General features: G+C 52.1%; 45 protein-coding genes (2 of these 45 cut by a window edge). 7 read left to right on the forward strand and 38 right to left on the reverse strand.

Going from position 1 to position 57,671, the window contains the following annotated elements:
• The 6 genes from ACFQ0N_RS11035 to ACFQ0N_RS11060 form a co-directional block, all read right to left on the reverse strand.
• Positions 1 to 285, reverse strand: the start of a protein-coding gene (locus ACFQ0N_RS11035) for a cache domain-containing sensor histidine kinase (protein ID WP_379325831.1). It extends 1,578 nt beyond the left edge of the window; the window shows 285 of its 1,863 coding nt (coding positions 1–285); the start codon lies at positions 283 to 285; its stop codon lies off the left edge, out of view.
• A 154-nt stretch (positions 286 to 439) separates the two neighbouring features.
• A complete protein-coding gene (locus ACFQ0N_RS11040) occupies positions 440 to 1,684 on the reverse strand; it encodes an ABC transporter permease (protein WP_379325833.1) in 1,245 nt (414 codons plus the stop codon).
• Positions 1,668 to 2,432 carry an ABC transporter ATP-binding protein gene (locus ACFQ0N_RS11045; RefSeq protein ID WP_379326029.1) on the reverse strand — a complete coding sequence of 255 codons (765 nt, stop codon included), beginning with the start codon at positions 2,430 to 2,432 and terminating at the stop codon, positions 1,668 to 1,670. Before ACFQ0N_RS11045 ends, ACFQ0N_RS11040 begins: the two co-directional genes overlap by 17 nt.
• A gap of 47 nt (positions 2,433 to 2,479) precedes the next feature.
• Positions 2,480 to 3,847 carry a DEAD/DEAH box helicase gene (locus ACFQ0N_RS11050; RefSeq protein ID WP_379325835.1) on the reverse strand — a complete coding sequence of 456 codons (1,368 nt, stop codon included), beginning with the start codon at positions 3,845 to 3,847 and terminating at the stop codon, positions 2,480 to 2,482.
• Positions 3,848 to 3,891: 44 nt separating this feature from the next.
• A complete protein-coding gene (locus tag ACFQ0N_RS11055; protein ID WP_379326031.1) occupies positions 3,892 to 4,674 on the reverse strand; it encodes an SDR family NAD(P)-dependent oxidoreductase in 783 nt (260 codons plus the stop codon).
• 416 nt (positions 4,675 to 5,090) lie between these two features.
• Entirely contained in the window at positions 5,091 to 6,077 is a 987-nt protein-coding gene (locus ACFQ0N_RS11060; protein ID WP_379325837.1) for an HRDC domain-containing protein, read from the reverse strand.
• A 229-nt stretch (positions 6,078 to 6,306) separates the two neighbouring features.
• On the opposite strand from ACFQ0N_RS11060, the gene ACFQ0N_RS11065 reads away from it, so the two are divergent.
• Together ACFQ0N_RS11065 and ACFQ0N_RS11070 are read left to right on the forward strand one after the other, a co-directional pair.
• Entirely contained in the window at positions 6,307 to 6,600 is a 294-nt protein-coding gene (locus tag ACFQ0N_RS11065) for a DUF3055 domain-containing protein (RefSeq protein WP_379326033.1), read from the forward strand.
• A 49-nt stretch (positions 6,601 to 6,649) separates the two neighbouring features.
• Positions 6,650 to 6,871 carry a hypothetical protein gene (locus ACFQ0N_RS11070; RefSeq protein ID WP_379325839.1) on the forward strand — a complete coding sequence of 74 codons (222 nt, stop codon included), beginning with the start codon at positions 6,650 to 6,652 and terminating at the stop codon, positions 6,869 to 6,871.
• Positions 6,872 to 6,954: 83 nt separating this feature from the next.
• Here ACFQ0N_RS11070 and ACFQ0N_RS11075 read toward each other — a convergent pair whose 3' ends face one another.
• The 9 genes from ACFQ0N_RS11075 to hisC all read right to left on the reverse strand — a co-directional run bounded on the left by ACFQ0N_RS11075 (position 6,955) and on the right by hisC (position 14,314).
• Positions 6,955 to 7,830, reverse strand: a complete 876-nt coding sequence (locus tag ACFQ0N_RS11075) for a 5'-3' exonuclease (RefSeq protein ID WP_379325841.1) — start codon at positions 7,828 to 7,830, stop codon at positions 6,955 to 6,957.
• A complete protein-coding gene (locus tag ACFQ0N_RS11080; RefSeq protein ID WP_379325843.1) occupies positions 7,830 to 9,029 on the reverse strand; it encodes an aminotransferase class I/II-fold pyridoxal phosphate-dependent enzyme in 1,200 nt (399 codons plus the stop codon). The genes ACFQ0N_RS11075 and ACFQ0N_RS11080 overlap by 1 nt, the downstream gene beginning before the upstream one ends.
• 1 nt (position 9,030) lies before the next feature.
• Positions 9,031 to 9,393 (reverse strand): arsenate reductase family protein, encoded by a 363-nt coding sequence (locus tag ACFQ0N_RS11085; protein WP_379325845.1) that lies wholly within the window; start codon positions 9,391 to 9,393, stop codon positions 9,031 to 9,033.
• Positions 9,394 to 9,408: 15 nt separating this feature from the next.
• The gene (locus tag ACFQ0N_RS11090) at positions 9,409 to 10,308 is read right to left on the reverse strand and encodes an RluA family pseudouridine synthase (protein ID WP_379325847.1); all 900 of its coding nucleotides are present in this window, start codon (positions 10,306 to 10,308) and stop codon (positions 9,409 to 9,411) included.
• Between the two features lie 56 nt (positions 10,309 to 10,364).
• Entirely contained in the window at positions 10,365 to 10,937 is a 573-nt protein-coding gene (locus ACFQ0N_RS11095; RefSeq protein ID WP_379325849.1) for a cob(I)yrinic acid a,c-diamide adenosyltransferase, read from the reverse strand.
• Positions 10,938 to 11,065: 128 nt separating this feature from the next.
• Positions 11,066 to 11,311, reverse strand: coding sequence for an aspartyl-phosphate phosphatase Spo0E family protein (locus ACFQ0N_RS11100; RefSeq protein WP_379325851.1), 246 nt, complete (start codon positions 11,309 to 11,311; stop codon positions 11,066 to 11,068).
• 120 nt (positions 11,312 to 11,431) lie between these two features.
• The gene (locus ACFQ0N_RS11105; protein ID WP_379325853.1) at positions 11,432 to 12,640 is read right to left on the reverse strand and encodes an aminotransferase class I/II-fold pyridoxal phosphate-dependent enzyme; all 1,209 of its coding nucleotides are present in this window, start codon (positions 12,638 to 12,640) and stop codon (positions 11,432 to 11,434) included.
• A gap of 13 nt (positions 12,641 to 12,653) precedes the next feature.
• The gene (locus tag ACFQ0N_RS11110) at positions 12,654 to 13,145 is read right to left on the reverse strand and encodes an Lrp/AsnC family transcriptional regulator (RefSeq protein WP_379325855.1); all 492 of its coding nucleotides are present in this window, start codon (positions 13,143 to 13,145) and stop codon (positions 12,654 to 12,656) included.
• A gap of 95 nt (positions 13,146 to 13,240) precedes the next feature.
• The gene (gene hisC, locus ACFQ0N_RS11115; protein ID WP_379325857.1) at positions 13,241 to 14,314 is read right to left on the reverse strand and encodes a histidinol-phosphate transaminase; all 1,074 of its coding nucleotides are present in this window, start codon (positions 14,312 to 14,314) and stop codon (positions 13,241 to 13,243) included.
• A 135-nt stretch (positions 14,315 to 14,449) separates the two neighbouring features.
• Between hisC and pdxR the strand changes: the two genes are divergently transcribed.
• Positions 14,450 to 15,868 (forward strand): MocR-like pyridoxine biosynthesis transcription factor PdxR, encoded by a 1,419-nt coding sequence (gene pdxR / locus ACFQ0N_RS11120; RefSeq protein WP_379325859.1) that lies wholly within the window; start codon positions 14,450 to 14,452, stop codon positions 15,866 to 15,868.
• 81 nt (positions 15,869 to 15,949) lie between these two features.
• On the opposite strand, the gene ACFQ0N_RS11125 is transcribed toward pdxR, so the two are convergent.
• The 7 genes from ACFQ0N_RS11125 to ACFQ0N_RS11155 all read right to left on the reverse strand — a co-directional run bounded on the left by ACFQ0N_RS11125 (position 15,950) and on the right by ACFQ0N_RS11155 (position 23,087).
• Positions 15,950 to 16,627 carry a DUF2642 domain-containing protein gene (locus tag ACFQ0N_RS11125; protein ID WP_379325861.1) on the reverse strand — a complete coding sequence of 226 codons (678 nt, stop codon included), beginning with the start codon at positions 16,625 to 16,627 and terminating at the stop codon, positions 15,950 to 15,952.
• A 33-nt stretch (positions 16,628 to 16,660) separates the two neighbouring features.
• Positions 16,661 to 17,038 (reverse strand): hypothetical protein, encoded by a 378-nt coding sequence (locus ACFQ0N_RS11130; protein WP_379325863.1) that lies wholly within the window; start codon positions 17,036 to 17,038, stop codon positions 16,661 to 16,663.
• A gap of 180 nt (positions 17,039 to 17,218) precedes the next feature.
• Positions 17,219 to 18,136: a cysteine synthase A gene (cysK, locus tag ACFQ0N_RS11135; protein ID WP_379325866.1), complete on the reverse strand. Its 918-nt coding sequence runs from the start codon at positions 18,134 to 18,136 to the stop codon at positions 17,219 to 17,221.
• 28 nt (positions 18,137 to 18,164) lie between these two features.
• Positions 18,165 to 19,481 (reverse strand): MFS transporter, encoded by a 1,317-nt coding sequence (locus tag ACFQ0N_RS11140; protein WP_379325868.1) that lies wholly within the window; start codon positions 19,479 to 19,481, stop codon positions 18,165 to 18,167.
• A 116-nt stretch (positions 19,482 to 19,597) separates the two neighbouring features.
• Positions 19,598 to 20,137 carry a hypothetical protein gene (locus tag ACFQ0N_RS11145; protein ID WP_379325870.1) on the reverse strand — a complete coding sequence of 180 codons (540 nt, stop codon included), beginning with the start codon at positions 20,135 to 20,137 and terminating at the stop codon, positions 19,598 to 19,600.
• Positions 20,138 to 20,264: 127 nt separating this feature from the next.
• A complete protein-coding gene (locus tag ACFQ0N_RS11150) occupies positions 20,265 to 20,684 on the reverse strand; it encodes a DUF350 domain-containing protein (protein ID WP_379325872.1) in 420 nt (139 codons plus the stop codon).
• Between the two features lie 33 nt (positions 20,685 to 20,717).
• Positions 20,718 to 23,087 carry an endonuclease MutS2 gene (locus ACFQ0N_RS11155; protein ID WP_379325874.1) on the reverse strand — a complete coding sequence of 790 codons (2,370 nt, stop codon included), beginning with the start codon at positions 23,085 to 23,087 and terminating at the stop codon, positions 20,718 to 20,720.
• 144 nt (positions 23,088 to 23,231) lie between these two features.
• On the opposite strand from ACFQ0N_RS11155, the gene ACFQ0N_RS11160 reads away from it, so the two are divergent.
• On the forward strand, positions 23,232 to 23,600 hold the full coding sequence (locus tag ACFQ0N_RS11160) for a phage holin family protein (RefSeq protein WP_379325876.1): 369 nt from the start codon (positions 23,232 to 23,234) through the stop codon (positions 23,598 to 23,600).
• A 195-nt stretch (positions 23,601 to 23,795) separates the two neighbouring features.
• Positions 23,796 to 24,185: a cupredoxin domain-containing protein gene (locus ACFQ0N_RS11165; protein ID WP_379325878.1), complete on the forward strand. Its 390-nt coding sequence runs from the start codon at positions 23,796 to 23,798 to the stop codon at positions 24,183 to 24,185.
• Between the two features lie 359 nt (positions 24,186 to 24,544).
• Here the strand turns inward: ACFQ0N_RS11165 and ACFQ0N_RS11170 are convergent, their stop codons facing one another.
• The 7 genes from ACFQ0N_RS11170 to ACFQ0N_RS11200 form a co-directional block, all read right to left on the reverse strand.
• Positions 24,545 to 28,657, reverse strand: coding sequence for a hypothetical protein (locus ACFQ0N_RS11170; RefSeq protein ID WP_379325880.1), 4,113 nt, complete (start codon positions 28,655 to 28,657; stop codon positions 24,545 to 24,547).
• Between the two features lie 285 nt (positions 28,658 to 28,942).
• Positions 28,943 to 31,384, reverse strand: coding sequence for a phenylalanine--tRNA ligase subunit beta (gene pheT / locus ACFQ0N_RS11175; protein ID WP_379325882.1), 2,442 nt, complete (start codon positions 31,382 to 31,384; stop codon positions 28,943 to 28,945).
• Between the two features lie 28 nt (positions 31,385 to 31,412).
• Positions 31,413 to 32,447, reverse strand: a complete 1,035-nt coding sequence (gene pheS, locus ACFQ0N_RS11180) for a phenylalanine--tRNA ligase subunit alpha (RefSeq protein WP_379325884.1) — start codon at positions 32,445 to 32,447, stop codon at positions 31,413 to 31,415.
• 450 nt (positions 32,448 to 32,897) lie between these two features.
• Positions 32,898 to 33,548, reverse strand: coding sequence for a YcnI family copper-binding membrane protein (locus tag ACFQ0N_RS11185; protein WP_379325886.1), 651 nt, complete (start codon positions 33,546 to 33,548; stop codon positions 32,898 to 32,900).
• Between the two features lie 122 nt (positions 33,549 to 33,670).
• The gene (locus ACFQ0N_RS11190) at positions 33,671 to 34,405 is read right to left on the reverse strand and encodes a response regulator (protein ID WP_379325888.1); all 735 of its coding nucleotides are present in this window, start codon (positions 34,403 to 34,405) and stop codon (positions 33,671 to 33,673) included.
• A 1-nt stretch (position 34,406) separates the two neighbouring features.
• Positions 34,407 to 35,252, reverse strand: a complete 846-nt coding sequence (locus ACFQ0N_RS11195; RefSeq protein ID WP_379325890.1) for a sensor histidine kinase — start codon at positions 35,250 to 35,252, stop codon at positions 34,407 to 34,409.
• 28 nt (positions 35,253 to 35,280) lie between these two features.
• Positions 35,281 to 36,942: a copper resistance CopC/CopD family protein gene (locus ACFQ0N_RS11200; protein WP_379325892.1), complete on the reverse strand. Its 1,662-nt coding sequence runs from the start codon at positions 36,940 to 36,942 to the stop codon at positions 35,281 to 35,283.
• Positions 36,943 to 37,385: 443 nt separating this feature from the next.
• Here ACFQ0N_RS11200 and ACFQ0N_RS11205 point away from each other — a divergent pair, with 443 nt between their 5' ends.
• Both ACFQ0N_RS11205 and ACFQ0N_RS11210 read left to right on the forward strand, forming a co-directional pair.
• Positions 37,386 to 39,611 carry a ribonucleoside-diphosphate reductase subunit alpha gene (locus ACFQ0N_RS11205; RefSeq protein WP_379325894.1) on the forward strand — a complete coding sequence of 742 codons (2,226 nt, stop codon included), beginning with the start codon at positions 37,386 to 37,388 and terminating at the stop codon, positions 39,609 to 39,611.
• Between the two features lie 69 nt (positions 39,612 to 39,680).
• Complete coding sequence (locus ACFQ0N_RS11210; protein WP_379325896.1) at positions 39,681 to 40,718, forward strand: ribonucleotide-diphosphate reductase subunit beta; 1,038 nt, start codon at positions 39,681 to 39,683, stop codon at positions 40,716 to 40,718.
• Positions 40,719 to 40,891: 173 nt separating this feature from the next.
• On the opposite strand, the gene ACFQ0N_RS11215 is transcribed toward ACFQ0N_RS11210, so the two are convergent.
• The 9 genes from ACFQ0N_RS11215 to ACFQ0N_RS11255 form a co-directional block, all read right to left on the reverse strand.
• Positions 40,892 to 41,788, reverse strand: coding sequence for an aldose epimerase family protein (locus tag ACFQ0N_RS11215; RefSeq protein ID WP_379325898.1), 897 nt, complete (start codon positions 41,786 to 41,788; stop codon positions 40,892 to 40,894).
• 17 nt (positions 41,789 to 41,805) lie between these two features.
• Complete coding sequence (locus tag ACFQ0N_RS11220; protein WP_379325900.1) at positions 41,806 to 43,479, reverse strand: hypothetical protein; 1,674 nt, start codon at positions 43,477 to 43,479, stop codon at positions 41,806 to 41,808.
• Positions 43,480 to 43,542: 63 nt separating this feature from the next.
• Entirely contained in the window at positions 43,543 to 44,424 is an 882-nt protein-coding gene (locus tag ACFQ0N_RS11225; protein WP_379325902.1) for a carbohydrate ABC transporter permease, read from the reverse strand.
• Between the two features lie 16 nt (positions 44,425 to 44,440).
• Positions 44,441 to 45,373: an ABC transporter permease gene (locus ACFQ0N_RS11230; RefSeq protein ID WP_379325904.1), complete on the reverse strand. Its 933-nt coding sequence runs from the start codon at positions 45,371 to 45,373 to the stop codon at positions 44,441 to 44,443.
• A gap of 163 nt (positions 45,374 to 45,536) precedes the next feature.
• Positions 45,537 to 46,583, reverse strand: coding sequence for a response regulator transcription factor (locus ACFQ0N_RS11235; RefSeq protein ID WP_379325906.1), 1,047 nt, complete (start codon positions 46,581 to 46,583; stop codon positions 45,537 to 45,539).
• Positions 46,576 to 48,345 (reverse strand): sensor histidine kinase, encoded by a 1,770-nt coding sequence (locus ACFQ0N_RS11240; protein WP_379325908.1) that lies wholly within the window; start codon positions 48,343 to 48,345, stop codon positions 46,576 to 46,578. The genes ACFQ0N_RS11235 and ACFQ0N_RS11240 overlap by 8 nt, the downstream gene beginning before the upstream one ends.
• A 105-nt stretch (positions 48,346 to 48,450) precedes the next feature.
• A complete protein-coding gene (locus ACFQ0N_RS11245) occupies positions 48,451 to 50,679 on the reverse strand; it encodes a hypothetical protein (RefSeq protein ID WP_379325910.1) in 2,229 nt (742 codons plus the stop codon).
• 18 nt (positions 50,680 to 50,697) lie between these two features.
• On the reverse strand, positions 50,698 to 53,262 hold the full coding sequence (locus ACFQ0N_RS11250) for a glycoside hydrolase family 2 protein (RefSeq protein ID WP_379325912.1): 2,565 nt from the start codon (positions 53,260 to 53,262) through the stop codon (positions 50,698 to 50,700).
• 7 nt (positions 53,263 to 53,269) lie between these two features.
• Positions 53,270 to 57,671, reverse strand: partial view of an S-layer homology domain-containing protein gene (locus tag ACFQ0N_RS11255; protein WP_379325914.1) — the 3' portion only. The gene runs 425 nt beyond the window's last position; only the last 4,402 of its 4,827 coding nucleotides appear in the window; its start codon lies beyond the right edge, outside the window — the gene reads right to left on this strand; its stop codon occupies positions 53,270 to 53,272.

Raw genomic sequence — 57,671 nt, forward strand, 5'->3', positions numbered from 1 at the left:
GCTTAATCCTAAATTGTCAGTCACAATTTGAAAATCGGTATCGCTAAAAAACCCCCAGGCTTCACGCTGAATTTGCTCCATCTGCATTTCAATTTGGCTTGCTGTTTGGCTCACTAACCGTTCTAGCCCTGTATATGTATTCGTTTGCAATTCTGTCGACATCCGTTCATAGTAAGTTAATCCGACACCTGACAGTGTCACGAAAATCACACAAAAAAAGGAAATCGCCAGTTTTGTGCGAAGACGATACAAGCCCCTTGTCCGGCCTGCAAGCTGTATATCCATAAGTCGTCACCTTTGCTCCCCCTGAAATATGATACTTTCTTAGCTTACTACGGGAATGTAAACGATCTCAAGATGTCCGATAAGTTTCCGCCGCCAATTTAAAAATGCAGAAAGGAAGCGACGAATCGCAGTCCGATCTGCATTTGGTTCAATCTTATTCATCTTCATAGTCAATCGCAAATTTCCGCTTAATGACCGCTGGCCGGCGAAAAACAATGTACACGATCGCCAGAGCAGCCGAGATGAATACAGCCGCTTTATTCGCTTGGGCCGCCACATAGAAGAGCTGCGGCAGCCATAAAATCGCCGCGCTTACCAGAATGGCAAACCTGTCGATGCGCAGCACTGCGGCCAGCCTTGATTGCTCCGGCAATGGATAGACATGCCGCCAAACCGAGTAGCGGTGCGCCTGAGTCAATGAAGCGATTTGCAAGCCGGTGAGCCACACAAAGAAGAGATATACAGCAGCCGCTCCCCAGCCGGACCATAGCCCCGCTTCCGCCGCCAGCCAAATGGAGAATAAGCCTAAAAAGATCATTCGGATCAGCATCCCGCCCAGTTCCGTTCGAATGAGCGTATGGCCATACAAATATACAAATGCATGCTCATGGCGAAACTTAAGCCGCCGCATAATCCAGGTGAGGTACGGTCTGGCTGTTACTTGTGCCGAAACCGTCGGCACATCGCTAAATGCGCTAAAAAACACGTTGAATCTTCGCTTGGTCCGCGCTTCCTCTTGGATCAAGTATAGCCATGGCAACTGGTAGCTCGCCAGCCGGCTATAGATGAGCGACATAAGAACTGCCGCGGCTGCAGTGATAATAACAGCCTGCCAAGGCGCGAGCTTCATCAGCGATCCCAAAACGACCGCAGTCACGATCCAGCGAATAAGCCTCATCCAATTGCGCGTCGATGTCCAGACAATTTTTCGTTCCCGCCAGCCCCCTGCGGCATTGAGCCATTTGAGCACAATTACCGCTGCCAGCATGAATGGCCAAGGCAGTTGTCCGGGGCCTTTGACATATACAAGAGAGTAGACCAAAAAGACAGCCCCTGCCCCAATTGTTCCCGGCACGAGATTGTAAATAAACGATTTTTTGAAATAGCGCGCCATTTCACCTTCCCGCGGCATCAGGAAAACGACGTCGGCTTCCTCCAGCCAAGTGCGCAAGGGACTGCGGCATACAAACGGCAGCATGACCAGCGTACCTGCAAGCGCATAAGGGAAGCCGGACGGAATATTGTGAATGAAGGTCGTATATAAAATAACCCCGACAATAAACAGGATCGCTGTGACCAGCGGCACCCCGCTCATCACCATATCGCGCAAATAAGGAAAGCACTGCAGCCAGAAGGCTTTGGCTCGATCACGCCAAATCGCTTCAACTGATTTTTCCATGCGATCCCCCGTCTGTCGTCAACCGGTAGAAAGCTTCTTCCAGCGTTCCTTCATCGGCAGCCATACCGGCTGCTTGCCGAATCTCCGGCAGACGACCCTGTGCAATAATGTGGCCATGATGCAGCACTACAAAGCGGTCACAATAAGATTCAACTGTTGATAAAATATGCGAACTCATAAAGATCGCCGCGCCTTCCCGCTTTACCTCTACCAGCTTATCCAGCAAAGAACGAATCCCCAGCGGATCAAGCCCAAGAAAGGGCTCGTCAATAATATAGAGCTGGGGTCCGGCAAGCAAGGCGTTCATAATCATAACCTTCTGACGCATTCCTTTGGACAAATGAGAGGCAAACGCTTGCCGTTTGGGCGTCATATAGAACTCATCCAGCAAGTTTTCGACGCTATGTTCAAAAGAGTCCTGGGACACATCGTACGCCATGCCAGTAAGCCGCAGATGCTCTTCTACCGTTAATTCATCAAAAAGCAGCGGCGTTTCCGGGACATAAGCGATCGCATTGCGATAGGCTCCCGGATCACTGGCCAGCGTAGCTCCCTGGACACGAATTTCGCCGGCATGAGGCTGCAATAAACCGAGAATGTGCTTGATCGCCGTACTTTTTCCCGCCCCGTTCAATCCAAGCAAACCGACCATTTCCCCGGGCCGGACCTCAAAGGAAAGTCCATGCAGCACCGGTCTGCGCGGACTATAACCGCCTGTAAGCTTTTCCACCTTCAGAACAGGTTCCATTACTCTCACCTCATTTTCAATGACTGGCGTCTTATGTAAGAAGCCTCCTATTGCCCATCCCGCTTCGCCTTCAGCCACTTCGGCGCTCCTTTATTTTTGCGGTCACGGTCGCGCTCACGGTTCCGTACCGCTTTGGCTGGAGCGGCAGCTGCTTTTGCAGGCTTGCCGCCAGCAGCCGCCGGCCTGCCTGCGACCTGCAGTTTACCGCTCAGGCTCTCCTGCTTGGAAGCACTGTTGTTGCCTGATTTAGGCTTGCGCCCCTGCGGCATCTCCTCCCGCTGCTCCGGCGCCCATAGCTGCCCCAAATACATGCTCCGCTCGGCAATCTCGATCCCGAGCTGCTTTTGAAACTTTTCCATAATAAACTTCTCAGGAGCCGTAACAATAGAGACGACCGTCCCGCTTTTCCCCATTCTGCCCGTCCGGCCGGAACGATGGATGTAATGATCGCTGTCCGCGGCAGGATCGAGATGAACGACAAGCGGCAATCCGGCAATATCAAGGCCTCGCGCCGCGACATCAGTAGCAAGCAGCAGTTGGCAGCGCCCGTCTCTGAAGCGGGCTAATGTGGCCGCGCGCCGCTGTTTGTCCGCATCGCCATATAGAGCTTCAATCGTAAAGCCTTCATAACCGAACTTCGCTTCATAATTGGCAATCTCATCGGTCGAATTAATGAACAGCAGCGCCCGGTCCGGGTTCAGCATGCGGATTAATTTGCGAGCCGTATCCACTTTGTCGCGTTTGTCGCACACGATATAAATATGATCCACCTTGCCCTTTAACGATTGATCATCGCTTAAGTCGATGTGCTGCGGCTCATTCATCCATCGCCCTTCTACCTCCTCCATAGCCTGCGGACGGGTGGCCGAGAAAAAAGCGAGCTGCCGGTCGCGCGGCATGCTTTTCACCAGGAAATCAGTCTCTTTGGTCGATCCCAGACTAAAAACTTGATCGGCTTCATCGACAATAAGCAGCCGAATCGTATGCAATTTTAATTTTCCCGTCTTGACGATTTCATGGATTCGTCCCGGAGTTCCGCAAATGAGATGAGGATGCGCTCTTAATTTCTCCACTTGCCGTTTCATAGAGGCGCCCCCGATCAATTGCTGCACCCGAACGCCGACAGCTTGCCCGTAGTCTTCAGCTACACGGACAATTTGCATAGCCAGCTCTTGTGTCGGAGCCATTATTAATACCTGCAGCTCCTGACGGGCAGTGTCGATCATTTGCAGCGCTGGCAGCAGGTAGGCCAATGTTTTTCCGGTTCCGGTCTGAGACCTTGCCGAAATATCCTTGCCCCCGAGCAATCCAGGCAGCGCTGCGGCTTGTACAGGCGTCGGCGCTGTAATGTGCTCCTGCTCCAGCTTATCCATCAGCGCAGGATTCAGATTATATTCATTCCAACTAGCTGCCATTATTAATAAACCCCTTAATGTTAGATGTTTTTATAGTTCGACGGCTATTTGCGATTTAAAAACCGTCCGACCAGCCGGTCCGCCAGCCGCGGAGCCAGCCCGTACAGTTTTACGCCCAAGCCGGCAGACCGCGGCAAATCAAGCTCCGGCAAGCGCCGCTCAATGATCCGAATTACAGCTGCGGCTACCTGCTCCGGCCGCAATAAATAGCTGCCAACGCTTGCCCTGTATTGCCCGCTCCCGTCTGCCTGATCAAGGAATGGCGTATCGATCGGCCCCGGATTGACAGCAGACACCGTAATGTTGTAACGCTGCAATTCGAAACGGAGCGCGTTCGTCAATCCGAGCACGGCATGCTTGGTAGCGGCGTAGCCCGAAGCCTTCGCTGTGCTGAGCTTGCCGGCCATTGAGGCTACGTTAACAATCTGGCCCTCGCCTCTTTGCTTCATAACAGGCAGAACCATCTTCGTACACCGAATAAGACCCATATAGTTCGTATCCATCATAGCGGCGAACTGCTCCAGCGCAGTATCCTCAAAGTAGGCAAATTGCCCGAAGCCGGCATTGTTGACCAGCACATCCACACGGCCGTACTCATGCATGATTTGTTCGAATACAACAGCGATATCGTCATTATTGCAGACATCCATCTTATAGCATCTATGCCGCTCTGCCGGCAAAGCTGCGGACACTTCGCGAAGCTTATCCTCGCGGCGTCCCGTCACAATCGCTATTGCTCCGCGAGCTGTTAACTGTCTGGCCGTTTCGGCTCCGACGCCGCTTGTCGCTCCTGTAATCCATACGACTTTTCCTTCCAGCACATTGATCACCTAATTACCAGTTTACTGCAACTTATGGCAATAGGCAAAACCTGCTCGAGCAGCCTTGCTGCACAACAATTGTGCCTTATCGGCATCTGCTCCGTCGACTAGCTAAAAAAAGCGCAAATGTTGCAGTTTTTGCAACAAATCCATGGTGGGAAGCTAGCAAGCTCCCGAATTGTTGTACGAAATGCAACAATCACCTCCTCCAAGGTGGCTGAATGGCAATGATTATTGCATAACGTACAACATTTTCAAGAAATTCGGAGATATCCGTTGCAAATGTTGCGTTTTGTGCAACAATTCGCTGCCTTATCGCCCTGACAAGCAAAAAGACGGCCGGAGAATCGTATACATTCTCCGGCCGTCGATGAGCAGGGACTCCTGATTAATTCTGGATCTGGGACGACTGAAGCCTTGCACTATCCGGCATCTGGGCGCATGCGGCGATAACGCAGCCGGATCAGCCGCAACCGGTCATACAGCTTATCGAGCGATGCGCCGGCCGCTGGCTCTTCGCCATAGACCGAATGCATGACCGGCTTCAAATATTTGTCGCCAACGATCGTCAGCGCATCCCAGACAAGCTGCTGCTCCGCCTCGGGCATCTCCTTCAGCTCACGCTCGATAAGCGGCTCCACATCGTATCCTTCCAAATCCAGCCGTTCGATTCTTTCCATCACTTCGCGGCGCGGCAGCTCCAACTGCTCCTGCATTTGTTCCAGCGACTTGCCTTCCTTGAGTAATTCCAGCAGCAGCCGCTGCTTCTGATGGCGCCCCATCTGGGCTTTAAACTTCGTTTCCTTCTGCTTGAACAGCCATTGTGCATATTGGTCGGGATCAATTTCATCCATCACCCAATCCAGCGGAAATGAACGCGGCTGCTCATATTGCCCTGTTATTTGAATGATCTCCTCTCCGTAGGAGGCCTGCTTACCCTCGCCCCATCCCGGGATTTGCCGCAATTGCTCCAATGTATGCGGCACGTAAGCGCTAATCATCCACAACATCCGATTGTTCGCAATCATATAAGCTGTCTTCTTCTCAATAACCGCATGCGCCCTGCGCCATTCACGCAGCGCTTCGAATAATGCAGCATTCGCATGCAGCTCTCCATAGCATTGCAGCTTGGCCCGCAAGCTTCCTTCTCCGGCGATTGCGCGCCGATCGTCGAGCATGCCGTCAATAATCGGCACGTAGCCTTCCCCCATCTTCACAGCAATGCCATGCCGGAAGGAAGCAAGCAGTTCTTCCCAATACCCGCCTTCGTACCATAACTCCTGCTCCGGCTCTCCTGCAGCCCACTGCACAAACCATATACCCTCGCGTTCGCTAATCGTCAAGGCTGCCTCCCGAGACTGGCTATCGCCGACCACTTTCTCAAATGTGTTCAGAAAAACAATTTGCATCACTTGCACCTCCAAAATTGTAAGTTGCAACCGCCGAACGGATAGCTTACCAAAAAAACAAAAAGCACCTCTACAGCCTTAAATAGGCTACAGAGGTGCTTCCTCACGTTCAGCGATTCAATTGCTCACATCATAGCATACCTAATAAAGAAAGACAACATTTTGTTTTCCAGCACGAGATGCTATGATACTGATACTGAAAGATGCGTTGAATGGAGGAACGGCCGGCATGCTGCCAGATTACGATTTTATGTCAGATATGACAGAAGAAACGACGACCCGATTCGTCACCTTTATAACACCCAGCTTGAAGCGGTTTGATCTAGCGATCACTGCAACAAACCGTTTTTACGGCAAAAAGCTTGTCACCGATTTGCAAAATGGGCGAACGGTTATACTTGGTCCGGACGATCTTGAAGAGGAAGGCTATTTGGAGCATGCTTTCAAGCTTACAGAAGAGGAAGCAATGGAGCTGAATCAGTTTCTCGCCTTTGTCGTAGGCACCGTGAATTTTACAGATTGATTAGGACATAATGAAACGGTATCTTACTATCGTTGCAGGAGGTTCTATGATGCATCGCGCCAAATCTGAAGACCGTCGCGTTCGCGGCCTTTCGGCTGTGGAATTGCCGCGCAATACTTTGGCCGCAGAGGACTTTGCGGAAGGTGACTATTCTGCTGAGGAATTGCTGCAGCACCAGCTCGACCAAATCGAAGAGCTGGATGTGAGCACATTAAACGAGAAAGAACGCCTCATCATGCCTATCATTCCCGATGCCATCGATGAGCCCTAGACTTACAAATAAGAGCTGTCTCTCGGGTGCGATTTCCCTCTGCTCAAGAGACAGCTCCTTTTCCCATTGCCAGGGCAACTGCATCAACTAATTAAGGACATTAAACTTCTAAACTCCAACTGCTCGAAAATATTAACGACCTCGGCGCGATTTACCGACCAGCGGCTCTCATTCAAATCCAACTCAACCGGCGCCGCGCAATGAATCGTCGCTAATTTACGCGACAGATGCAGCATGTCCAAGTCGGCTTCAATTTTAGCCTTTACAGACTTCGTCAGGCTATCCAAATTAGCCAAAATTCCGTCTACGGATCCATATTCCTGTACGAGTTTGGCAGCCGTTTTCTCGCCAATTCCCCGCACTCCGGGATAATTATCGCTCGCATCGCCCATCAGCGCTTTAACGCAAATAATTTGCCCGGCAGTCAGCTGCCGCTCTTCCAGCAAATATTCGGGGGTATACACTGCATAATTGCCTTGACCTTTTTTCATAATGATGACGGAAATCCGCTCATCTACCAATTGCAGCAGATCGTGGTCGCCGGATAAAATCATAACATTCGCATCAGCCCTGTGCCGCTTGGCAAGCGTCCCGAGACAATCATCCGCTTCGTAGCCGGAAAGACCGATATTCGGCACGCCGAAGCTGGCGACGACCTCCTTCACCAGATCAAACTGGGGCACCAGATCTTCCGGCGCGGAAGGCCTATTTGCTTTGTACCCTGCAAATTGCTCGGTTCGGAACGTTGTGCTTCCCATATCCCAGCAGCATGCGACATGAGATGGCGAAAAACGCCCAACAGCATCCATAAAATATTTTACAAATCCATATACAGCGTTGACTGGAACACCTTCACTTGTCCGCCGTACACTTCCGCCGTAGGAATTTGCAAAAAAGGCGCGAAATAACAGAGCCATTCCATCTACCAGCAGCAATTTCGATTCCTGTGCCGTACTCATCAGCTCTCACCTCGTATAAACATTCCAATCCTGCGTGCCGCTTCAATCAGTCTTGCATCCTCCTGCACAAGCGCAAGCCGCACAAAGCCCTCGCCTTCAGCTCCAAAAGCATCGCCAGGTATAACGGCTACACCTTGCCTGATCAGCATTTCCCGGGAAATCCGACGGGAAGTCCACCCTTCCGACAGCCCCCATTGCATTTGCGGCAGACGCGCCCATACAAACATTGTCGCTTTAGGCTTATCGATCTCCCAACCCTCATCTTGCAGGGCATGCAGCAATACATCGCGCCTATGCTCATATAAAGCAGAAACAGGCTGATGTGCGCCTGACAAATCTTCATCGAGAGCAGCAATCGCCGCCTCCTGAACCGGTAAAAATACTCCATAATCAATATTAGCTTTTAGTTCCCGCAAAGCGCCAACCGCTTCCTCATTTCCTGCCAAAAAACCGATGCGGCTGCCAGCCATATTAAAGCTTTTGGACATGGAATGAAACTCTACAGCGACCTCGCTTGCATCGGCGACCTGCAAAATGCTGGGCGGCTTGCAGCCGTCAAATGCCATTTCGGAATAGGCCAGATCATGCACGATCAGCACATCATGCTGCCGCGCTGCAGCTACTGCCCGTTCAAAAAAAGACAGATCGGCAACCGCCGACACCGGATTGCTCGGATAATTGAGCAGCATAAATTTTGCTTGACGCCAAACGTGGTCGGGAATCGCCTCAAAGTCGGGCAAATATTGATTTTCTTCGTGTAAAGGCATAAAATACGGCTTAACGCCAGCAACTGCCAGCCCGGCCATATAGACCGGATAGCCTGGATCAGGGACAAGTGCAATATCTCCGCTGTTGCATATCGCCAAGGCCAAATGGCCGAGCCCGTCCTGTGATCCCATAAGCGATAGCAGTTGTGTGTCCGGATCAATGGAAATACCAAAGCGGTAAGCTAGCCATTCGGCAGCTTTAGCCAAAAAAGCGGCTGTCCCTTTCGAGCCGGGATAAGCGTAAGCGTCGCTTCTCAGCGCCGCTGCCGCCAGTGCATGACGCACCTGCTCGCTCGGCGGCTTGTCCGGGCTGCCTATGCTCAAATCGATCAAATCCAGCCCCTTGGCGCGGGCCTCCTGCTTCCAGCCGCCTACTTCAGCAAATATAGAAGAGCCCAGCTGCCCCAGTCGATCTGAACGCCAGCTTTTCATCCTACCATACCTGTTCATAATTTTCTGCCTTAAAGCCGACTGTAACCTGCTTGCCATCTGTTACAATAGGCCGTTTGATCAAGCGGCCGTTCGATGCCAGCAGCTCGATCTTTTCATCATCTGTCATACCAGCCAATTTATCCTTGAGGCCCATTTCTTTATACACTTCGCCTGAAGTATTGAAAAACTTTTTCAGCTCCAGCCCGCTTAAGGCCACCAGCTTTTTTATTTCAGCGGCGGCAGGAGCTGTCTCAAAAATGTTGTGGCGCTCCAGCTCGTAATTTTTGTTTTGCAGCCATTTTACAGCATCCCGGCACGTTCCGCATTTCGGGTATTCGTACACGGTTAATTGTTTGGAATTCATGATACCATCCTGCTCCTATTCTTGTTCGTTCACTAAACTCTTTTCCAGCCGAACTAAATCCTCCGGCAGCGCTGCCTCCCATTCCATCCACTTCCGACTGATCGGGTGGGTAAAGCCAAGCACTGCGGCATGCAATGCCTGCCTGTTTACAACCGCCTCCAGTTCAGGTATCCCGCCACATAGCGGATCCGCTGCAAAGCCGTACATCTGGTCGCCAATAAGCGGACAGCCGCTATGCTTCATATGTACGCGTATTTGATGCGTCCTGCCTGTCTCCAGACGCAGCTTGACCTTGGAGGCAGCGCCCTGCCGGTAGACTGCTGCAGTTTCATAATGGGTAATGGATGGATAGCCGCCAGCGGTCACAATGCGAATATGCGGTGATTCGGGGTCGCGGTCAATGGGAGCGTCTATCGTGCCCACTGCCGGGTCAGGCACCTTGTAAACGTAGGCCAAATAAGCTTTGAACACCTTTCCTGCTTGCAATTGCTCCGATAGCTGCTGGTGAATGTAAGGATTTTTGGCAATGGCGACAAGTCCGGAAGTATCTTCATCCAGACGATGGATCGGTCGAAACCGGACCTTCTCTCCCCGCTGCCGCCAATATTCGACCACTCCATTGGCCAGCGTGCCTGTGTAGTGCCCATGGGTCGGATGAACGACAATGCCTGGCGGCTTGTTTACGACGAGCAAGTCTCGATCCTCATAGACAATATCAAGCTCCATCGGCTCCGGCTGGATATCGTCCGAATACTCTTGCTCCATCCGCAGCTCGATCAAGTCTCCCTCCCGCACTTTCCAGCTCGTATAGACGCGCTCGCCATTGACCGTAATCCCGCGCTCAGTCAGTTTGAGCCGGGACAGCAGCTTGCGCGAAACGCCCAGCTTACGTTCCAGCACTTTACGCACCGTCATCCCGTCCTCCTGGCCGGTCACTCGGGCAGCAAGGGGCTCATAATATTGTTCATCACTCATGATCGTTTGCGAAAAACTTCTGCACTTCGCACATATTCAGTATCGGCTGCACCCAGTCGGGCATTAGCGAGCCGCGCAGCCGCAAACAAATAGTCAGACAGACGGTTGACGTAGATGAGCACGGCATCATTGACCGGAAGCTCGGCCGCCATCGTAACGATCCTCCGCTCGGCTCTGCGGCATACTGTCCGGCATACATGCAGCACTGCCGACAGCTCGCTGCCGCCCGGCAAAATAAAACGGGTTATTTCCGGGCTATCGGCAACATGCCGATCCATCCAGCTCTCCAGACGGGATGCAGGCTCTGCCGTCATCTTGAACTGCTTGCCCTCAGCATCCGCAAATGCCAAATCCGAGCCGCAGTCAAACAGCTCCTGCTGGATCTCCAGCAATTGTTCAGCCAGCTCTGTTAACGCTTCGCTCTTGCTTGCCAACGCTGCAGCTTGCCCGACAAATGAATTTAATTCATCAATTGTGCCATATGCTTCGACGCGCAGATCATCCTTGCGGACTCTGCCGCCCTTCACTGACGTTTCTCCGCGGTCACCGGTTCGTGTGTATAATTTCATCCGTTATACTCCTCTAATGAGATTAAATCAGCATTATGTCTACGACAACTATAGCATAGAAACTGCATTTGAAAAAGAAAAGAAGCCTCTATGGCAGAGGCTTCCATCGACAGCAGCTTCCCTGGCGGTCAAGTCCGTAAAGAACTTAATATAAGACGGAGCTGCATATATTCGTTAATCTTTATATCCAACTTACGGCTAATGTCGATCATAACATCAGAGTTGATCGTGTCCTGTTCCCGGTATGAATGTTCCATCATCTGACGCAGGGCGTAGATTTCATCTTCCAACACTTGAACGGATGAGGAGTACTGCTTTGCTTGCTTGGAACCGGGAGCGCCTAACAACGAATGTTCACAATCCGCACAAGCCACGGTCATTCCTCCTTCTGGTCACTTGAGCCGATCCTGCAATACTTGATCGAGAAGGGTTCAAAGGAATAAATACACCTGTTTAAAATGATAGCACATATTTACCAAACTGAGAACATTTTTCTAACCTTTTTTCACTTTATCCACAAAACTTCCAATTCTTTCTATAGCCTCAGTCAGCTGTGAAACCGATGTGGCATAGGAGCACCGCAGATGGCCTTCTCCTCCTGAGCCGAACACATAGCCCGGAACAGCAGCCACCTTGCCTTCATGCAGCAGCCGGGTCGAAAATTCTTCCGAGCTTAGCCCGGTGGATTTAATCGAAGGGAACGCATAGAACGCCCCTTGCGGCTCATGGCATTCCAGACCGATTTCCCGGAAGCCGCTCACGACAAGACGACGGCGCTGATTGTAGGACTCGATCATCCGGTCTTTCTCCTCCAGCCCGTTGCGCAGCGCCTCCAGCGCGGCCACCTGCCCCATAATCGGCGCACACATCACTGTATACTGGTGAATCTTCAGCATCGCGCTAATCAGATCCGGATGCCCGCACGCGTAGCCCATGCGCCAGCCCGTCATAGCGAACGCTTTGCTAAAGCCGCTGACCAGGATCGTACGGTCCTTCATCCCAGGCATCGCGGCAAAGCTGACATGCTTCTTATTGTAAGTCAGCTCAGCATAGATCTCGTCAGAGATAACGATCAAATCGTTCTCCTCGACGACCTTGGCAATCGGGAGCCAGTCCTCGTAAGTCATAATTCCGCCTGTCGGATTGCTTGGATAGCACAGAATCAGCACTTTCGAACGCGGCGTAATTGCGGCCTTCAGCGCTTCGGCACGCAGCTTAAACTCATCCTTGGCTGTCGTTTCGATGCCAACAGGCACTCCACCGCTCAATGAAGTGATCGGCGAATAGGAAATGTAACAAGGCTCTGGCACTAATATTTCGTCTCCTGGGGCAATCAGCGCCCGCAGCGCCAAATCAATCGCCTCGCTGCCGCCTACCGTCACTAGTATTTCCTTAGCTGGATCGTAAGTGACTTTGAACTGATTATGAAGATAAAGGCCAATCTCTTCGCGCAATTCAGGCATTCCGGCATTCGATGTATATTGAGTTTTTCCGGTCTCCAAGGAATAGACGCATGCTTCGCGCACATGCCACGGGGTTACGAAATCCGGCTCACCGACTCCGAGCGTAATGATATCCTTGCGTCCTGCCGCCAAGTCAAAAAAGCGGCGAATGCCCGACGGCTTCATCGAACGCGCGCTTGGAGATAAATAACCGCTCATCGATTTGTCTATCAATTGCTGCTTCTCTTCATCTTTAATCATCGCGCTGCACCTCTCACGGGGAAATCGGGAGACGGCGATCCTCTACATGCTCTTCAAAAATAATGCCGTCCTGCTTATATTTTTTCAAAATAAAGAATGTTTTCGTAGAAAGCACCGCATCGATCGGCGACAGTCTGCTCGAGACGAAGGAGGCCACTTCATTCAGGCTTTTCCCTTCAACTTCAACGAGCAAATCATAGGCTCCCGACATCAAATAAACGGATTTTACCTCCGGATACAAATAGATGCGCTCGGCAATGCCTTCAAAGCCGCGGCCGCGCTCAGGCGTTATCTGCACTTCGATCAAGGCCGTTACCTTATCGTCATCTACTTTGCTCCAGTTAGCAACGGTCGCATATTTGACGATGATGTGCTCCTGCTCCATCTCCGCGATTGCCTGCTTCACCTCCGCCGCCGTCACATCCAGCATCGTCGCAATAAGCTCCGCGCTGCGGCGCGCATCTTCCTTCAGCAGCTCTAAAATTTTCTTCTTCAGCTCATTCATCGTCAATACCTCCCGATTACTTGCCTCCACTTGAATTGAACAAATTTATAAGCTCTATATTACAACGAATCCAAGCTTCCTGCAAAGCAGAAATACTATTGCGGACTCTGTCCCGTTATTTCGGCCAATGTTTTCAGCAATTGCTCCAGCTCGGCCCCCGTTCCGATGCTTATCCGCAGCCACTCATTGATTCTCGGATGCGGGAAATGACGAATAAAAATATTTCTCCGCGTCAGTTCAGAAGCTATCCGCTCAGCCGTCATCGCCCCTGATGGCCGGCAGAGCACAAAATTAGTTTCACTTGGGAGCACGTCAAAATTCATTTGCTGCAGCTGGCGGATAAATTGGCTGCGGTTTTTAACCGTCTGCTCCACTGTCCACTTCAAATAAGCGGTATCCTGCAGCGCCGCCAGCGCAAGCGAGCGGCTGATCGCATTAACATTATAAATGTCTCTGCCCTTTTCCAGCGCTGCAATCAATTCGCGCGATGCCGCGCAATAACCGACCCTTGCCCCGCAAAGAGCGTACGCTTTGGAAAACGTCCGGAGCACGATGACATTGTTATATTTTTGCAGCAGCGGCAGTGCGCTTGCATGCTGCGGAGAAAAATCGATATAAGCTTCATCGATCAGCACCAGCCCGTCAAAGCTTTGTACAAGCCGCTCCACTTCCTCCGCCGCCAGCAGCAGTCCAGTCGGCGCATTTGGATTGACCAGCACGACCGCTTTCGCATCCGCGGCCAGCAAAGCGTCAACATCGATTGTGAAATCGTCCCGCGTTGGGACTGCTATGCAGGAAGCCTGGAAGCTTGCGGCTGTTGTGTGATAGAGCGAGAATGTCGGATCCGGTATGGCCACGCGGCCGCCCGGGCCTACAAAAACTTTAAAAAACAAGGAAATGATTTCGCTGGAGCCATTGCCGCAAAACACCTGCTGCCATTCGATCCCGAGCTGCTGCGCAATCAACTGGCGCAGCTGCACGCAGCCGGGATCAGGATATCGCCGCAACTGCTCCTCAGCAAACGTGCGGAGCGCATTTAATACGCCGGGCGAAGGCGGATAGGGGCTTTCGTTCTGATTCAGCTTTAAGGCTGTTGTTCCTTCAGGCGGCTGCTCGCCGAGCGCATAAGTCGTCAACGCATCGATATGCGGCAAAATATAGTTGGTCATAAATGTTTCCTCCTTTTTGAGGTTGCCCCTCATGATATTGAAATGTTACGATCATCCTAATCGAATTTTGTCATTCGTAAAATGTACAAAATCTATTTTTTTAAGATGACAGATTTCAGCAAAGGAGGTGCAGTCATGATAGAAATAACCTTTCGGTTGGACGATGCCTCAGGCGAACCGCTTTATTTGCAAATTTATCAGTACATCAAACATGAAATTATCGCCGGCCGCCTGTCTGCCGGCACACGGCTGCCGGCCATCCGGACGCTTGCCGACAGTCTTGGCACCAGCCGTACCCCGGCAGCTCTCGCTTATGAGCAATTGCTTGCCGAAGGCTATGTAAGAAGCAAGCCGCGCTCCGGTTTATACGTGGCCGTACTCGATCCGTTACCGCAGCAAGCTGTCGAGCCTGATATCGCCGGCGGCGGGCAGACACTGCCCCGCGCTTATCACGCCCTTCCGGGAAGCGGAAATTATGATTTTGGATACGGGGCCGTCGATCTGGGCCATTTCCCGCTTTCCAAATGGAAGGCGCTGCTCAGCCGCTGCTTTTTGCCGGAGAACAGTCATGTCCTGCTCTACGGGGACTATCAAGGGGAATTGGAGCTGCGGCAGGAAATCGCCGCCTATGTCCGTCAAATTCGCGGCGTGCGTTGTACGGCAGAACAAATTGTCATCGGGGCCGGAACGTACCACTCCCTTGATTTGCTGTTGCAGCTGCTTGATGGCGATGTCGCCGCCATCGCCGCCGAAGACTCTGTTAACGATGGCGTTAAAGCATTGCTGGAACGGTCCGGCCTGCCGATCCGGCCGCTTCGTCTGGAAGAAGACGGCATAAATATAGCGGATGTGTACGCCTCTGACGCCCAGGCGGTATACGTCACACCTTCCCATCAGTTTCCCTTCGGGATGACATTATCGATTGGCAAGCGCATCAAGCTGCTGGAATGGGCAAGCAGCAGCGGCGGCTTTGTTATCGAGAATGATTACGATGGCGAATACCGCTACGGCGGCCGCCCGATTCCGGCCTTGCAGGGGCTTGACGAGAATGGGCGGGTCGTCTATGTCGGCACCTTCTCCAAATCGCTTATTCCGTCACTTCGGCTCAGCTATATGATTTTACCGCCCTCCCTACTTTCGCGTTTTCGCGCCAGACAGCATAGCTATGATCAGCTCGCTTCGCCAATTTTTCAAAAGACGCTGCAGCTCTTCATGCAATCCGGAGACTTTGAGCGCCATATCCGTAAAATGAGAAAAGTGTACAGCCTCAAGCGCGACCATCTTATTGCCGCCATACGTTCCAAGCTGGGTCAGGCCGTTACGATCATCGGCTCGGGCTCAGGGCTGCATATACTGCTGCAGCCTAATAATGGCTGTACCGAGCAGCAGCTCGTACAGCTAGCCAAGGAGAAAGGCGTACATGTATACCCTACCTCTATTTATTCCCTTGGGCCTTCCCTGGCGTCACCCGCCACTGTGCTGCTCGGGTTTGGCGGATTAAGCGAGCAGGAAATTACAGCCGGCATAGAACGTCTGGCGCAGGCCTGGCTGTGAAGCTTATTCCAACCGCCAACAACAAAAAAGGAGTATGCCGTCATTTTTAACAATGACCGGGCAAACTCCCTCTTAGAAAGGTTATGGCAAATGAACCGTTTTAATATGGTTGAGAGACAGCAGTACCGGACTGCCGTCCGCATTCGTTAATTCTGCCATATTCTGCTCTACTTTTTTCAATACACCGACTTTATTCGGGGATTCTCCCAAATCAAAGACGGCAAACTCGCCAACCATCTTTAGTAATTGCTGGTCAAAGGTGCGCGAAAGCTTGACGGGCGATGGCTTCAGCGGAAACTTTTCCTGCGTTAGCGTGTACGGTGTCATATTCGGACTGTATGGAATCAAATATTTCAAATGATATATGGAAATAATGACTGTATGATATACAGGCGAATAAAACACGAAAAAATCGTTCATCACACTTGTAATATAACCATGAATCGTATGATTACCTGTTACATACAGCTCAGAAAACATGCCTTTTGCATTCATCAATACTTTTCGATAGGAAATAGCTTCGTTCGAACGTTCAAACTCAAGCGGAATATCGGTCGCGGTCAGAAACTCCCCAATGTCTGTATCGCTCGTCACGATTCGAATCTGCAGTATGTGCTGCAGAGGAATAAATAAATATTGTATCCCATTAAACAACACTACTATATCTTGACCCGAATCGATAATTTTGCCATAAGCCGGCTCTGTCCTGCCTGCGATCTTAAGCTCAACATACTGGTCTATTAACGTCTTGCGATTCATCCACCTCGCCTCCTTTCATACATAACTTGCCTCCTAGCTGCGGCGATTATTAATGCTGGCATGCGAACGACTACATAAGCCGCAGCGATCGCGTCTCCTGCCTTTCAAACTGCCGCTTGTCGAGCGCGGCCGCGCAGTTCTGCGTTTGCGTTTGAGAGCAGTACGTTTTTTAAGGCGTTTTCTGGCTGCTGGCGTCTTCAGTTTCTTCACTGGCCTGCGGAAGCACCTTTTCTTCCTGATGCGCTTGCGGGCAGGACACGGACGCGTTCCAGTAATTGGACTGGACAACCTCTCTCCGTCCTCAGCCAAGTCCGGATTCTCAATCAATCCTGTCTCCGGGCTATTCACTTCCTCTACTTTTTCTGAAATCCCTTCATAGGGACGGTTCCTATGTCCATCTGGGTTGCTCATGTTGAAATTCCCTCCAAAATGATAAACTGTGATATATTAATCATATGTATGAGGTAAACAAGCGGTACTAGATTGACATCTATTTTAAAAATAATAATATAATCACCCGGTCATGATAGATGGATTAGCACAATAAAAGCCTCTGTACTCACTGCAACAAGTGAATACAGAGGCTTTTTTTCAAAAGATTCCCATACTTAAATAACGCTCGCCGCTATCCGGCGCCATGCATAGCACACGTTTTCCCGCACCGAGCTTGCGGGCGTATTGCAGTGCCGTCCACACCGCCGCCCCGGACGAAGGTCCAATCAGCAGCCCTTCCTTCCGGGCCAGCGCCCGCATTGTGTCCAGCGCATCCTCATCGGACACCTGTACAATATCATCATATACCTTCGTATTAAGTATAGCGGGCACAAAGCCCGGGCTTGTTCCTACAAGCTTGTGCGGCCCAGGCACTCCTCCGGATAGTACTGGCGAACCCAGCGGTTCCACTACAGCTATATGTAGCCCGGGAATCGCTTCTTTTAACGTTTCACCTGTGCCTGTAATCGTTCCTCCCGTCCCGGCAGTAGCCACGAACACATCAAGCTTGCCGCCCGTCTGACGAATGATCTCCTCAGCTGTTGTCGTGCGGTGAATATCCGGATTCGCTTTATTCTCGAACTGATTCGGAATGTAGCTGCCCGGCAGCTCCGCTTGAAGCTCCCTCGCTTTGGCAATGGCCCCGGGCATACGCTCTGCCGCAGGAGTGAGCACAACCTCGGCGCCATAAGCTTTAAGCAAGCCGATTCGTTCCTTGGACATATTGTCCGGCATTACAAGAATTAAGCGGTAGCCATTGGCCGCTGCATTCATCGCCAGCCCGATTCCGGTATTGCCGCTGGTCGGCTCAATAATTGTAGCGCCGGAAGCAATTAATCCCCGCCGCTCCGCATCGGCAATCAGCGCCGAGGCCGCCCGATCCTTGACACTGCCGCTAGGATTAAACCGCTCCAGCTTGACCATAACCTCTGCATCATTGCTGCCTGTCATTCTCCCCAATACGACGACGGGCGTATTGCCGATTAACTCCGTTACACTGTTGACGATATTGCCCAATTAATTCTCCTCCCCCATCAAAAAACAGCTATTTCCGGGCGGCTGCCATATCCTTCATGCCGATGACAGATTGGATACAAAACCAGCCTACAACCGGAAACAAGCCGACTGCAAGCAATAGCCAAGGAACAGCCTGCGGGTAGCGGCCCGCAAATGGAAGCACGATAAGATATGCGGCCAAACCGAGCAACCGCCCCGACGTCAGCGCCGCCTCGCGCAGTACAACAAATTCCTCCCGGTGCTTTGCACTCGCTTCATTCCGGCCGATTAAATCAAAAACAACCGAAGTCATCGGAATATGATATAGCGGCATAAAAATCGATGTGCTAATGCCAAAAACAAGCAGCGTCGTGTAGCTCAGCGGCCAAAACAGCGGGGTAACCGCCGCGGCAATCGTTAATGCCCCGATGATCATCGCAATCCGTCTCCGGCCCGGTTTCAACAGCTTGCCGATTAAAAAGAAGCTGACCAAAGCGACCAGTGATGTAATAAGGGAATAATTGCCCAGCTTCTGCTCATTTTTCGTCGCAATAAAGACGAGCAGCCCGATCAAGAACATGAAAACACCTTCCCGGACGCCCTGGGCCGCTAATGCCGGCACAGCCTTCCGCCACGGATTGCCCCGCTCCGCCAGCTGCTTTATACCGTGCTTCCAGTCATAACGGCCTTCTATATCCCGCTTGCGCAGCCCGAAGCTCAGCAGCGCGGCTACAACAAAAATGACCGCCGAAATTGTAAATATAATGCTGTATCCGCGCTCACCTTGGCTTAATGTAATAATCGTTCCCGATAACCATGGCACAACGATCCCTGCACCGGAACCGAGCAAGCCTGCCCAGCCATTAAAGCGATCCCGATTGCCCGGTTCTGTAATTTCAAAATAGACTACATTATACGCAAGCCAAAAGCAGCCCAGCGCAATGCCATTAACAGCACCGAGCAAGTACGCATAAGTGACCGCCGTTTTGCCAAGCAGCAGAACAATAAAATAAAAAACCCCCGACAGCGCTACGCCGAGTCGAAGGCTATTCATTTTGTTATATTCCTTGACCCACTTTCCAGCCAGCCAGAACGTAAGGCCGCTAACGGCATATTGAACAAAATTAAACCAGCCGATCAATCCGTACGATTGACTCGCTTTCCACAGATAGATTGGCAAAAACGTGCCTGACAATGCATTGGCAATACCATACAGCCCTTGCACTGTCAGCAGCAACATCGCTTGCCGATCCAAAGCCCGGCTATTCGGATTACGATCGTGCTGTTCAAACGCCGCTATTCGCAGCTTTTTACGCGTTAACGCCGCAAACCAGCCTGACAGCATCGATTGCTTGCCTTGCTCCAAGCCGCATCCCTCCTGCTTGTTGTACTTACATGTCGTGTTGTAAGATTCCCCAATGCAGGATGAGGCATGCCGCCATAAATCAATTTCAACTATTTACCAGCTCCCACTTACCGGAATTACCGGAGCTTATCGGCTGCCCGTGACAAAGTATGAACAAGCCTTTCCTGATCTGCTTTATCCAGCTTGCTCTGCATTGTAAAGCATGTCGGACAAATGTAGCGAATAATCGCAAATGGGGGCGAAAGCAGCGGCTCCTCGAGTGCAGGCACATGCGTGGATACAAAGCTTCCTCCGTCGACCGTTTCTTTGCCCGCTTCCAGCATATATTCTCTGCAGGACGGACATTCAGGCACTTCCTCCTGCTGATCCAGCATTTTTTCTACCGTTTCTTCCAGCGCCAAATGCTCTCTCGTGCGGCTTAAAAATGGAACAACATCAGCCTCACGGCTCATATACCGCTCCTCTTGCTCCTCCTCAAGCTCGTCATCCTCATCATCTTCATCATCCTGGCCATCGATCGCATCGATGCCGATTCGTACAGTCCGATACCCTGACAACTCGTTGTCGCAATGCGGACAATATCGTTCAGGACCAATCTCCTCATCCCACACAATTTCCGTCTGACACCAAGGACATATCGTTCCCTGCTCCTCCATCCGCGTTCCTCCTCATTTTTTATGATAAATAATAGATGCCCAAGGCAAAAAACAACACCGCTATAACAATTAATGTCCCCCATAAATATTTCATGATTGAATGCAGCCCTTCCTTATCCTTAACTAGCTACACCACGGCAGCTCCAATAACAAATGAAAGCGAAATCGAAATAACCATCGCAATAAAGCCTACCGCGCGGTTGTCCCGCGCAATCTCTTCATCGATCCGAAATACGGGTGTAAGAAATTCAAACAGGAAATAAGAGGCCAGCAGCAGCATAAAGCCGAATGCTGACCAAATCATCGCATGATATACGGTATCATTTGCCTTGATTGAAAAATGAAAGATGTTGCATATGCCGAATATTTTGCCGCCTGTGGCCATCGCTACAGCCATATTGCCCTTCTTGATTTCGTCCCAGCATTTATACTTGGTGACCAGCTCGAACACAAACAAAAAAACGACAAGCGCCAAAACGGTAACTGACAAATAAGCAAGCGTTGCAGCGTAGGGATTGCTTAGCAGTTCATCGATATTTTGCACCATTAAAAGGCCTCTCTCCCTTCATGGTTGATCCGGTTACTTAATTTCCGCAACCGTAACCCCGGTTCCGCCCTCGCCGTAATTGCCCAGACGGTAGCTTTTGACATGCTTATGCCTGCGCAAAAACTCACTAATGCCGGAGCGCAGGATGCCTGTACCTTTGCCATGAATAATATAGACCTGTCCAAGCCCTCCAAGGAAGGACTCATCCAGAAAGCGGTCCACTTCCACGATGGCTTCCTCCAGATTGGCGCCGCGCAAATCCAGCTCCATCCGAACATTCTCATCCCGCGTTCTTTTCAGGCTGGCTGCTTGCTTCGGCTGCTGCACCTTAGCGCCAGCAGCAGAGCTTTTCACAAGCTCCAAATCATCAAGCGCAACCTTCATCTTCAAAATCCCAAGCTGAACAAGGGCATCCTGCCCGCTAATTTCAACGACATGGCCGCGCTGATTCAAGCTGTAGACCATAACCTCATCGCCTGCGCCAATTTTTTGCGGCTTAGCCTGCTTCGCTTTCATCGCCCTGGAAGTCTTGTGCAGCTCCGGCGCGGCCTCATCCAACTGCCGTTTGGCAGCGATAAGCTTATGCTCCTTGACGGACGTCCCTTCTTCCAGCGCCAGCCGGCGCAAATCGGCAATGATTTCCTCGGCCTCCCGTTTGGCCTTGGCGACTGCTTCCGCAGCCTCTTCCTGCGCTTTTATGAGCATTTTCTCCCGCTGCGCTTCGAATTTGCGCATTTCGGCCTCATAGCGGTCACGCTGCCGCTCCATTTCCTTGCGCAGCGATTCCGCCGTTTGCCGCTCCGCTTCTGCGCCGAGGCGATCCTCTTCCAAGGAAGCGATCATATTTTCGACGCGCATATCCTCTTCGCTCACTTCGCCGCGGGCATGCTCAATAATGGAACGCTGCAGTCCCAGACGCTCTGCGATCGCGAACGCATTACTGCGTCCAGGTACGCCGACCAGCAAGCGGTACGTAGGGCTCAAGGTTTGCACATCAAATTCCATACTGGCATTGATGATGCCTTTTCGATTATAGGCATAAGCCTTTAATTCACTATAATGCGTCGTAGCGACAATGCGGCAGCCCAGACGATGCATATGCTCCAAAATCGCAATCGCCAGCGCAGAGCCTTCAGCGGGATCCGTGCCGGCCCCAAGCTCATCAAGCAGCACCAGGCTTTTCGGCGTCATATTTTTTAAAATCCGAATAATATTGGTCAAATGACTAGAGAATGTACTTAAATTTTGCTCAATGCTCTGCTCGTCCCCGATATCGGCATAAATGGCGTCAAAAACACAGAGCTGACTGCCGTCCTCCGCTGGCACGAACATGCCCGACATCGCCATCAGGCTTAATAAGCCGATCGTCTTGAGCGATACCGTCTTGCCTCCTGTATTCGGTCCGGTCACAATAATCGCCGAATATGAATTGCCCAGTTCTACATCAGTTGGCACCACCGCTTCATCCGCGATTAGCGGGTGCCGGCCGCGGCGCAATTTCAAAAAACCGCGGTCGTTCATGCGCGGCAGCGTCGCTTTCATCTGATGCGCCATTCTCGCCTTGGCAAACGTAAGATCAAGCAAGGCTAATACATCCAGATCCAGCAACAGCTCGTCTGCGTAATCCGCCGTCATAGCCGTCAGACGCTGCAGTATTTTTTCAATTTCACGTGCTTCCGCCGACCGCAATTCCCGCAGCTTGTTATTCATCGCGACAATCGCTTCCGGTTCAATAAACAGCGTAGCCCCCGATCCGGATTGATCGTGTACGATTCCGCCAAAATGCGAGCGGTACTCTTGCTTGACCGGAATGACAAAGCGATCGCCGCGAATTGTGACAATGGCGTCCTGCAGCATTTTTTGCACGGTCGAAGAGCGGACCATCTGCTCCAGCTTTTCGCGGATGCGGGCCTCCCCGCTGCGAAGCTCGCGCCGGATCGAGGCAAGCTCGGTGCTGGCACTGTCCATTACTTCGGCCTGTTCATCTATACAAGCCAAAATGGCATCCTCCAGCACCTTATGCTCCGTCAGCTGTTCGGCTTGCGCTGCCAACAGCGGCATCGGATCATCGTCATGCAACTGCAAAATATGCCGCTTCACTCTCCGCCCGCCGCGCACAGTCTCGGCAATTTCCAGCAGCTCTGCCGGACTCAGCGTTCCGCCAATGCGCGAACGCAGCAAAGCGGCGCGAATGTCGGTGATGCCGCCGAATGGAGCGCTGCCTTTCAGCCGATCCGCCTTGTAGGCTTCGTCCGTCGCCTGAAGCCTTAGCTTGACTTCCTCAATATCGGAGCTCGGCGCGATTGCTTCTGCAGCCGCTTTACCGAGCGATGTCGCTGCATGCTGTGAAAGTTTATATACAATTTTCGAAAACTCAAGTGTTTGTAATATTTTTGTATCCATGAACTGAGCCAACTCCCCTCGCTCCTTATTATAGCCGAAGCTGACAACGTATGCCATGACGTAAGCTACCATGCATGACATCGATAAGGAAGGAAATAATAATTTTGTATCATCACCACAACCATATTACAGGAGGTTCACCGTATGCAAATTTTAGGACATATTGTCCGCTTTATCGTCTCGGCTATCGTGCTGATGGTCGTAGGTTTTATTGTACCCCAATTCAGCGTTGGCGGCTTCTGGAGCGCTCTGGTGCTTGCTGTCGTGATCGCTGCATTGGGCTGGGTTGTTGAAGGCATCTTCGGCAAGCGCGTTACTCCGTTCGGCCGCGGTATCGTTGGCTTCCTGGCGAGCGCGGCAGTAATCTGGGTTGCCCAGTTTATCGTCGGCGGCGTATCCGTATCATGGCTTGGCGCGATACTGGCTGCGCTTGTTATCGGGATTATCGACCTGTTCATACCCGTTAGCAGCCCTTACGAAGCAGGCCGCAACAAGGGTGAAAAGCGCGCCTAATTTCATGAAGGCCGGTTCTTAGCAGAAGCGTAAGCAGCAGCTGCTCAGAATCGGTCTTTATTTTTTCACAGTTTGTTCATTAAAATGTTAAAATAAAAATCGTTCATGAGTTCGTCACAGGCTTTCCCTCCGTTTAACGCTATACTAGTATTTGCATTCAATTGTCAAATACTTCATAAAACGGAGGTCGGTATTATGTTGAAAAAAGCTGCATTTCTTATGATGTTGGCAGCACTCATTCTCGTCGTCGCAGCTTGCGGTTCGTCGGGCAAAAATAATGATAAACAGCCAGCAAGCGGCAATAAAGAAACGGAACAAACTGCATCTGCCGAAGTTGTCATCAAGGCATCCAACTGGGAATTTGACCAGCCAACTTACACAATTAAAAAAGGCGAGCCAACTAAAATTACGTTGGAATCTTTATCAGGCGTACATGGCATAACAGTTGATAAAATCATAAAAGATCTTGATAACGGAAAATCGGAAGTCGTTACAGTGAATGAAGCTGGCGAATACGAGCTGTACTGCAGTCGTCTATGCGGCACAGGCCACAGCAAAATGAAAGCAAAATTGATTGTAGAGTAGCAGGTAAACGATCCTGAAAGCTGCCCGATCTAGCTAGATGCCATCTTTATTCCTCTGATGGCGCCGCGAGAGCGGCATGGACTGGACGTCTAACTGTATATTTTGCAGGTAAATTCGCTAGAATTGGTGGAACGGCCTATACTAACTGGAAAAACTGCATTTAAAACGGATGATTTATGGTGTGATCACCTTTTTTGCTAAAAGTAAATGGAAGTTTTCCATTTAGCTTTCGTCTTTCGTTCTAGAGCGGCAAATTACCGGCATGAAATCCATTTAGCTGCGTCCTGACCAAAGATAAAGAAGCCGTCTCTAGAGTAGTTGTTCCCTACCGAGATGGCTTCTTTTTTTCGTCTCAGAAATTAACTCTGCTCAATCAGTTCGATCCATTCATTATATTCCGTTTGCAGCTTCGAATACTCCGTCTGCAGCTTTGCATGCTCCACTTGCAATTTTTCGTGTACCTTGCTGACCTGCTCGGATTGCGCAAGCAATTTCTCCAGCTCTGCCAGCCGCTCGCCAAGCTGCTCCGCCCGGATGTTTGCTTCCTCCGCCTCCCGCTCTATCTGTGATAGCCGATCCCGCAATGCAGTCTCGGTCTCGGCAAAAGCCGCACTTTCCCGCAGCGCCGCTTCGATTTCGCTCTTGGATGCTTCCGCGCTTTCTTGAAGCATAGCAGCTTTGCGATTAGCTTCTGCCAATTCCGTTTCGCCTTTTGCCGCAGCTTCACCCAGCTCTTGCTTAAGCGCTGCAATCTGCTGCTGCGCGGCTTGCAGCTCGGCTTCGTAGTGCTTGATCGCCTCTGCATTCCGGTCTTCCATTTCCATCATTCTGCGACGGGATTCTGCAAGAATCTCCTCACTTTGCTTCGTTGCTTTTGCTGCACGCTGCTCCAGTTCCGCTGCCTTGCGGCTCGCTTCTGCAGCAGCTTCTCCATTCAGCTTGCTCGCTTCCGCCGCGCGCCGCTCCGATTGCTGCACCTTCTGCTTCAACTCGCGGTCGCGCGCTGCAAACTGTTCCAGCTCCAATGTCAGCCGCTCTCGCACTTCCATCAGTTCTCTTACCTGCGTCTCCAACTGCTCGGACTGCCGCTGCGCTTGCGCCAATTGATTTTTTTGTTTGAGCAGCTGCTCCTCCTGCTGATGAATAGTCTGGCTTCTGCGATTTTCCTTCTGCTTCAGCTCGCTAACGATGCGCTGCTGAGTCTGTTCGCGATCGGCAAGCTCATATTCAAGCTGCTCGACAGATGCCAGCAGTTCCGCTTCCCTCGTGGCTGCCTCATCGGACAATTGCTGGAGCTTACTCTGCTGCTCCGCCATCGCCGCATCCGCCTTCTTCTGCGCCTCTCTAAGATCTGCCAGCTGCTTAGCCAACTGCTCATTCTCCTGTTTGAACTGTCGTGTGCGCCCGGCGAATTCTTCCTCGTGCAGTTGGTTCAGCTTATCAAGCTCTAATCTATGTGCTGCTTCAAGCGCCTGTCTTTCAGCCGCAAACTCGGATTGAATGGTCAGCACCTTTTGTTCCGTTTCCTTCATGCTTTGTTCCAGCAAAGTCTGAGCATTTTGACGCTCTTCGGCAATCTTCGATTCCGCCTGTTCGTGAACTTGCTCGGATTGTCGCTTCGCTGCTTCTAGCTCCGATTGTATAGAGGCAATCTGAGTGCGCAGCTGCTCTTGCTCCCTGTCAGCTGATTGGCGAACTTCACTGACGGCTTTTTCAGCCTCTTCCTGCAGCTGCGCCAGCTTCGTCTCGTATTCCTGGCGAATATTCGAAATCTCCCGGATTGCGGCGGCTGCCGCTTCCGTGTGCACCTCGCGCTCAATTTCAAGCTCCACGCGCAATTCCTCAATAATACGGTCATGTTCCGCTTCCAAATCCTTGCGCAAGCGGATCAGATCTGCCTTAGCCTCTTCTTGCTTGCGTTCCAATTGCGCCCTAGCCGCCTCGCGTTCTCCTTCAAGCCCCAGTCTCGCAGACTCTCTCGCGCGCTCAAGCTGCTCCTGCGCCTCTAACCGAACACGCGCAAGCTCCTCTGCCGCTTTTGCCATCGCTTCCGCTTGTGCAGCACGCTCATTATTAAGCTCCCGCTCGAGACGCTCCTGCTCAGACAAAGCCTCTGCCGCAAATTGGTCTTGTTCAGCCTTCAGCTCGGCTATCGCCTGCTCATGCTTCATTCGGGCTTCTTCCTCCAGAAGCTTCCGATTAGCGGCTGCCTCCTCGCGCACCTTCGCCAGTTCGGCTTGTGCCGCTTCCTGCAGACACGTCTGCTCGGCTGCCGCTTCTGCCCGCACCCGCTCAAGCTCGGAACGCAGCTTCGCTTCCGCTTCCGTTCTTGCTGCGCGCTCATCCGCCAGAGCTCTTTCAAGGCGCTCTTGCTCGCTTAACGCTTCCGCGACGAGACGCTCCTGCTCTGCTTCCATTTCGGTCCGCTTCTTCGCCAGCTCCGCTTGTGCTGCCTCTTGCAGACGCGCCTGTTCGGCTGCCGCTTCCTCTCGCACCCGCTCAAGCTCGGATTGCAGCTTTGCTGCCGCTTCCGTTCTCGCCGCACGCTCATCCGCCAGCACTCCTTCAAGACGCTCTTGTTCGCTTAATGCTTCCGCTACGAGACGCTCCTGCTCCGCTTCCATTTCGGACCGCGCTTTCGTGAGCTCCGCTGCCGCCGCCTCCTGCATTCGCGCCTGCTCGGCCGCCGCTTCCTCTCGTAATCGCTCAAGCTCGGATTGCAGATTTGCTACCGCTTCCGTTCTCGTCGCGCGCTCATCTGCCAGGGCCCCTTCAAGACGCTCTTGCTCGCTTAATGCATCAGCAACAAGGCGCTCCTGCTCCGCTTCCATTTCGGACCGTGCCTTCGCCAGCTCCGCTTGTGCTGTCTCTCGCAGACGGGCCTGCTCGGCTGCCGCTTCCTCTCGTAATCGCTTAAGCTCGGATTGCAGATTTGCTACCGCAGCTGTATGTACGGCTCGCTCATTTTCCAGCTCGGCCGCCGCCTTCGCTTCCGCTTCTGACCGCGCTGCTTTTTCTGCAGTAAGCTTACTATGCAGATGCTCTTCGGCAGCTGATGCTTCTTTGCGCAGCGCCTCCTGCTCGGCTGCAGCTTCAGCGCGTTGTCGAGCCAACTCGGCCTCTGCTTTTTCGACAGCTTCTGCATGCAAGGCCTTTTCAAACTCCAACTCGCTAATCAGACGCTCCTGCTCGCTAGCGGCCTCTTGCTGCAGTTTCGCCAACTTGTCCGCTGCCTCCAGCGCAGCCTTGTCATTGGCAGCTTGCAGCGTTTCCAGCTCATTTTGCAGACGTTCCTGCTCAATGGCCGCTTCTTGCCGTGCCCGCTCCAGATCTGCGGCCGCCTTCGCAGACGCTTCCTCCTGCAGCGCTCGCTCAAATTCCAGCTCGCTCTGCAAGCGATCCGTCTCCGCTGCCGCCGCTTCCTTCGCCGCACGCTCCTGCTCCAGCTCGCTTTGCAGACGCTCCTGCTCCGCCTGCGCATTCGCTGCCGCCGCTTCCTTCGCCGCACGCTCCTGCTTCAGCTCGCTCTGCAGACGCTCCTGCTCCGCCTGCGCCTCCGCATCGGCCGCTTCCTTCGCCGCCCGCTCCTGCTCCAGCTCGCGCTGCAGGCGCTCCTGCTCCGCCTGCGCCTCCGCTTCGGCCGCTTCCTTCGCCGCACGCTCCTGCTCCAGCTCGCGCTGCAGATGCTCCTGCTCCGCCTGCGCCTCCGCTTCGGCCGCTTCCTTCGTCGCACGCTCCTGCTCCAGTTCGCTCTGCAGACGCTCCTGCTCCGCCTGCGCTTCCGCTGCCGCCGCTTCCTTCGCCGCACGTTCCTGCTCCAGCTTGCCCTGCAGACGCTCCTGCGTCTGCTTCGCCGCCTGACTCAGCCGCTCTTTCTCTGCAGCCGCCTCCTCAAGCAGTCGCTGATGCTCCGCTTCCGCGGCAGCGTGAGCCTGCTCAAGCCGTTCACGCTCCTGTGCCAGCTGCTCAGCTGCGCTTTCACGCTCCAATTCCAGCTCCAGCTGGAATTCCTCCTGTGCAAGCGCACGCTGCTTCTCATGCTCCTCGTATACGCTTGCCAGCTGCTGCTCTTGCTCCTGCCGCAACTTTTCCAGTTCGGCATCGGCCGCTTTTTTAGCCTCCTTCAAGTCTGCAATCATTTTGGCCCGCTGCGATTCCAATTCGCCTTTCAAATCTGCCGCTGCTTTTTGGGCTTGTTTTAGCTCTGCCGCCAATGCCGCGGCCTGAGCCTCGGCAGCGTGCAAACGCTCATTTTCACGGCTTAAGCGAAACACATCCTCAGCCATATGTACTGCAGCAAGCACTGCAATTTTCGGCACATCCAGCCGCGGATATCCTTTGGCCAGCTTATGCATATTTTCATCGACTAACGCCGCAATCCGCTTAATATATTCAGGATTGGAGTGACCCGTCAACCGATATTGATTTCCGTATATGTCGACCAATACACGTGTACGTCCGGCAGCATCCATGACAGCTCCTCCTCGGCTATTTTTATAATATATAAAACTATGAAAGCCTGTATAGCGCGGGAGACGCTGCAAACCGCATCAGCCCGCATAAAATTCTACGAAATATATGACGATCTACATGCTCAAAATGCTTAAAATAATCCCCTATGCAAGCATGCTTTACCGCAGCATAACCGATTGGCCGGCCGCATGCAAGCTTATATAGCATGTAACCTTATCAACGCCAAAAACCGCATCGAATGTTCATAAAGAACTTAATTCGATACGGCTTTATTCATCTCCTGCCTATTTGCGCAATTCTGCGGCAAAAGATTGTTCCAGTTCTGCCACGATTCTGGAATGTGCTTCCGTCACTTCTTCATCCGTCAAAGTACGTTCAGGATGGCGGTAAATTAGCGACAAGGCGATGCTCTTTTTATCTGCTCCAAGCTTCTCGCCTATATAGACATCGAACAGGTTGACTGACTCCAGCAGCTGCCCCCCGTTTGCCCGTACACACTCCGTTAATTTGCCCGCTTCAATTTCCCGTCCCACAACGACCGCAATATCGCGCTGAATGGCCGGATAGCGCGGCAATGTTCTATACACGATGTCGCTGTCTGCCCGCTCGTACAGCGCCTCCAGATCAAGCTCGAGTACATACGTATCGCCCAAATCATGTGCCTGCTGCACTTCAGGATGCAATTGCCCTACAAAGCCAATCGGTTCACTGCCGCGCTCCGTGGCGATCGTAACAACCGCTGTGCGGCCCGGGTGCATATGCTCAGGCTGGGCAGCCTCATAGCCGATCAGCCGGCTGACGCCAAGCACCTCTGCCACTGTTTCCAGAACGCCCTTCGCGTCATAGAAATCAAAGGATTCCGCTTTGCGGTTCCATTGCGCGGCCGATTTATGGCCGGTCAGCAGCACAGCCAGCCGGTGTTTTTCCTTAGGGAGACGAGTCAGCGTCTCCTCGTCGGCATGGAACACACTGCCGATTTCAAAAACAGCCACGTCATTATTTTTGCGGTTGTGATTATAGCGTGCCGTTTCCAGCAATTGCGGCAGCAAGCTCATGCGCAGCACGCTGCGCTCCTCGCTCATTGGCATAGAAAGCTTCACATAATGCGCGCCTTCTGTCAGGACCGGGAACAGCTTCGTCCGCTCCGGATGAGTGAACGAATAGGAGATCACCTCATGCAGGCCGGCGTCTGTCAAACGTCTCCGCAGTTCGCGGCGAATCGCCTGCGGCTTCGTAAGCGCGCCTGGAGTCGTTTCGCCTTCAATCGGCGTCGTCGGAATGTTGTCATAGCCATGCAATCTGGCGACTTCTTCAATCAAATCGACATCGCGCGCAATATCGCCGCGGCGGGTCGGCACCTGAACCGTGAAGCTGCCGTCAGCGGTATGCTCATACGAAAATTGCAGGCGCTCCAAAATTGTGCCTACTTCCAGCTCCGACAAATCAGTACCCAAGTAACGATTCACTTTGGAAAGCGAGACGGCAACAGTCTTTGGCTCCTGCACGGATGCTACAGCTTCGACTACGCCTTCAAGCACAAGGCCGCCTGCATATTCCGCAATCAGTCCCGCTGCACGATCAAGCGCAGGAACGACGCGCGCCGGATCAACGCCTTTTTCAAAGCGGGTGCTCGATTCCGAACGCAAGCCGACTTGGCGGGAGGTGCGGCGGACGGAGCTGCCGTCAAACCGGGCGGACTCCAGCAAAATATTGACCGTGGCCTCCGTTACTTCCGAATTGGCGCCGCCCATCACGCCGGCAAGCGCGAGAGGCTGCTCGCCATCTGTAATCACCAAATGATGCACGTCAAGCGTCCGTTCCTGGTCGTCAAGTGTCACCAGCTTCTCGCCCTCGCCGGCCAAACGGACGACAATGCGGCCGCCCTTCACCTTATCGGCGTCAAAGGCATGCAGCGGCTGGCCGTATTCCAGCATGACAAAGTTTGTAATATCGACGACATTGTTAATCGGCCGAATGCCGGCTGCCATCAGGCGATTGCACATCCATTGCGGGGAAGGGCCGATTTTCACCCCTTTAATATACCGCGCCGAGTAATGTGTGCATTGCTCCTTCGCGTCGATACGGACACTGATATGCTGATCGGCTCGATCAGCCGAAGCATGGACTCGGTTATCCGGCAGCTTGACTGTACGGCCCGTCAAGGCGGCGACCTCATAAGCTACCCCAAGCATGCTGAGGCAGTCCGAACGGTTAGGCGTAAGATCAAGCTCGAGCACTTCGTCATCAAGGTTCAGCACCTCGTTGATCGAGCGGCCGATTTTCGTCCCTTCCGGCAGCACAAGAATTCCTTCCTGCTGATCTTTTGGCAGCAATTTATCGTTCAGCCCCAACTCCTTCGCCGAACAGATCATCCCTTGGGATTCAACGCCGCGCAGTTTGGCCCGCTTGATGGCAAAATCGCCGGGAAGCTTGGCGCCGACTACAGCTACAGGCACGAGTTGTCCAGCCGCCACATTTTTCGCTCCGCATACAATTTGCAAAGGCTCCGCCTGACCTACATCCACTGTGCAGACCGACAGTTTGTCGGCATCCGGGTGTTTCTCCCGTGTAACCACATGGCCGACCACTACGCCGCTCACGCCTTTATTCAGCGACTCGACAATATCGATCTCGATGCCGCCGCTTGTCATCAGCGCCGCCAGCTCGGCACCGTTATATCCGTCCAAGTCTACATATTCACTCAACCATTTATAAGATACATTCACTGTACTTGCCTCCTTCAAAATTGTAGCGTTACATCCTGACGAACTGCTCCAGGAAACGCAGATCATTCGTGTAGAAATGGCGAATATCATCGATTCCGTATTTAAGCAGCGCGATCCGCTCCACTCCCATTCCGAAAGCAAATCCGCTTACCTGCTCCGGATCGTAGCCGCCCATTTCAAGCACGCGGGGATGAACCATGCCGCAGCCCAAAATTTCCAGCCATCCTGTCTGCTTGCACATCCGGCAGCCGTGTCCGCCGCATTGCGAGCAGGTGACGTCCACTTCAGCGCTCGGCTCCGTGAACGGGAAGAAGCTCGGACGGAGACGGATTTGCGCCTGCTTGCCGAACATCAGCTGCACAAACTGCAGCAATGTTCCTTTCAAATCGCTCATGCGGATGTTCGGACCGACTACAAGCCCTTCAATCTGGTTGAACTGGAAGCTATGCGTCGCATCGTCGTCATCGCGGCGGTACACTTTGCCCGGGCAGATGACTTTAACAGGCGTTTTGCCGTTCATTGCCTTCATCGTCCTCACCTGTACAGGCGAAGTTTGCGTCCGCATTAAAATTTCATCCGTTATATAGAACGAGTCCTGCATATCGCGCGCCGGATGGTCTTTAGGCAAGTTGAGCGCTTCGAAATTGTAATAATCCGTTTCTACTTCCGGCCCTTCTGCTATGGTATAGCCCATGCCAATGAAAATATCTTCCATCTCCTGAACGACCTTGTTCAGCGGATGGATCGCTCCCGCCGGCAGCTTTTTGCCCGGCAGCGTAATATCAATTGTCTCCGCCTGCAGCCGCTGCTCCGTTTCCGCTTTTTGAAACGCGGCCTGCTTCGTTTCGATGACCTCTTCAATCGCGGCGCGAACATCATTGACGACTTGGCCGATCAGCGGCCGCTCTTCTGCACTTAAAGCCCCCATGCCGCGCAATATTTCGGTAAGGGCCCCCTTCTTGCCCAAATATTTGACACGCAGATCATTTAGTTGCTGCGGGTCTGCCGCCTGCTGCAATTGCTCCAGCGCCTCTCCCCGCAATGCTTCCAATCGCTCTTTCATTTCTTTTCGCCTCCTGTACAAAATAAAAAAAGGCCCCTCCTCCCCAAAGGGACGAAAGGACCGTGGTACCACCCTAATTTGAAATGCGCCGCAGGCTGCTGCCGGCAGGCACTTCCTTCACTCCGGATATCGGCCGGAAAGCCGGGCATCCCTATTGATGTCGCATCGCACATACATGCCGCATGTCTCGACCAAACATGTTCAGGAACCTGCTCAGGAGCGAACTTCAGCAAGTCAGATTTTGTAAAGACGCTCTCAATCTCCGGCATCTTCTCCCTGTACAACCATTCGTAGCCTACTCTTCTCCATCATCGCTTTACATATAACTTAATTATATATAAATAGTGATGCAAAACGCAACTTCCGATGCAAAATAATTTGTGCCCATTATGAGATTGATCTTGAAGGCTATCGAGCAGCCTTGCCGTCCCCTCAGCGATCCGCGCGGACCTACGATCCGCTATTTTTTCTTTTTGCCAATGCCGCAACAAGCGCCAGCGCCGCAAGCACAACAGCAACGATGGACAAAATAAGTGGCACATTCGAGCTGGCAGCCTCGTCTCCGGCCTTCTCCGCAGAGTCCCCCGCCGCCGGTGCCGACGCGGCACCACCGTGACCATCGCCTTCGCCGGTCCCCGGCACAATTGCCGTCACCGATGCCGGATAATCGGCATCTGGCGCGCCGACCCATTCTACTACAGAGTTGTCGCTATAGGTCTGGTAAGCTTTCCAGACAAGCTCCTTCGCATCATCCGCTACTTTGCCGGACAGGCGAAATTCCGTAAATTCAGTACGGGCAAGCCCTTCGTCTTCAGCCGTCCAAGTGACTGAGGCGATCGTATCGTCCGCATTTTTTTCTATCTCATACGACCAGCCCGCTTTCGGCTCTACACGCGTGACAGCCGCTCCGGCAGCCACTGTAACCTTCACCGCCTTTGTCGTTACGCCTTCCTTCTCGCTTGGCACACGAACGGTAAACACCTCATAGCTGCCCTGCTTCGACTCCTTCGGCTGGACAGTTACATGCGCGCTTGCCAGTCCGGCAAACATCATAAGAGACAGCACAACGATGCCTCCGGCGAGCCATTTTTTCAACTTCATTGCAAGTCCTCCCTAATAATCCTTAGGTCTTATGTTCATTCACCTTAAAAAGTATAAGGGAGAAGCTTAGGTGCAGCATGACTCGAAAGAGCTATCAACTGTGAAAAAAACGTGTCCGGCCGTTAGCTTTTCAGCCAGCCTTTTTCCATCGCATAGCGCGTCAGCTGCACCCGATTGTCCAAATGAAGCTTTTGCAAAATATTTTTCAGATGATTTTTTACGGTATGCTCGGACAAGCCGTATGTTTCGGCGATTTGCCGGTTGGAATCGCCTACGGCAACCCGTTCCAATATTTCCCTTTCCCGCTGTGTTAGCGGCGTCAGTACCTGGCCCGAATCGATTTGGGCGGCGGCAAGCTTGCTGTTTTTGGCGCGTTCCCGTCCTATCGCAGTCGCATCGTCCGATAAAACGGATCGGTTTTGGCCGCCATTGAACTCCTGCAACAACCGGAACGCCAATTCCTTGGACATAGGCGCCTCATCCACCGCCACGCCCCGCAAATACTCCAGCCAGGAGGAAGGCGACAAGTTTTTGAGCAGATAGCCTTGCGCGCCGCGCTTAATCGCTTCGAACAAATCCGTAATATCGTCGGATACGGTCACCATGACGATCTTGATTTGCGGGTCGATCGTCTTAATAAGCTGGGTGGCCTCCATCCCGTTCATTACCGGCATATTGATATCCATAAGCACAAGATCCGGCCCCAGCTCGGCTGCAAGCGATACGGCCTGCTCACCGTGGACCGCTTCGCCGACAATTTCGAAATCGGCATCGCGGCTTAATATTTCACGCATCCCTTCACGCCCGTGCGGATGATCGTCCGCCAGCAACACGCGTATTTTTCTCCCGTTCTCCAAGCTATCTCTCCTCCTTCCGCACTTCAACCTTGAGCCCTGCGGCTGCTGACGCAAAAGCTCCGATATTCAGCTGCCAGCCCATCGCCTGCGCCCGGTCCTTCATCATGCGAATGCCATAGCAGCCCTTGGCCTCAAGCTGCAGGAGCGATGCCCCTTGCCCATCGTCTTCTATCGTACAGCAAAAACCGCCGGATTCATTTGCCGCAGCAGCTATCCGGATACGCTTCGCCCTCGCATGCTTTTGCACATTGAGCATCGCTTCGCGGACGATGGCCTGCAGCTCCACTTTTTCTTTATTCGTCAAATCGCTCTCCGGCAGCCGCCAATCAAACTCGACCTGCAGGCCAACTTTGGCAAAATCGTCCGCCAGTTCCTTTACAGCTTGCAGCCAGCGGACATCCGCTACAGCCAGCTCCGGTTCGGAGCGCAGGTTGGCAATCGACTGCCGGACATCCTCGTACACATGGCGCATCGTTCCCCGCAGCTGCGAAACGGTCTCAGCCGCCGTTCCGTCCGCCAGCTCCCCTTCAAGGCGGTCAAGCTTGACCGACAACAAAAACAACGACTGCGAGATGCCGTCATGCAGCTCTCTGGCCAGCTGCTCGCGCTCTACAAGCGCAGCCTTCACCGCCCGTTCCCGCTGCAGCGATTCGTGCGCATGCTCCAGCATGTGCAGCAGCCGGCGCACAAGCGTAATCGTGACGGCGAAGACGATAATGGGCGCCAATATATTGCCAAGATCCATCGAAATGTAAGGCAGCAAAAATGCATGCCTTACATACTCCCACAGCGCAATCGTGATCGTCGGAATAAGCAGAATGAGCCATTTTATCCGGTTATTGGCCATACAGACCACCTTCCTAAATCAGCAACCTCTAGTAGTTGCGGAATTCATAGCGCTCAACCTTCTCATTGTCATCCTTGTCCAACACCCGCACCTCCGCCTTCCATCTTCCTGCAAACGGAATATAGGGGCCTTCAGCGACATAATCGGAGCGCGTATAGCCCTCGAATGCCATAATTTCATTATCTTTGAAAGGCACGAGCGGCACATTTATGGCTACTACATCTTCCCGGTCAAGCGACTTTAAGCGCAAGACGATGCTTTTCGGCTCTCCTTGCTGCTCCGGCAGCCATACATTCACTCTAAACTTATTATCTGAGGCCGGCTTATTCGGTGTAATGCGCAGCGTCAAATGCATCTCCGCTCCCATTTTGTGATAGTAGACATTGGCATTGGCCGGCAATGGTGTAACGTAGGTAAAAATGCCGACAATGATCATAATAAGGAGCATGAGCGCTATATCGATGCGCAGCAAGGTGAAATTAGGCAGCTCTCCGCGCCGGACGCGCAGACGCAGCAAAGCGCCGATAATGACGACCAGCACGACGAGCGCTGTCTTAGCAATCAATAGCTTGCCCCAAGCGGTATAGAACAAATAATTCAGGCCAGGCATGAAAAGCAGCGTCATTGCCGTGCCGCTGGCGATCAGCAGCAGAATGGACAGCAGCGCCATGCGCGAAAATACGGGAGCGAATCTCCCCGCCTCCTTACGGTCGGCAAGCCAGAAAGCCAGCAGCAAGGCCAGTCCCCCAACCCAAACAGCTGAAGCGGCCAAATGAATAAAATCTAATATTACAGTAGCGGCTGCAGGCTTGAAAACGGCCGCATGGCCGCTCCAGCTTTCCACGCCGAGCAGCAGCAGCGCCCACACCGTGCGCAGCGTTCGCCCCAATTTCAGAATTGCAAATCCGGCTGCGCTTAATACGAACAATGCGATCCACACACGGCCGATTGAAGTGCCTGTAAACAGTTGAAAATAATCGCTTCCCTCATAGCCGCGCAATATTTCCGCAGCATGGATAAAAATATACAGCAGCACTGCAATAAATAGCGCGCGCACGACGGGCAGCTCCCAGCGCCGGCGGAGCGCAGCCATGGCCTCGCCTCCGCGATGCAGCGCTTCCCAGAGCATAAAGCCGGCTGCCAGCAGCACAGCAAGATAATAAATAATTCGCAGGACATAAGTGAAAAATTGCTGGCCGCTCAATTGCGTCGGATACTCATGCCCTTCATGGCCGCTATGGTCCAGCCCGTTGTGCGGATCGAAGGAGGAGGCGTCCAGCGCTCCCTGCGGATTGCCCACTACAAACACAAAGGAGCCGTTCACTGGATGCCCGTCGGCAGAGATAACCGCATACGACACCGTATACACGCCCTCGCCTAATGAAGGCATAGCGAGTGTCAGCGAGCGGCGGTCCTCCCCCGTCTTTGGCTCCGCGCCCGTCACTTTTTTGGAGCTGGAATCGCGGACGGACAACGCCCCCGCCTTGGCTTCGATTGCCTCATTGAAGTAGAGCTCGACAGCGGCCGGCGCGGCATCGACGCGCGTATTCGCTTCCGGCACCGACCGCTCAAGCTGTGCATGAGCCTGTGCTTGTCCCGGCCAGCCGAGCATCAGCACAAACAGTATAATAAAGGCTGTCATGACAGCAGCCAAAAGCCGGGCAGGCATTATTTTTCGGTAAAATACCATCTCTTACTTGCACGTCCCTTCCGTCATTCAAACAATCTGATCAGCAATAGTTTACCACATAGTTACAGCTGACATTTCAGCCATTTTGGCCCTTTCTGCATGAAAGTTATGTCTTCTTTTTGAACAAAGTTCATTTTTTTCCTCTGTCCGAAAAGGAAAGAAAGTTGTATAGTAGATAAGTTGGAATTTTAGTCGGCTCATATCATTTTTGCAAAAATATTGTCGGCCCGTCTTTGCAACGGGTAACTTGCGACCAGCCCTTTCGGGGCAAGTTTTCACCCCTTTTTCATACGTGCCGCAGCTCCTGAATGCCCCTATTTTGTCGAATATCTATCCTTGACTGGCACTAGATATTGGTGTAATTTTATTTTAAATTATCAACATATTGTGTATTTATGGCATCTTTACTTTAATTGCCTTTTGACAAGGAGTGACTTACGCTCGTGGATATTATTAAACGTAACGGTCAAAAAGAAGAGCTTATTTTTTCCAAGCTGAAGAAGGTTATCGACTTTTCCTGCGTCGGCTATGACGATTGCGACCCGCTGGAACTTGAAACAGCGCTGCTTCCTTACTTCCGCAACAATATTACAACCAAAGAAATTCAACGGACGCTGACCCAGGTTGCCGTCGAAAAAACAAGCATTGAGCAGCCCAACTGGCAATATGTTGCCGCCAAGCTGCTTGTATACGATTTGTATAAAGAATCGGCGATTAACCGAAAATACGGTTACTTCGGCTATGGCGATTTCTACTCACTGATCACTTATTTAACCGAAAAGGGCTTTTACGGCAAATACATATTAGAACATTACACGCGTGATGAAATTCGCGAGCTGGGCAACTATATCGTTCCTGAGCGCGATTATTTGTTCAATTACATCGGCCTGAAGACATTAGCTGACCGCTATCTGATCAAAGGCTTCAACGGTGAAGTTCTGGAATTGCCGCAAGAGCTGTTTATGGGCGTCGCCATGCATCTGGCTATGAAGGAAGAGGACAAGCTGAGCTGGGCCCGCAAGTTCTACGATGTGCTTAGCCGTCTGCAAATGACAGTCGCTACGCCTACGCTGGCTAATGCCCGCAAGCCATTTCATCAGCTTTCCAGCTGCTTTATCGATACAGTTCCGGACAATCTGTGGGGCATCTACAATGTTGACTCCAGCTTTGCCCAAGTATCGAAATTCGGCGGCGGCATGGGAATTTATGTCGGCAAAGTGCGGAGCCGCGGCTCGAACATTCGCGGTTACAAAGGCGTAGCCGGCGGTGTCGTGCCATGGATTAAAAACTACAACAATACGGCGGTCGCCGTAGATCAGCTGGGTGTACGCTCCGGTGCAGTAGCGGTCTATCTCGACGTGTGGCACCGCGATATCCTTGACTTCCTGAACCTGAAGACTAACAACGGCGATGACCGCATGAAGGCTCATGACATTTTCCCTGGCGTCTGTATTCCTGACCTGTTCATGAAAAAAGTGCAGGAACGGGAAGCCTGGTACTTGTTCGATCCGCATGAGGTGCGCACTGCTATGGGCTGGTCGCTTGAGGACGCTTGGGGCGAGGAGTGGGAACGCCGCTATGAGGAATGCGTCAACCACCCGACGCTTACGCGCGAAGAAGTGCCAGCAATTGAGATTATGAAGCGGATATTGGCCAGCTCCTTCGAGACAGGCACTCCATTCGTCTTCTATCGCGATACGGTAAACCGGGCGAATCCGAACAAGCATAAAGGGATCGTCTACTGCTCGAATCTGTGTACTGAAATTTGCCAGAACATGAGCGCGACTGAATATATTACAACCACTCATGAGGATGGCATTATCACGACTCAAGTGAAAAGCGGCGATTATGTTGTCTGCAACCTGTCTTCGCTTAATCTTGGCCGCACCCGTACCAAAGAAGAAATTGCCGAAGTCGTCAGCTGCCAAATGCGGATGATGGACAACGTGATCGACTTGAATCATTACCCGATTCCGCAAGCGGCAATTACGAATCAGAAGTATCGTGCGGTCGGCCTTGGTACAAGCGGTTATCACCAATGGCTCGCACTGAACAAAATTTCCTGGGAATCCGAAGATCACCTTGATAAAGTGGATGAGCTTTATGAGTGGATCAACTATTGCGCCATTAAAGCGTCGATGGAAATTGCCAAAGAAAAAGGTGCCTACCGCGTATTTGAAGGCAGCGAATGGCATACGGGAGAATATTTTGAGCGCCGCGGCTATAAAGGCGAGCAGTGGGATCAGCTAAAGCACGATGTCGCCGAGCACGGCGTGCGCAATGCCTGGATGTTCGCGATTGCGCCGACAGCATCCACCTCACTGATTGCCGGTTCTACAGCCGGCATCGACCCGATCTTCAACAAATTTTTCGTGGAAGAGAAGAAGAATGCCGTCGTGCCGCAGACAGCGCCTAATCTGAATGACGAGACATTCTGGTTCTATAAAGAAGCGCATCATATCGATCAGCACTGGAGCATCAAAGCGGCTGGCCGCCGTCAACGGCATATCGACCAGGCGCAATCATTCAACTTGTATATTACACCTGACTATACGGCCAAAGAGTTTTTGGAATTGTATATGGCTGCATGGGAAAACGGCCTAAAAACCGTCTACTACTGCCGGAACAAAAGCTTGGAAGTTGAAGATTGTGCAAGCTGCAGCGCTTAATGCGCTGCAGTTTTTCTGCCGCCTGCTTTGCGGCATTAAGCGATACAGGATCAAAGGAGGCAACTTAACGTGGAACTGCAAAAGAAAAAGCTTTTTAACGAGCATGGCGACCGTGATTGGGGCAAGCGCCGCATGATTGGCGGCAACACAACAAACCTGATCGAGCTGAACAACGTAAAATATGACTGGGCAACGAAAATGTACCGGACCATGATGAATAATTTCTGGATTCCGGAAGAAATACCGTTAGCGCAAGATGCGAAAGATTATCGCAATCTGACGCTGTCAGAGAAAAACAGCTACGATAAAATTATCAGCTTTCTTATTTTTCTCGACTCCCTGCAAACCGCTAATCTGCCGAACGTCAATGAATACATTACTGCACCCGAAGTCAATCTCTGCCTGACGGTGCATACGTTCCAGGAAGCCGTTCACAGCCAGTCCTATTCGTACATTCTGGATAGCGTATGCTCGGCCGAAGTACGGGATCAAATTTACAATCTGTGGCGGGAAGACAAAAACCTGCTGAAGAGAAACCGGTTCATTACTGATTTGTACGAAAATTTTATCGCCAATCCGTCGTCGCAAAATCTGATCAAAACGATTATGGCGAACTATATTCTTGAAGGCATCTATTTCTACAGCGGCTTCAGCTTCTTCTATGCACTGGGGCGCCAAGGCAAAATGCTCGGCACAGTGTCGGAAATCAAATATATACAGCGCGACGAGCTGACGCATCTGGCCTTGTTCCAGGGTATCTTCCGCGAAGTCCGCAAAGAAAATCCGGAGCTATTCACGCCAGTGCTGGTCGAAGAACTGCGCCAAATGATGAAAACGGCAGTCGAGCATGAAATCGAGTGGGGTCAATATATTACGAACAATCAAATTGCCGGCCTGACGAATGAAATTATTGACCAGTATATCAAGTTCTTGTCTAATGAACGGCTGAAAAAGCTGGGTCTGGACATTTTGTACCCTGAAGTGTCCGAACATCCGATGCGCTGGGTTGAAAGCTTCAGCAATATGAACGGCATGAAGACCGACTTCTTCGAGCAAAAGGTTACTAACTACAGCAAATCCTCCAACCTGAACTGGGGCGATCTGTAAAATTGTTAAAAAAGCTGTCTCAACGTAGCTGCGGCTGCGGGAGGCGGCTTTTTTGTTTAGGGAAGCTGGTTATGTGCTACCCGCTCTTCTTTCCGCTCATCAAAAATGACACGCATGTCGTTATTATAAACGACATGTGTGTCATTATAAATTTCTCGCCGATTTATTCCCCCTCACCGTAATCGGACCTTAAAAGAGAGCGAGGATTCCAACAAGCTGTGCGGTTCTAATTTGATGGCAGTACCGGATGCAATGTTATCGTCCAGTCTGGAAGCAGGTGGAGATGAAAACAACTCCAGCCCGATATTATAATGACATCCGAAATACGGAGGCGAGCTGTCGCCCCCGTAATCGCGCCAAAACCAAACGTACGGCCAGACCCCGTTGTTCCAGTTAATCTCGGCCCCGATCCCGTCCGGCCGCATGACCAAGTACGTTCCACGGGTTCCATCCAACACATCAAACCCTCCTGCGGCGCCCCGTTCGGGCATGATGAAGCTGTCAGAGCATCCCTCGACATGGACCACTGTTCCGGGCATAAGGAACGGTTCCCCAAACGTAATATGATGTCCCCAGTCCGTATGGATCACAGCTGGCGAGACATTCCGAAGCCTTTCTTCCAATCGAAAACCCGCCCGGCCGCTCTCCATAATAAACGTTTTCTCTACTACCACCGGAAGCGAGCGCAGCTCGTTGCGGAAGACGACCCGAATTTCCTCCGGGCGGTCCTCTGTCACTACGTAGCTCCATTCCGATAATGCCGCTTCGCCATAAGCTTCCATTTCGATTCCGTTATGAATATGCCTTCCGCCAAGATTCGGAAGGATCTCCTGCCATCCTCCCTCATATTGGCTTTGAAAATCCCGGTAGGACGACTGCTTCGGCCGAAGACCCAGCCGCGTGAACCAGACAAAATCGGTATCGGTCGGCTTATGCAACAATTCAATAATATCCGTTCCCTTGCCCGGCAGTACCGTTAAACGAAACTTTTCGTTCTCCAGCACAACGGTCTCATAGCCCTTATAAATCAGACCTTGTTTAATCCGGCAACCGTAATTGCGATCGCTCATCCAGCCCGCTGCCTCCATCATTTACCGGCTTGCTGCGCGAGAAACGCTTGAAGCTGCTTCGTCAACTCCGCTTTAATATCTGCGATATCGGATTGCAGCGTTTTGTTGCTCTCCCACTTGGTTTGAAGCTTTTGACTGCCTTCCGTCGGATTCACGACCATGCCGAGTTTATATGCAAGTGTTTCATTGTAGATTTTGGCAAAGTCCGGGTTGGCCAACTGATTCTTAACCGGGTCCTGGTTGAAGGCAAAGCCCGCCAAGGCAGATTTGACATATGACTTCTCATCAGCAAGATAGCGGTAATACTCAACCAGATCATCCGGTACGTTGGCGGACAAGCGGATATAATTGGGATTCCAAGTCAGCATATAACCCGGAAAATTGTAATTCCGGCTAATATCGATGCCATCCGGGTACTTGAATTTGTCGTCGCCGACCGGCTCCCAATGCTTGCCTTTGATGCCGAGCTCGAACAAATCATGATTATCCTGGCTCTCAAAAATCCAATTGATGAAAGACATTGCCCGATCCGCATTCACCGACGTTTTTGGGACGCAGAGGAAGTTCCATACACGAAAGTCCGAAATGAGTGACGGATTGGGCTGCACTTTTTCCCGAACCGTTTTCTGTACAACGAATATGCCCATTTCTGCGGACGGATCCCCAGCCTTTAACTGTGAATTTATAGCGTCCAGATTCGCAACGCCTTCCATCAAAGAAGCTGCTTTGCCTGCTGTGAACGTGCCTCGCGCATCCTTTCGAATGATAGGCTCTTTCTCAATATAGCCCTTTTCATGCCATTCCCGGACGGTTTCATTCGTGCTGTAATCTGGCTTGTTAAACGGTGCCGGGAAACCGGCAATATTCTCCGTTTTATCACCAGTTAAAGTGACACTCTTAAGGCCGCCTCCCTCAAGTTCAGCCGTAGCAATGACATTGGGCCCGAGGTTAATGTCCCACAAACCGGCTTCATACTTCACAGGCAAGTCCTTATTGAAATCGATCAAGGCTGCTGCGCCGTAATTTCCGTCATTGCGGACTACAAACGGGATCATATTTTTATCGTTCTCAAGCACGCGGTCGAAGTATTCCAGCAAATCCTCATAAGTTTCGATGCTTTTCATGCCATATTTGGCTGCAAGGTCTTTCCGGTAATAAATAACCGGCAAGTCGCTTAAATATTGACCGAGAGGAACCCCATACGTATGAAGCTGGCCATCTTGGCCCACAAACTTGTTATTGTTGAGATATTCGCTGCTGAATGCTGTCTTTAAGCCGGGATACTTATCGGTATTAAAGTAAGAGTCCAAATTTGTATAATTATCCTGGGCAATAAACGTATTCATGTTCATCCACGGCGCATCAAAAGCGATATCCACCTGTTCGCCAGCGGAGAGCTTCAGCTTCAGCTTGTTGACATAGTCCGCTTGCGGAGTAAATGTCACATTCAGCTTCAGATTCAACGTATCTTGCGTCCGTTTCTCAAACTCGGCCACGACCTCGTCGAACTGCTTCGGCTTATCCCCCCACAGCATAACATTGAGCGTCACGGGCCCCTTCGTATTCCCGCCTCCATCGCCAGGCCCAGACTTTTCGCCCGAATCCCCATTATTGCCGCATGCCGCAAGCAAGGATAGAATCATCGTCATCGCAACGAATAGCACAGCCCTTCTTCTGACTCCGTTTCTCATGTAGAACCCTCCCGATGATCTTGTCATTCTTCTTCTATATGCCAATCGGCCAAATGACCGAAATCAGCCTTTTATCGCACCCATCTTTAAGCCGCCTACGAAATAACGCTGAAGAAACGGATACAGGAAGATGATTGGTCCAACCGTTACCATCGCTGTAGCCAATCTTACGGTATAAGCAGGCGTTACCTGGGTGGTGGACGGCGCTCCCGCTACCGCAATATTTTGCGCCATGTCCACGTTGCGGATGATTTGCATAATAATGTATTGAAGTGAATATAACTTGGGGTTGTCGATATAAAGCATAGCCGGTGCCCAGGATGACCAGTAACCAAGGGCGTAGAACAACCCGATTGTAGCCAGCGCCGGCAAAGAAAGCGGCAGTACGATCGATCGCAATATTTTCATTTCGCCGGCACCGTCAATTTTAACGGATTCAAACAATTCCTTCGGAATCTCATTAAAAAAGTTCCGCATGAGGAACATATTCCATGGTGACAGAAGTACAGGCAAAATATAGACCCATACCGAATTTTGCAAGTGCAAATATTTGGTCGTTAAAATATAGCTGGACACCATTCCGCCGCTAAACAGCATAGTAAAGTAGAAGAACAGGGAGAGCTGCGGGGAGAACCGGAGTCTCTTTCCCGACAACGCGTAAGCGGCCAGACTGGTCACCAATAAGCTCAGCGTGGTACCGACTACCGTAACAAAGATCGTAATCAGATAGGCATCGGGAATCGTCTGTGTGCTGAATATCGCCTTATAAGCATCCAAGGAAAAACGATCCGGCAGAAGCTTGTATCCGTTTTGCAGCAGCGTGGTTTCCTCTGTAAAGGAACTCGCGATAACCAAAAGGAACGGATACAGACACAAGATAGCAAACAAAATGGTAATGATGTAGAAGATAACCGCCAGCAACCGGTCATTTCTTGAATTTTTCATCGTGACAGCCTCCTCATTAGAATAACGCTGAATCTTTATCCAACTTAGATGCAATTTTATTGGCCGTCATGACCAGGATGAATCCGACGACCGATTGATACAAAGCGATGGCTTGGGTCATTCCAAGTGATCCGGAAGTCCGCAGCGCCCTGAAGACGTAGGTATCTATCGTATCTGTGCGGCTAAACAAAAACGAATTATCACCGACCAGCGAGTAAATCATTTCGAGGTTTCCGCCGAAGATGTTGCCCAAACTTAGCAGAAACAGCATGACAATGGTACTTTTGAGCATTGGCAGCGTAATCTTTAGAATACTCTTAAACCGGGTCGCCCCGTCAATCCTAGCCGCTTCATATAACTCCTTATCAATCCCCACGATTGCCGCCATATATACAATTGCACCGAACCCTGCCGTCTTCCACAAATTTATCAGGATCAAAATCGGAGGCCAAACATCAGGATCAGTGTAAAAATCAATGGTATTAAGCCCTGCCGAGGCCAGAAAATGATTGATCACCCCCGTATCCGCCGTAAAAAACGTGACGGAGAACAAGCCGATGATCGGCCAGGAGATAAAATTCGGCAATATCATGACCGACTGCACGGTGCGTACAATGGCATTCTTGCCCAGCTCAGTAAGCATAATCGCCAGCGCCAATGCCATCGCAGTTCCGGTAACAATGAACATCAGATTGAAAAAGACTGTGTTAAACGTAATGACAAGCCAGTCTTCACCGCGGAAAAAAAAGCGCAAATTATCGAAGCCGATCCATTTACTGCCGAACATTCCTTTCATCGGATTAAAATCTTGAAACGCAATGACAGTGCCTACCATCGGCAGATAAGCGAAAATAATGCTAAACAGAATGGCCGGTACAGCCAATAGATAGAGAGATCGATTTTGGATGATTTCGCGCATGCCACTAAGTTTGTTAGCCGTTCTGTTCACGATGCATGCCCCCTTTCTTACTAATTGTAACCCCTTTCATCTCAATTAGGTTACAGGGCTGTTTCTTGTAATAGGGAGGTTTTTTTGCTAAATCAGAGCGATTTCCACAAAAAAACCGACCTTGCCCGCAAAGATTTCCCCGGGAGGGCCGGTTATACGTGTGCTACTTGTTTTCTCTGTACTGAAGCCTAAATTCGCTTGGGGTAAATCCGGTCTTGAGACGGAATATTTTCCCGAAATATTTTTCATCTTCAAAGCCGGACATCTCCGCGACCCGATAGATCGGAAAATTGGTCGTTTGCAGGAGATGCTGCGCTTGACGGATATTCATGTGCTGCACATAGCTGACAAAAGAGCAGCCCATAATTTCCTTGAAGCATCTGCTAAAGTAACTGATGCTCATATTGATGGCCTTGCAAATTTCCGATTGGCTGGTACGTTCACCCATTTGCTGGTGCAGCATATCCACAGCCGAAATAACAGAATGAATAACTTCCTCCGAGAGCATGGTACTTCGCAGAAGCTTTTGGGCTTCGGCTCTAAATTCAGACAACCCTTCCGTCAGGCCTGCTGCCGCTTCCTCCCTTGGCCACAATGATCCGACACGAATGTTATCCAGCAGCGGACATTTCTCCAGCCATATGGCTTGTGCCCTCCGAAGCATATTGAACCAATCTGCCGGTTGGAAGCTGAGAAGCGAATCGCTTAGCAATTGCTCGTAAATTCTGTCATCGACCATCCACTGGAGTGTATTCCAGCGAGCCGTCAGTTCATCTTTGTGCGGATTAATGTCTAATCGTTCCCGGTCGCCTGCTGCAGACTGGCCTGCTTGCCGCTCAAACCGTTTTGCAATGCGGCCAAGCAGTTCCTCTACCGATTCGTCATCCAATTGGGTCTTGACCATATAATCAATGGCCCCGAGACGCAGCGCCTGCTGCAGATAGTCAAATTCCTGATGGCATGTCAAGACGACAAATTGAATACCCGGGTACTGATCTCCAACGACGGACAGAAGCTCGAGTCCGCTCATGCCTGGCATGGAAATATCAGCGAAAAGCACATCGACTTCAAGCCGTCTCAGTGCTTCAAGCGCTTCTTCACCACTGGACGCTTCCCCGACCAGTTCCATGCCGTAACGGGCGAGAGGCATCATGCTTAAGATGCCCCTGCGTACGAGCGGCTCATCTTCTACGATGAAGGTTTTAATCATTCCTCTCGTCTCCCTCCATGGCAAACGGGATGACGATCCGAATTCGGGTACCTGCCCCCAGCATGCTGTCGATCGTCATTTGTGCCCGATGACTGTAGTGTACATTAAGCATTTTCCGGACGTAATTAAGCCCGATGCCAAGCCCGGTCTTGCCATTGTTGCTACTGTTCCCGCTGCTGCCTTCCGCGAGAAGCTCGGCCACCCGCTCCGGTGTCATCCCTTTCCCGTTATCGGCTACCGTAATAGACACGCAGCTTGGTTCTCCGCTTCTGATTTCGACGCGAATATCCCCTTTTTCACTAAGCAATCCATGGTACAATGCATTTTCAACGAGCGGCTGCAGGACGAATCTCGGGATCGGCACTTCGGTTAAACTGCTGTCGCAATCGACCGTGACATTAAAGCGATGATCATACCGGATATTTTGCAGTTCGATATAATCATGCAGCGCTTTTAATTCTTCCTTTATCGTGACGATCATACTGCCCTTGCTCAAATTGTAATGCAGGACGCGCGTAAACACCTTGACCAGATTATATATCTCCGTCTGGCCGTTCGCCCTGGCCAGCCACTGGATCGTATTTAGGGAGTTATGGAGAAAATGGGGGTTAATCTGAGACATCAGCTTCTCAACCTCCAGTTCGCCTCTTCGCTTCTCCTTTTGTTCGACCTCTGTAATTAATTCCACAATTTTGATCCTCATCGATTGAAAGCTGGCGAAGAGCATATCGAATTCTTGCAGCTGGGTTACAAGCATATTATGATGCGTCTGATCGTAGCTGAACCGCTTTATCTCCCGATTGATACGCTGCAGCGGGTAGTAGACCATCCTCCATATAAAAGAGGCTGCTAGTATCGTAACCAGAATGGAAATAGCGGCCACAAGAAGAAATTGCCGCTGCCATTGCCGCAGTTCCTTGCGAAAATCATGCATATCGATCAGCGACATCAGCTTCCAGCCATCGCGGCTCTCCGCCGAAAACTGCTTGTAACGGCCTGTCAGGGTCTCATTATTCAATGTGGAGCCGACAGCTAATATTTCAGGGTGATCGCTGTATCGAATCATCCCGTCTTCGCGGACCAGCACATTCAGCGACTCTTCTCCGATCGGCGGGACCGAATGGATGATATCCTCAAATTTTGACTCCAGATAAACATAGTAACGTCGTCCTGCTCCGTATTCGATAACACGAGTCAATGAAATTACGGTCTCATCATGTCCGGCTAATGCAGATTCATGAGGACCGTGGAATGTCAGCTGATTGGCCCGGTAGAGCACATCTTTCGATTGCGGCTCCACCCGTGACGAAGACAATTCCGGCTTGATCGGCGCCGACTCGAACTGATAATTGCTTTCATATCCCGGAATGGAGAAGTACAATCCGTTTATGCCCGGATTCGAATAAATGATGTTGGTTAAAGACTTGTCGATACTGAGAAAAGTTCCGATCTTGAGCACAGGGTCGTCTGTCGTGAGATAAGTGATGACATCGTCTCCAAGACCGCCGTCAATGACCAGCAGCTGTGATACACTTCCAAGATTCGCCGCCGTCTTCTCCAGCGCCGACGTTTTTGCATCCGCCATCGACTGGTAATTGGCGCTGATTTTCTCCGTTTGGACCTTCAACATCCAATAATAGGAAGTGACCCCGATGAGCACAATCGGTGTTATCGTAACAACGACCAGCAGAATGCTTAACCGGCCTCTCAGCGTATCCGGCCATACGACACGCTTCCAACCCGGACTCGCGGTGCGCTCCATTTCCCAGCCCCTTCCGTATACGACCTCTGTGTTATCAGTATAGAGCAATCCAATCCGACAATAAAGGTCAAAAAAACGAGCAGGCGCAGGGCCTGCTCCAAACATTTAAACTGCAGCCGGAATTGTCAGAAGCAATCTTTCGATCGGAGAGAGTCGAAGTATCAGATCCCCCGCCTCGTCTGTAGTAATCACCTCTCCCGTATCAGCTTCGTCTTTGTAAACAGCAACTTTTGCGCCGGGTATATTTGTGCTCAGGCGGCTAACCTTCTCAACCGGCTCAAGATTGACAACCATAAACGTGCGGCTCGCTCTCTTCTCCGACTTGCGGATAAGTTCATAGCCGTCCATGTTCATCAAATAAATACCAGGATCAGCACTTACGAGCCACTCATCCCACAACATGGCAGCCCGGAACGTTTGCCCTGCTCCGTAAATTTCCTGTCCCGCATAGCCTGTCTTGTCGTCTTCCAGCGTTCCCAAGTTTTCCAGCGGAATGTAGTCCAGTTCAGATAGCCGGTACCGGTCAGGCAAACAGCGCGGGAAGCAATAGAAGTTGTTGGTTCTAGCCTGATTCAACGCGAGCAGCAAGCCTTCGGAAAATTCTTTCCCCTTCAAGGTGGAGACGATACGGGCCGTGCATTCGATATTTTCGAAGAACGCAGGATACAACATCGGCGTACAGGCCTGGAACATGCCCCAAAGCCGATAGTCCGGGAAGCCCGGATCGTCATACCAATACATCATGCGCAGGTTCTGCGCAAGCAAATAGCGGTAGGCTTCTCCATATGCGGCGTCTCCCGTCTCCTTGCCCAGCCCGTCCGCTGCTTGAACTGCCATTGAAAGCAGGAACGACTCCTGATGAAGACTATTGACCGGCAGCTGGAGCAATACCTTGAGCGAGCGTTCCGCTTCCTGCAGGTATTCTGCATCCTTTGTCGCCTTATACAACAGAAGCATGAAGTAGGAATATGCCCCGGCTGCCGGGTAGTTATCGCCATTGCCGTGTTTGACCAATTCCGGTACCCGGAACGATAACGGGAACATGTAACTGCAGCGTTTGGCCATAGGAATGACAATCTGCTTCACTTCCTCCTCAATGCGGGTGCAAGTGCCCGCATCTTCCTCGAACCAAGCCGCTCTCCACCACTCCTGCAGCAAATAAATATATTGCCAGGTCCCCCATACACGCGGACGGCCGCCAAGAAATTCATCTGCCATATTGCCAATAAACTTCCATACTTTGTCACGCAATTCCGCATATACAGGAGCATTTGAGCTGTGAGCCAGTTCTGTCAACGGGTGGATCATCATCAACGCCGCATCCAGTCCCGGCTGATTCCGGAAATCGACACTCAACCCCTTCGCCCGGAACGACTCTTCCCATGCCGGCGAGATGCCGTTCACGTAAGGAATCAGCATGTCGTAAGCCCCGTTATTGCTCCAGCAAGCATCTGTATTCAGCAAATCCTCTGCGCATTTAACGCTGAATTGGCGCCAGCTATCGGCGTTCGGAGGCGTTGCGGTTTCCTTTGGCGCGAAGTGCAGGCAAGCTTCCACCAGATCAACAACGGCGCTTTGCTCAGTTGGCGGCTCCTCCATGGACAAACATCGAATCCCGTACACAAACCGTGTACCATCAAGCGGAATATCCGCCTGGACAGGCGTATCACCGAGCAAACCGATCTCCAGCGAACCCGAACCGTTCTCGTACTCCCTTCTCAAACCGCACCGGTAATGCAAAAATCTCGCAACACCTGCTTTCGCCATCCACCCCATTGCGGACATATCGAAAAACAGCATGACGCCGAATTTTTTATAAGAATCATAATAATAGCAAGCGGGAAAATCGTTTCCGCGCGCCTCATCGTTCCATTTTGTCGGATTATCGATGTTCGTTTTAAACCAGACGTGATCGCCCCGCTCATAAGGAGGCAGTTCACCCAGCCCAATCGTAATCTCCGGTTCAAGCCGCGTAGCGCCGACGGTCAGGCCGCCTTCGCCGGCCAGTTCAATTTCAAACCTCAGCCAGCCGGTCCCGGGATCGGAGGCAACCGTACCGGACCACGCAAACAGAACGGCTCCATTCTCCGATTTGGTGCCGCTAAGTTTTAGCAAATGCGGTGTGACCTGCTCGATGCTTTGAGGGTACAAGTTGAAGCGGTCCCCCCTAATCAGCGGTTGCAGCTCGGCGCTCACTATCTGTTTCTTTTGTCCGTCATCCTGAACCAGTGAATAGCCGTAACCTCCAACCGTTTCATCAAATTGAAATACCAGCTTTGTTTTCTCTCCACTTGCCAATTCGAATGTTTGCGGCATCAAATGCACCTTCCCCATCTTCGTTGTCATCTCTTTTCATTGCGCAAAGCTAAGTGTCGTTCGTACATTAAAACCTTCCAAGCGAAGTACAGACAGCCTTTCTTCTGCCCCGGTCCAGGAAACCGCCCGCAACTCACCGGGAAGCAGCATAATCCCGTTATCCGCGAAGACTGGGCTGCCTTCATTGCTCTCTCCCTCCAGCCATACCTCTACGGCACTAACTGCAGAGTGATTGTGGAGCATCACGGTCCGGCCGCCCGCCAATTCCGCGCCAAGTCCCGCTGCCGGCAGGCAACGGAGTGCGTCGAAGGCGTACTGGCCGTCCACAGTATAAATATAGGCTGCAGTGGACAAAACCAGGCCCGATTCATCCCGCAGCTCCCATCTCAGAAAGAACACCCGCCCCTCCAACTCCGGTAAGGCAAAATCAATTGTTCCAAGCAGGATTGGAGATACCGCAAAACCGACAGCCGGTTGATAGAAGGATTCGGCCAGCACTCTGCCAAAAATATCGCAAGCAACGGCATGAACTATAATCTCGGATGGGATTTCAGGGCCGTGCAGAAACAAATCCCCCCGAAAAGTCTCACCCCTCATGTAAGATGCCTTATCGTAACGTACCGATACGTGTAAGGGAGAAAAAGCCTTTTTCAGCGCGTAAAAGACCGGTTTAGGCATGCCGTCCCATTCCAGAATCGACGTATTGGCACAGTTCGGGAACGGTTCATTGCCCATCCAGACCACAAAGCCCGATGCTTCCGGCATCCTCCTGAGCGTTGCTTCCGCCGCATAACGTACTGATTCTTTCTGAAGAAAGCGGCTGCACATGACGAAAGTTTCCAATTCATCCTCTGTCAGGCTCCAGGGGCCAAACGCTCCGCTAACCGTTTCCCACGGCACCCACCAGCTGCCGCGATGCACCCAATAAGGATTGTTCTCGGTTGGCGGCCAGACGGCGCAATTCCCCCTTAGCTCACGCAGCAAGCTGCCCCGCGATGCGCCCGGCGTACCTGTCTCGGAGCGGAACAACGCATCATCGCCGTTGAAAAATGTATAGTGATCAGGGTCCATGGCATAGACCCACGGACCGTGTACATCGTGGTGAACCCCCTTGCCGAAATCCGCCGCGCTGGCGCAGAAAGCAGGACCCGAAGCGCTGGCCGGAAGGAAGCGCCGGTCCGGGTCAAGCTCGCTGACCAACCTCGCCAGCATCGCGATGTTGGCGTGACGCTCATCGACGGGGCGGAACCCTTCCCACATCAGCTCGTTACCGCCGCACCATAACAGCAGACTTGGATGCGCGCGCTTTTCGCGGATCGCATGCTTGGCTGCGGCGGACAACGCCTTCACTAAGTCCGGATCGTCAGGCGGGCAATTGTCGAGCGCGCTGGATGATTGCAGAAATTCCTGCCAGACGAGCAGCCCCTCATGATCGCAATAATCGTAGAACGCCGGTTTCTCAATAATGCCGCCGCCCCACACCCGAAGGAGATTGGCATTCATATCAGCAAGCGGATCAAGCTGCTTGCGGTAATCCTGCTCCGTTACGGCGCCATAATATGGCGATGCCGGCACCCAATTGACCCCGCGCAAAAATACGGGAATTCCGTTGACGACCGCCGTATAGGGCATCGCCCCTGCGGGAGCGCCGGGGTTAGCCGTCCATTCAATGCGGCGGAATCCGACGTTCCGTTCCGCGGTGTCACAGATCTGTCCGATCTCGTCAAGCAGCGTGAGCCGCACCCGGTACAAAGGCTGGTCGCCCATGCCGCGGGGCCACCACAGTGCAATGCTTTCCAGTTCAGCCGACATCGCCAGCACAACCGGGCCCGCTCCCAGTTCCTGTTGCTGCTTTCCTTCCCACAGGACGCGCCCTTCACCGTCTTCGACCGTATACAGACAGTCGTACGTTCCGGGACGGAAGATGTCGGCTTCGGTGCGGATATCCACGATCCCCTCATTCATCTCTAGCGGCTGCGCATGCGGATAGAAATCACGAATGACGGCACCATGATAAGTTCGTATAAATACATCCCGCCAGATGCCAACAGCAACCATCCGCGGACACCAGTCCCAAGCATAGTTGAACCGCGACTTCAGATGGCGGATTCGCGAGGAATAGCCTACTTGGCCATCCACCTCAGGCGGCAGCCGAAATACCACTTTCAGTTTATTCTCTCCATCAGGCGACAATCGGCCCGTCAAGTCTATGACGACCGGCACAAACATCCCTTCAAATTCTGCTGCCTGCTCGTCGTTCCAGAACACCGTCCCGGCATAGTCGAGTCCCTCGAACACAAGCTCGCATCGCTCCTGCGGCCACCCGGCAGGAATTTGCACATTCTTCTCGTATACCCATTCCCGCTGCGTCACCCATTCGCAATGCAGGCTATTCAGTCCGACAAACGGATCAGGCAGCAGGCCTGCAGCGAGCAGATCTGTTTGGACGGAACCTGGGACAGTTGCCGCAACCCCGCTTACCGCCGGATGGATCGTGACGCCAAGCTCCATGGAGAGCTTGGGACGCCACTGATTCGGATACCAGCCGGTCAGCCGCCAGTCGGTGCCGTTCAGCGAGAATATGTTCCATTTTTGCATCATTGTTATACTAACGCTCCTCATCCATGCCAGGACCGGCACTCTCGATATCCTTTAATGTTTTATACAGGCTGCGTGCGGCGGTCGCCCTGTTGACTGCCTCCTGTTCACTCCCGGACAACTGCAGGTCCGGCATCACTTTCGTGCCGGACCATACGGCAACCCGTTGCAGCAGGACGCGCAGCTCCGCCGCTGACAGATCAGCTTTCGGATCGAATATTTCCGGTGATCTCCCCCGAAACAGTCCCGCTTCAGTGACCGCAGCCACATACGGCGCAAACCAAGCACCATACGGGATATCTTTGAATCCGGCGGATTTTCCGCTATCGGCCGGGAGCTCAAACGCCCGTGCGAGCATAGCCGCGAACTCTGCACGGGTCAACGCACGAAGCGGTCTGAACGTACCGTTGTCTCCTCCTTGTACGACATGCTTCGCGGTCAAATAACGGATTGCATTGTAAGCGGCATGCATGACAGGCACATCTTTATACTGCTTCGTGAAAGTCAGCACGCCATACGTGCCGGAATGACGCAGTTCTGCAGTCAGGAAGCCGTTCTGAAGCCGCCCGCCCGCATATTCCGCTCTTTTCTCAAGCAAGCCATAGATCCCTGCCGTTTCAGGGTCAGCAAATGTACTCGGCGCAAACGAGAGCCTTACCGATTTTTCGAACGTGGTGATTGTTGCCAATACTCGGCCGTCCTCTCCTGTGACAACAAGTTCCAGCCGAAAAATCTTCCCGTTCAAATCATAGGTGCCGCCACCTGGAACTTGGCTGTTCCGAATCCCCCGAAGCAGCCGGTTAGCTTCGTCGTTCGACTGTTCCACGATTCGGACAGTTATTCCGCCGTCCTTCCGCGGAGATCCTCCTTTGATGTAAGCTGCTGTCAACACGGAAGCAGGAAAGAGAAGCGTCACGGCTGCCGTTTTGACTTCAAGAACCGCAAATGCCGGCTGACTGAGGTCTCCCATAATCATGACTGAATCGGCCCCCTTCGGGAGCTCGATATGCGCGTATCCTCCCGTATCCACGTTCAGTGCCGCGGTATCTACAATGACCTGTCCGGAAGGTACAGGCTTACTCGTGCCTGGGCCGGCTGGAAGGTTGGTTGCCGGAAAGGCCGGAGGCTCTTCCGTCTCTTGTCCGCCGGAGTCACGCACAGGAATCTCTACAAGCTGCGTGACGATTCCTTTGTCCGTGGCTGCTTCCACCCGGTAACGCCCCGGCTGCCATGCGGATGGTATGCGGATGATCGCTGTGAAGGACCCGTTCGCATCCGTCCGCACTTCCCCTTCAGCCTGTACGTTGCCAATACCGACCCTTACGATCGTCATACTTGCCGCGCTCCCGCCGGACTTAGTCACAATGCCGCTGATTCGTATAAGCCCGCCCTTTTCACCAATATAGTCGGCGCCCGCAAGATGAATCCGATCACGCGCATCGGCTTGCTCCGGCGTACCGGCGAACAGGGTGCGACTATAGCTGTCGCGTACGATTTTGACCGCGCCTCCGTCCACAGTACGGTATACCGACCAGGATTCCGCAGGATACAGATAGATGGCATCCACATCTGCAGCAGCGCCGTCACTGCTAAGCATTAACTGCCCGTCCCCTTCGGCAAGATGCACGCTCCCCAGATGAACAATCGCCACTTTCCCTTCCGTACCGGACAATTTCGTCCCGAGCTGCGGTCCATCGTTCAGCTTGATCTTTAACTGTGCTGCATCTGCTTCCTTGCGCAGAACAGCGCTGGCGTAGATGTCGTAATCACCCGCCGCCGGTACATGTACTTCAAAAGTCCTCGACTGGTCAGCAGCCATATGGACGTAGCTGCCACCTGAGAAGGCCGCGCTGCCATAACGGATTTCCGGAACACTTATCCGAAATAGCCGGGGTTGGGTGATCGTTACATAGCCTTCTGCCGGATTCGGATTCACTGAAGAATTGGAAAACTTCACCCGCAGCTTCACCGTCCCTGCCGGTATCTGTGCCTGTGGCGTCGTCTTGATCGTTGATTGCCCGGAATACCAGGTCCGGTACAAGTAGCTCATAGCGCTGTCATCCGCCAGCAGTGTCGTCTCACCCTGAGCATTCACAGCAAGTACCTCAGCCGTAAGATCCGCATCAAACTGAAGGAGACCCATAAAATCAAGTTTGACGGAATCACCAATCTGAAATTGACCGTTGCTGCCAACCGGGATATCCCGGTACAAATAGCCGCTGTCGTAGATCCGGACATTGTTATGTCCGATAGCCTCGACAAAAATAGCATGTTTGCCGAACCAGCCCGGATAGATCTCCTGTTCTGTATCTACGGCAGTTGCGTCCTCATAAACAGCAGTTTCATCCGTCTGCGGAACGTTGCTCTGTTTGCGCAGCGCGCGCGTGGCATCGTTCAACCCCTGATCATCAAAAAATAATTCTGTATCATCTTGCGCGCCCTGACGGAACAAATGCTCAGCCTCCACAACCGACACGCCCCTGCTGTCGATGCGGGTGCCTGTCATAAGACGCAGTGCAGCCGGTATTCGCTTGATGCGCAAAATCGCCCGCAATGCTTCATCGACAGATTCGGCCCCGCTGTTCGTATTGACATCGCTGTCCGTTAGGCCATCGTAAACAGCGCCGTTAGATTGATTAAACATGCTAACGCCTTCACGGTTGTTGCCGGTCCACCACGTAGCCGCAATGCCGGCGAGCTGCGCATACTTTACCTTACCGGTAACCTGATACAGCGTAATGAGATTTTCGACGTAGCTGGCCGTACCATAGTTGATCTGCGGGTACGGTGATTTATTTGGGGCGATCTGGAACGCGCGTCCGGAAATGAGCAAGTCGCTCAGGAAACTGTCTGCAGCCTGTTCGGCTGCCTGAATCCATTCCGGCCGTTCGGCATACTTCCCGGCAAGCGCCATCGCTTTTACCTGAATACTGCCCCATTCATACCAGGTATCTCCGCTATGCATGAATCCGGAAAGCGGATACGTGACAAAATCGCCTGACTGAGCCTGAGCCAACCCTTCTCCCAACATGCTAATCAAACGCAAAGCTGTCTCTCTCTGACTGCCTTCCGGCAATACAGCAAGATGACATGAAAGGGCGGAGATGGCGCCTGAAGTCAACCAGTTGTCATTAAGTAACAGCCAGGCCGGAAGCTGTTTGCCCTCAACCGTCCGGTAACGGCCATAATTCGGCTCAACTTTTTGCCGCAGTCTCTCCAGGCACAACTCCAGCCGCGCTTGAACAGCTGCGGCAAAATCCGCATCCTCCCTTTTAAACACTGGCATCGCAGCTGCCATTGCCTCATAAGCGCGGATCGCCCAGAAGCTGAAGTCCGTGTATGAGGAGTGACTATCCTTTTTATAGAAGCGTCCTTCCTCGTCCTCTGCTACGAAATTGTCGAAATCCCCTTCCGGAGACTGCATCCACATGGCAAACGATAAGCCTCGTTTGATCATTTCATAACTGTAAGCATCATGGTACGTATTGTAGTGCTCCACATAAACAATGACTGCGCGGGCAACATCATCCAGCGCCGACACGCCTTCCTGCGGATCTCCGACCCATTTGTAGCCCTTGCTCAAATCGTTGCGATCCAACGGTTCGGCATATAAATGCGAAATGAACATCGGAATGCCGTCGATCGTCACCTTCTCATTGATGAACCGAAAATGATCGAAGTTGACGTAAACTTCCGATGGATCTTCCAGTGCGTATTTCCGGAAGAACGAAACATCCTTCTCCGTCAGTTCCCCGTCCTTGTCAAAATCGAAGGCTAGATTTCCTGAATGGTTGGCAACCGCCTCTTCCAGATACGCCAGATCGGCATCATCGACTATACCGTCTCCGTTCAAGTCATAAGTACGGTTTTCGCGGGTACCTGTTACCAGCACGTTCGTAATCCTGACCGGCGCATCACCATCGTTGCGCAGCTCCACCCGAAGCTGCTTGGCTCCGTCCGGAACCGGTGTATGCGTCTCATTGCGGACGGTACTCCATATCCCTTTCCTCGCAGCCGTCAAATCATTGATTTCCAGCAGCGTGCCCGCTCCATCATGGACCCTTGCCACTACAGTCGGTACTACAGTTGCGGACGGAGGAATCAGCAGGCTGGCCGAAATCGCCATCTTGTCTCCGGCATGCGGTTGCTTTTCTTCGTCACCGACTGCGAGACTTCGCCAGGCGGATGAGCCCGGATGCATTAGCAGTGCCGATTTTCGTTCAACGCTGCCGGCCGTCCCCCAATCTCTCCCGTTCGGAGGCGATGCAAACCTGGCATTCTCCAGCGGATACTCAATGCGGGTACCGTCTTCCCTCACCCCCCACAACTTAATGCCATGGATATCAATTGTGCCCTGCGTATCATTGTGCACCACATATAACGTCGGCTTTCCTTCGCCAATCCTCCCGCCA

The organism is Paenibacillus sp. GCM10027626 (assembly GCF_042676285.1).
GTDB lineage: Bacteria > Bacillota > Bacilli > Paenibacillales > Paenibacillaceae > Paenibacillus_Z.

Bases quoted from the DNA above. Each gene is read 5' to 3' on its own strand.
- ACFQ0N_RS11150 (WP_379325872.1), bottom strand. From the start codon at position 20,684: ATGGTGCAAAATATCGATGAACTGCTAAGCAATCCCTACGCTGCAACG.
- ACFQ0N_RS11110 (WP_379325855.1), bottom strand. From the start codon at position 13,145: ATGAATGAGCTGAAGAAGAAAATTTTAGAGCTGCTGAAGGAAGATGCG.
- ACFQ0N_RS11170 (WP_379325880.1), bottom strand. From the start codon at position 28,657: ATGGATGCTGCCGGACGTACACGTGTATTGGTCGACATATACGGAAAT.
- ACFQ0N_RS11165 (WP_379325878.1), top strand. From the start codon at position 23,796: ATGTTGAAAAAAGCTGCATTTCTTATGATGTTGGCAGCACTCATTCTC.
- ACFQ0N_RS11050 (WP_379325835.1), bottom strand. From the start codon at position 3,847: ATGGCAGCTAGTTGGAATGAATATAATCTGAATCCTGCGCTGATGGAT.
- ACFQ0N_RS11235 (WP_379325906.1), bottom strand. From the start codon at position 46,583: ATGATTAAAACCTTCATCGTAGAAGATGAGCCGCTCGTACGCAGGGGC.
- pheS (WP_379325884.1), bottom strand. From the start codon at position 32,447: ATGAAAGAGCGATTGGAAGCATTGCGGGGAGAGGCGCTGGAGCAATTG.
- ACFQ0N_RS11155 (WP_379325874.1), bottom strand. From the start codon at position 23,087: ATGGATACAAAAATATTACAAACACTTGAGTTTTCGAAAATTGTATAT.
- ACFQ0N_RS11080 (WP_379325843.1), bottom strand. From the start codon at position 9,029: ATGAAAAGCTGGCGTTCAGATCGACTGGGGCAGCTGGGCTCTTCTATA.
- hisC (WP_379325857.1), bottom strand. From the start codon at position 14,314: ATGACCAACTATATTTTGCCGCATATCGATGCGTTGACGACTTATGCG.
- ACFQ0N_RS11125 (WP_379325861.1), bottom strand. From the start codon at position 16,627: ATGAATCGCAAGACGTTAATAGACCAGTATGTTGAGCTTAAGATCGCA.
- ACFQ0N_RS11040 (WP_379325833.1), bottom strand. From the start codon at position 1,684: ATGGAAAAATCAGTTGAAGCGATTTGGCGTGATCGAGCCAAAGCCTTC.
- ACFQ0N_RS11060 (WP_379325837.1), bottom strand. From the start codon at position 6,077: ATGCAAATTGTTTTTCTGAACACATTTGAGAAAGTGGTCGGCGATAGC.
- ACFQ0N_RS11070 (WP_379325839.1), top strand. From the start codon at position 6,650: ATGCATCGCGCCAAATCTGAAGACCGTCGCGTTCGCGGCCTTTCGGCT.
- pdxR (WP_379325859.1), top strand. From the start codon at position 14,450: ATGATAGAAATAACCTTTCGGTTGGACGATGCCTCAGGCGAACCGCTT.
- ACFQ0N_RS11065 (WP_379326033.1), top strand. From the start codon at position 6,307: ATGCTGCCAGATTACGATTTTATGTCAGATATGACAGAAGAAACGACG.
- ACFQ0N_RS11195 (WP_379325890.1), bottom strand. From the start codon at position 35,252: ATGGCCAATAACCGGATAAAATGGCTCATTCTGCTTATTCCGACGATC.
- ACFQ0N_RS11250 (WP_379325912.1), bottom strand. From the start codon at position 53,262: ATGATGCAAAAATGGAACATATTCTCGCTGAACGGCACCGACTGGCGG.
- ACFQ0N_RS11095 (WP_379325849.1), bottom strand. From the start codon at position 10,937: ATGAAATTATACACACGAACCGGTGACCGCGGAGAAACGTCAGTGAAG.
- ACFQ0N_RS11105 (WP_379325853.1), bottom strand. From the start codon at position 12,640: ATGATTAAAGATGAAGAGAAGCAGCAATTGATAGACAAATCGATGAGC.
- ACFQ0N_RS11185 (WP_379325886.1), bottom strand. From the start codon at position 33,548: ATGAAGTTGAAAAAATGGCTCGCCGGAGGCATCGTTGTGCTGTCTCTT.
- ACFQ0N_RS11085 (WP_379325845.1), bottom strand. From the start codon at position 9,393: ATGAATTCCAAACAATTAACCGTGTACGAATACCCGAAATGCGGAACG.
- ACFQ0N_RS11200 (WP_379325892.1), bottom strand. From the start codon at position 36,942: ATGGTATTTTACCGAAAAATAATGCCTGCCCGGCTTTTGGCTGCTGTC.
- ACFQ0N_RS11075 (WP_379325841.1), bottom strand. From the start codon at position 7,830: ATGAGTACGGCACAGGAATCGAAATTGCTGCTGGTAGATGGAATGGCT.
- ACFQ0N_RS11090 (WP_379325847.1), bottom strand. From the start codon at position 10,308: ATGACGGTGCGTAAAGTGCTGGAACGTAAGCTGGGCGTTTCGCGCAAG.
- ACFQ0N_RS11220 (WP_379325900.1), bottom strand. From the start codon at position 43,479: ATGAGAAACGGAGTCAGAAGAAGGGCTGTGCTATTCGTTGCGATGACG.
- ACFQ0N_RS11145 (WP_379325870.1), bottom strand. From the start codon at position 20,137: ATGGAGGAGCAGGGAACGATATGTCCTTGGTGTCAGACGGAAATTGTG.
- ACFQ0N_RS11130 (WP_379325863.1), bottom strand. From the start codon at position 17,038: ATGAGCAACCCAGATGGACATAGGAACCGTCCCTATGAAGGGATTTCA.
- ACFQ0N_RS11160 (WP_379325876.1), top strand. From the start codon at position 23,232: ATGCAAATTTTAGGACATATTGTCCGCTTTATCGTCTCGGCTATCGTG.
- ACFQ0N_RS11045 (WP_379326029.1), bottom strand. From the start codon at position 2,432: ATGGAACCTGTTCTGAAGGTGGAAAAGCTTACAGGCGGTTATAGTCCG.
- ACFQ0N_RS11240 (WP_379325908.1), bottom strand. From the start codon at position 48,345: ATGGAGCGCACCGCGAGTCCGGGTTGGAAGCGTGTCGTATGGCCGGAT.
- ACFQ0N_RS11225 (WP_379325902.1), bottom strand. From the start codon at position 44,424: ATGAAAAATTCAAGAAATGACCGGTTGCTGGCGGTTATCTTCTACATC.
- ACFQ0N_RS11245 (WP_379325910.1), bottom strand. From the start codon at position 50,679: ATGGGGAAGGTGCATTTGATGCCGCAAACATTCGAATTGGCAAGTGGA.
- ACFQ0N_RS11215 (WP_379325898.1), bottom strand. From the start codon at position 41,788: ATGAGCGATCGCAATTACGGTTGCCGGATTAAACAAGGTCTGATTTAT.